At 46.4% G+C, this 42,821-nt stretch carries 43 protein-coding genes, 1 tRNA gene, 3 pseudogenes and 1 riboswitch (1 of these 48 running past the window's edge); of the genes and pseudogenes, 13 read left to right on the top strand and 34 right to left on the bottom strand.

Features of this window, described 5'->3' with window-relative positions; genetic code table 11:
* Positions 1-404: 404 nt before the first annotated feature.
* Positions 405-505, top strand: a riboswitch (TPP riboswitch).
* Positions 506-605: 100 nt separating this feature from the next.
* Positions 606-1,187 (top strand): energy-coupled thiamine transporter ThiT, encoded by a 582-nt coding sequence (gene thiT, locus RUW00_RS13205; protein ID WP_007410163.1) that lies wholly within the window; start codon positions 606-608, stop codon positions 1,185-1,187.
* A gap of 30 nt (positions 1,188-1,217) precedes the next feature.
* Here thiT and RUW00_RS13200 read toward each other — a convergent pair whose 3' ends face one another.
* A complete protein-coding gene (locus tag RUW00_RS13200) occupies positions 1,218-2,747 on the bottom strand; it encodes a flotillin lipid rafts scaffold protein FloT (RefSeq protein ID WP_025650407.1) in 1,530 nt (509 codons plus the stop codon).
* A 19-nt stretch (positions 2,748-2,766) separates the two neighbouring features.
* Positions 2,767-3,297 carry an NfeD family protein gene (locus RUW00_RS13195; protein WP_017419514.1) on the bottom strand — a complete coding sequence of 177 codons (531 nt, stop codon included), beginning with the start codon at positions 3,295-3,297 and terminating at the stop codon, positions 2,767-2,769.
* Positions 3,298-3,443: 146 nt separating this feature from the next.
* Here RUW00_RS13195 and RUW00_RS13190 point away from each other — a divergent pair, with 146 nt between their 5' ends.
* The gene (locus RUW00_RS13190) at positions 3,444-3,932 is read left to right on the top strand and encodes a DinB family protein (RefSeq protein WP_017419515.1); all 489 of its coding nucleotides are present in this window, start codon (positions 3,444-3,446) and stop codon (positions 3,930-3,932) included.
* A gap of 1 nt (position 3,933) precedes the next feature.
* Here the strand turns inward: RUW00_RS13190 and RUW00_RS13185 are convergent, their stop codons facing one another.
* The 3 genes from RUW00_RS13185 to betB form a co-directional block, all read right to left on the bottom strand.
* Complete coding sequence (locus tag RUW00_RS13185) at positions 3,934-4,515, bottom strand: MOSC domain-containing protein (RefSeq protein WP_280144576.1); 582 nt, start codon at positions 4,513-4,515, stop codon at positions 3,934-3,936.
* A gap of 71 nt (positions 4,516-4,586) precedes the next feature.
* Positions 4,587-5,795 carry a choline dehydrogenase gene (gene gbsB, locus RUW00_RS13180; RefSeq protein ID WP_014418719.1) on the bottom strand — a complete coding sequence of 403 codons (1,209 nt, stop codon included), beginning with the start codon at positions 5,793-5,795 and terminating at the stop codon, positions 4,587-4,589.
* A 17-nt stretch (positions 5,796-5,812) separates the two neighbouring features.
* Positions 5,813-7,285 carry a betaine-aldehyde dehydrogenase gene (gene betB / locus RUW00_RS13175; protein WP_032876872.1) on the bottom strand — a complete coding sequence of 491 codons (1,473 nt, stop codon included), beginning with the start codon at positions 7,283-7,285 and terminating at the stop codon, positions 5,813-5,815.
* 200 nt (positions 7,286-7,485) lie between these two features.
* Here betB and cudC point away from each other — a divergent pair, with 200 nt between their 5' ends.
* The 3 genes from cudC (at position 7,486) to ktrA (ending at position 9,571) form a co-directional block, all read left to right on the top strand.
* Positions 7,486-8,040, top strand: a complete 555-nt coding sequence (cudC, locus tag RUW00_RS13170) for a transcriptional regulator GbsR (RefSeq protein WP_014418721.1) — start codon at positions 7,486-7,488, stop codon at positions 8,038-8,040.
* Positions 8,041-8,199: 159 nt separating this feature from the next.
* Entirely contained in the window at positions 8,200-8,736 is a 537-nt protein-coding gene (gene bslA / locus RUW00_RS13165; protein ID WP_025650408.1) for a biofilm surface layer hydrophobin BslA, read from the top strand.
* Between the two features lie 166 nt (positions 8,737-8,902).
* A complete protein-coding gene (ktrA, locus tag RUW00_RS13160) occupies positions 8,903-9,571 on the top strand; it encodes a potassium uptake protein KtrA (RefSeq protein WP_014418723.1) in 669 nt (222 codons plus the stop codon).
* A gap of 34 nt (positions 9,572-9,605) precedes the next feature.
* Here the strand turns inward: ktrA and RUW00_RS13155 are convergent, their stop codons facing one another.
* Together RUW00_RS13155 and hmpA are read right to left on the bottom strand one after the other, a co-directional pair.
* Positions 9,606-10,451: a glucosaminidase domain-containing protein gene (locus tag RUW00_RS13155; protein WP_014418724.1), complete on the bottom strand. Its 846-nt coding sequence runs from the start codon at positions 10,449-10,451 to the stop codon at positions 9,606-9,608.
* Positions 10,452-10,592: 141 nt separating this feature from the next.
* Positions 10,593-11,768 (bottom strand): NO-inducible flavohemoprotein, encoded by a 1,176-nt coding sequence (gene hmpA, locus RUW00_RS13150; protein WP_025650409.1) that lies wholly within the window; start codon positions 11,766-11,768, stop codon positions 10,593-10,595.
* A 218-nt stretch (positions 11,769-11,986) separates the two neighbouring features.
* Between hmpA and RUW00_RS13145 the strand changes: the two genes are divergently transcribed.
* Positions 11,987-12,628, top strand: coding sequence for a cupin domain-containing protein (locus tag RUW00_RS13145; RefSeq protein WP_061862518.1), 642 nt, complete (start codon positions 11,987-11,989; stop codon positions 12,626-12,628).
* A gap of 66 nt (positions 12,629-12,694) precedes the next feature.
* Here the strand turns inward: RUW00_RS13145 and RUW00_RS13140 are convergent, their stop codons facing one another.
* From RUW00_RS13140 to RUW00_RS13125, 4 genes are all read right to left on the bottom strand, one after another.
* A complete protein-coding gene (locus RUW00_RS13140; RefSeq protein WP_315956627.1) occupies positions 12,695-13,015 on the bottom strand; it encodes a hypothetical protein in 321 nt (106 codons plus the stop codon).
* A 112-nt stretch (positions 13,016-13,127) separates the two neighbouring features.
* Positions 13,128-13,200 (bottom strand) — tRNA-Ala (locus RUW00_RS13135).
* Between the two features lie 127 nt (positions 13,201-13,327).
* Entirely contained in the window at positions 13,328-14,158 is an 831-nt protein-coding gene (locus tag RUW00_RS13130; protein WP_095273324.1) for an undecaprenyl-diphosphate phosphatase, read from the bottom strand.
* 91 nt (positions 14,159-14,249) lie between these two features.
* Entirely contained in the window at positions 14,250-15,410 is a 1,161-nt protein-coding gene (locus RUW00_RS13125) for an AI-2E family transporter (protein ID WP_014305691.1), read from the bottom strand.
* Between the two features lie 179 nt (positions 15,411-15,589).
* On the opposite strand from RUW00_RS13125, the gene RUW00_RS13120 reads away from it, so the two are divergent.
* Positions 15,590-16,576: a Gfo/Idh/MocA family protein gene (locus tag RUW00_RS13120; RefSeq protein WP_025650345.1), complete on the top strand. Its 987-nt coding sequence runs from the start codon at positions 15,590-15,592 to the stop codon at positions 16,574-16,576.
* A 31-nt stretch (positions 16,577-16,607) separates the two neighbouring features.
* Here RUW00_RS13120 and RUW00_RS13115 read toward each other — a convergent pair whose 3' ends face one another.
* From RUW00_RS13115 to RUW00_RS23015, 8 genes and pseudogenes are all read right to left on the bottom strand, one after another.
* A complete protein-coding gene (locus tag RUW00_RS13115) occupies positions 16,608-17,132 on the bottom strand; it encodes a type 1 glutamine amidotransferase domain-containing protein (RefSeq protein ID WP_280145414.1) in 525 nt (174 codons plus the stop codon).
* A 65-nt stretch (positions 17,133-17,197) separates the two neighbouring features.
* Complete coding sequence (locus RUW00_RS13110) at positions 17,198-19,204, bottom strand: methyl-accepting chemotaxis protein (RefSeq protein ID WP_017419398.1); 2,007 nt, start codon at positions 19,202-19,204, stop codon at positions 17,198-17,200.
* A gap of 115 nt (positions 19,205-19,319) precedes the next feature.
* Entirely contained in the window at positions 19,320-20,270 is a 951-nt protein-coding gene (locus RUW00_RS23120) for a methyl-accepting chemotaxis protein (RefSeq protein WP_404833624.1), read from the bottom strand.
* Positions 20,265-21,161: pseudogene (locus tag RUW00_RS23115) on the bottom strand (HAMP domain-containing protein); the annotation flags it as partial. The gene RUW00_RS23120 and the pseudogene RUW00_RS23115, both read right to left, overlap by 6 nt.
* A gap of 270 nt (positions 21,162-21,431) precedes the next feature.
* Positions 21,432-22,385, bottom strand: coding sequence for a methyl-accepting chemotaxis protein (locus RUW00_RS23110; RefSeq protein ID WP_427846721.1), 954 nt, complete (start codon positions 22,383-22,385; stop codon positions 21,432-21,434).
* A pseudogene (locus RUW00_RS23105) lies at positions 22,380-23,327 on the bottom strand (HAMP domain-containing protein); the annotation flags it as partial. The pseudogene RUW00_RS23105 and the gene RUW00_RS23110, both read right to left, overlap by 6 nt.
* Before the next feature lie 277 nt (positions 23,328-23,604).
* Positions 23,605-24,432: a methyl-accepting chemotaxis protein gene (locus RUW00_RS23020; protein ID WP_396334720.1), complete on the bottom strand. Its 828-nt coding sequence runs from the start codon at positions 24,430-24,432 to the stop codon at positions 23,605-23,607.
* Between the two features lie 117 nt (positions 24,433-24,549).
* Positions 24,550-25,590: pseudogene (locus tag RUW00_RS23015) on the bottom strand (cache domain-containing protein); the annotation flags it as partial.
* Positions 25,591-25,731: 141 nt separating this feature from the next.
* Here RUW00_RS23015 and RUW00_RS13090 point away from each other — a divergent pair.
* Positions 25,732-26,469 carry a protein-glutamine gamma-glutamyltransferase gene (locus tag RUW00_RS13090; protein WP_053285195.1) on the top strand — a complete coding sequence of 246 codons (738 nt, stop codon included), beginning with the start codon at positions 25,732-25,734 and terminating at the stop codon, positions 26,467-26,469.
* Positions 26,470-26,486: 17 nt separating this feature from the next.
* Here the strand turns inward: RUW00_RS13090 and RUW00_RS13085 are convergent, their stop codons facing one another.
* The 7 genes from RUW00_RS13085 to RUW00_RS13055 all read right to left on the bottom strand — a co-directional run bounded on the left by RUW00_RS13085 (position 26,487) and on the right by RUW00_RS13055 (position 32,400).
* The gene (locus RUW00_RS13085; RefSeq protein ID WP_014418736.1) at positions 26,487-26,738 is read right to left on the bottom strand and encodes a hypothetical protein; all 252 of its coding nucleotides are present in this window, start codon (positions 26,736-26,738) and stop codon (positions 26,487-26,489) included.
* Positions 26,739-26,763: 25 nt separating this feature from the next.
* Positions 26,764-27,795 carry an NAD(P)H-dependent flavin oxidoreductase gene (locus RUW00_RS13080; RefSeq protein ID WP_280144578.1) on the bottom strand — a complete coding sequence of 344 codons (1,032 nt, stop codon included), beginning with the start codon at positions 27,793-27,795 and terminating at the stop codon, positions 26,764-26,766.
* Positions 27,788-28,210 carry a secondary thiamine-phosphate synthase enzyme YjbQ gene (locus tag RUW00_RS13075; protein WP_280144579.1) on the bottom strand — a complete coding sequence of 141 codons (423 nt, stop codon included), beginning with the start codon at positions 28,208-28,210 and terminating at the stop codon, positions 27,788-27,790. The genes RUW00_RS13080 and RUW00_RS13075 overlap by 8 nt, the downstream gene beginning before the upstream one ends.
* A gap of 121 nt (positions 28,211-28,331) precedes the next feature.
* Positions 28,332-29,990 (bottom strand): glycoside hydrolase family 13 protein, encoded by a 1,659-nt coding sequence (locus tag RUW00_RS13070; RefSeq protein ID WP_280144580.1) that lies wholly within the window; start codon positions 29,988-29,990, stop codon positions 28,332-28,334.
* Between the two features lie 90 nt (positions 29,991-30,080).
* On the bottom strand, positions 30,081-31,370 hold the full coding sequence (locus RUW00_RS13065) for a hemolysin family protein (RefSeq protein ID WP_007408640.1): 1,290 nt from the start codon (positions 31,368-31,370) through the stop codon (positions 30,081-30,083).
* 42 nt (positions 31,371-31,412) lie between these two features.
* Positions 31,413-32,090 carry a zinc metallopeptidase gene (locus RUW00_RS13060; protein ID WP_003152125.1) on the bottom strand — a complete coding sequence of 226 codons (678 nt, stop codon included), beginning with the start codon at positions 32,088-32,090 and terminating at the stop codon, positions 31,413-31,415.
* 46 nt (positions 32,091-32,136) lie between these two features.
* Positions 32,137-32,400, bottom strand: a complete 264-nt coding sequence (locus RUW00_RS13055; RefSeq protein ID WP_014418740.1) for a YuzI family membrane protein — start codon at positions 32,398-32,400, stop codon at positions 32,137-32,139.
* A 132-nt stretch (positions 32,401-32,532) separates the two neighbouring features.
* Here RUW00_RS13055 and RUW00_RS13050 point away from each other — a divergent pair, with 132 nt between their 5' ends.
* Together RUW00_RS13050 and RUW00_RS13045 are read left to right on the top strand one after the other, a co-directional pair.
* Positions 32,533-32,787 (top strand): protein mistic, encoded by a 255-nt coding sequence (locus RUW00_RS13050; RefSeq protein WP_209387537.1) that lies wholly within the window; start codon positions 32,533-32,535, stop codon positions 32,785-32,787.
* Positions 32,784-33,770 carry a potassium channel family protein gene (locus RUW00_RS13045; protein WP_121984666.1) on the top strand — a complete coding sequence of 329 codons (987 nt, stop codon included), beginning with the start codon at positions 32,784-32,786 and terminating at the stop codon, positions 33,768-33,770. The genes RUW00_RS13050 and RUW00_RS13045 overlap by 4 nt, the downstream gene beginning before the upstream one ends.
* Here RUW00_RS13045 and RUW00_RS13040 read toward each other — a convergent pair.
* From RUW00_RS13040 to RUW00_RS13030, 3 genes are all read right to left on the bottom strand, one after another.
* Positions 33,767-34,171: a YugN-like family protein gene (locus RUW00_RS13040; protein WP_015418088.1), complete on the bottom strand. Its 405-nt coding sequence runs from the start codon at positions 34,169-34,171 to the stop codon at positions 33,767-33,769. The two genes, RUW00_RS13045 and RUW00_RS13040, sit on opposite strands and share 4 nt — an antisense overlap.
* 22 nt (positions 34,172-34,193) lie before the next feature.
* Positions 34,194-34,547, bottom strand: coding sequence for a hypothetical protein (locus RUW00_RS13035; RefSeq protein WP_015418089.1), 354 nt, complete (start codon positions 34,545-34,547; stop codon positions 34,194-34,196).
* A 65-nt stretch (positions 34,548-34,612) separates the two neighbouring features.
* A complete protein-coding gene (locus tag RUW00_RS13030) occupies positions 34,613-35,965 on the bottom strand; it encodes a glucose-6-phosphate isomerase (protein WP_007408647.1) in 1,353 nt (450 codons plus the stop codon).
* 397 nt (positions 35,966-36,362) lie between these two features.
* Between RUW00_RS13030 and RUW00_RS13025 the strand changes: the two genes are divergently transcribed.
* Together RUW00_RS13025 and ycaC are read left to right on the top strand one after the other, a co-directional pair.
* Positions 36,363-36,929, top strand: a complete 567-nt coding sequence (locus RUW00_RS13025) for an NADPH-dependent FMN reductase (protein ID WP_280144581.1) — start codon at positions 36,363-36,365, stop codon at positions 36,927-36,929.
* Positions 36,930-37,054: 125 nt separating this feature from the next.
* Positions 37,055-37,699 carry an isochorismate family cysteine hydrolase YcaC gene (gene ycaC / locus RUW00_RS13020; RefSeq protein WP_014418745.1) on the top strand — a complete coding sequence of 215 codons (645 nt, stop codon included), beginning with the start codon at positions 37,055-37,057 and terminating at the stop codon, positions 37,697-37,699.
* Between the two features lie 215 nt (positions 37,700-37,914).
* Here ycaC and RUW00_RS13015 read toward each other — a convergent pair whose 3' ends face one another.
* Together RUW00_RS13015 and RUW00_RS13010 are read right to left on the bottom strand one after the other, a co-directional pair.
* Positions 37,915-39,087, bottom strand: coding sequence for an iron-containing alcohol dehydrogenase (locus tag RUW00_RS13015; protein ID WP_003152109.1), 1,173 nt, complete (start codon positions 39,085-39,087; stop codon positions 37,915-37,917).
* Positions 39,088-39,173: 86 nt separating this feature from the next.
* Complete coding sequence (locus RUW00_RS13010) at positions 39,174-40,337, bottom strand: iron-containing alcohol dehydrogenase (protein WP_017419408.1); 1,164 nt, start codon at positions 40,335-40,337, stop codon at positions 39,174-39,176.
* 230 nt (positions 40,338-40,567) lie between these two features.
* Between RUW00_RS13010 and RUW00_RS13005 the strand changes: the two genes are divergently transcribed.
* Positions 40,568-40,804, top strand: coding sequence for a DUF378 domain-containing protein (locus RUW00_RS13005; protein WP_003152104.1), 237 nt, complete (start codon positions 40,568-40,570; stop codon positions 40,802-40,804).
* A 47-nt stretch (positions 40,805-40,851) separates the two neighbouring features.
* Here the strand turns inward: RUW00_RS13005 and yugI are convergent, their stop codons facing one another.
* From yugI to RUW00_RS12990, 3 genes are all read right to left on the bottom strand, one after another.
* Positions 40,852-41,244, bottom strand: a complete 393-nt coding sequence (gene yugI / locus RUW00_RS13000; protein WP_007408653.1) for a S1 domain-containing post-transcriptional regulator GSP13 — start codon at positions 41,242-41,244, stop codon at positions 40,852-40,854.
* Positions 41,245-41,440: 196 nt separating this feature from the next.
* Entirely contained in the window at positions 41,441-42,610 is a 1,170-nt protein-coding gene (locus RUW00_RS12995; protein ID WP_315956626.1) for an aminotransferase, read from the bottom strand.
* Positions 42,611-42,821: the 3' end of an Lrp/AsnC family transcriptional regulator gene (locus RUW00_RS12990; protein WP_003152098.1), read on the bottom strand. 290 nt of this gene lie beyond the right edge of the window; the window shows 211 of its 501 coding nt (coding positions 291-501); its start codon lies beyond the right edge, outside the window — the gene reads right to left on this strand; it ends in the stop codon at positions 42,611-42,613.

The following is a 42,821-nucleotide window of genomic DNA, read 5'->3' as shown; positions in this document are numbered from 1 at the left end:
CCAGCGTTCGTCCTGAGCCAGGATCAAACTCTCCGATAAAGTGTTTGACTGACTACGCACATCGCTGTGCGATTTATTTAAAACTTTGAATTAACAGGTACGTTTTGTCTTGTTTAGTTTTCAAAGATCATTACCGCTTGTTGAAGCAGCTTTATTATCTTACCACCCAGCTCCTTTTATGTCAACAACTTTTTTCAAGTTGTTTCCGAAGCTTTTCGTTGTTGTCTGCTGTTCATCAGCGACGTTTAATAATATAACACCCTTTTGAAAATATGACAATAGTTTTTTTAAAAAAATCATTAATTATTTTCTTTCATACTTATTTCAGTTTCTCTTCTATAGAAAGATAAGCTGTCTTGTGGTTTGGCATATTTTCTTGTATAGTAAGATTGAACTAAATACTTGATGACCACAAGGGGAGCATTAAAGCTGAGAGTGAACGTTTTGTTCTGACCCTTTGAACCTGTTAGTTAACGCTGGCGTAGGGATGTGGCAAAGCCAAATGATTTGCAGTTTATGTAAGCAGCGCGCGGACCTTTTCCCATCCTTCCCCGCGCTGCTTTTTTGTTTATCCTTGATACGGTTGTCTGACCAGGGGGAAAACTATGAATCATTCAACACAGCTTGTGCGCTTAATTGAAATAGCGATTATGACCGGGGCGGCTGTCATTCTGGACATTGTCTCAGGTATGTTTCTCCGGATGCCCCAAGGCGGTTCGGTCTCTATTATGATGATTCCGATTTTTTTGATTTCATTCCGCTGGGGAGTGAAGGCCGGGCTTACGACAGGCTTTTTAACAGGGATTGTCCAGATCGCCATCGGCAATTTGTTTTTGCAGCACCCGGTGCAGCTATTTCTTGATTACATCGCGGCATTTGCAGTCCTCGGTTTCAGCGGCTTGTTTGCTTCCGGTGTACGGGAATCGGCATTGAATAAAAAAAGAGGCGCTTTAACGATGTATGTTATAGGCGGTGTTTTCATCGGCAGTGTGCTGCGCTATGCGGCACATGTGGTCTCCGGAGCTGTCTTTTTCGGAAGCTATGCTCCGAAAGGCACGCCGGTATGGATTTATTCGTCCGTCTATAACGCGACTTATATGATTCCTTCTTTTATCCTTTCGGCCATTGTCCTTATCTTATTATTCATGACTGCGCCGCGGCTTCTTGAAGCTAAGCGGACGAACTGAAACAGCAGGCGGTTTACGCCTGCTGTTTTTTTATTCCGGGCTGTGCCGTTCGTTTGAATCACTCAGTTCTTTTGTAAGTTCATTTATACTTTGTTTTATGTTTCCTTTGCCTGAAAAATTCTCAATAAGCTCTTTTACATTGATTCCGGAAGATGCTTTTAAGCTTTCCTGAAGACCGGCCATTAAATTGGTTGCGTAGCCTGTGACTTTATTGGCCCCGCCGTTTTCACCGCTTCCTCCCGTATCAACGACGGTTATTTTATCAATGTTGGAAAGAGGCGCTGAGACTTGCTTCGCATATTCAGGCAGCATTTTCACAATCATATCAAGGATTGCAGCCTGCCCGTATTTTTCGAATGCTTCGGCGATTTTTTCTTTAGCTTCCGCTTCTGCGAGACCTTTCAGGCGGATGACTTCCGCTTCGGTTTCTCCTCTCGCCTTTTCAGCCTCCGCTTTAGCAAGACCGTCAATTCTCACGCGTTCCGCTTCCGCCTTGGCCATCGCTTCGATACTGTACTGCTCGGCATCCGCTTCGGCGAGCTGCTTCGCTTTTGCGGCCGCGGCCGCTTGTTCCACCGAGTAACGGTCAGCATCGGCTTTTTTCTTCACCTCAGAGTCATATTGGCGCTCACGGCGCAGGATTTCTTTTTCTTCCAATTCAATCTGCTTTTGCCGCTCAATAATTTTAATTTGCATTTCCTGCTCTGTCACCTGCTGGCGGGCTTTTGCTGTTTCAAGATCATATGCCTGGTCGGCATTGGCTTTTGCTGTATCCTGCTCTCTTCTGTATTCCGCCATTTTCAGCTGATTGATTTTTTCCGCTTCAGCTATTTCCGTCGCCCGCTCCAGCTCTGATTTTTTTGCGTCTTTATCAGCGGCCGCGCGTTTAATCCTCGTCTCTTTATCCGCTTCTGCCGTGGCAATGTCCGCATCCCGCTTGACTTGGGCGATTCTCGGCTTACCTAATGATTCAAGATAGCCGTTTTTATCGCGGACGTCTTTAATCGTAAAAGAAACGATCATCAGCCCCATTTTAGCAAGATCCTGAGACGCGACCCGCTGGACTTCCTGAGAAAACTTTTCCCTGTTTTTATAAATCTCTTCAACGGTCATAGAGCCGAGGATGGAGCGCAGATGGCCTTCCAGCACCTCCCGCGCCTCCTGCTCACGGTCTTCCTTAGATTTCCCCAAAAATTGTTCAGCTGCTGTTGCGATTTCACCGATGGAGCCTCCGATTTTAATAATGGCGGTTCCGTCGGCCATTACCGGCACGCCTTGTTCTGTATAGACTTCAGGTGTAGAGACATCAAGTTTGCTTGACAGTAAACTGAGAGGTTCTGCCTGCTGGAATACCGGGAGCACGAACGTTCCCCCGCCCCGGACGATTTTCAGACGATTTCCGCCTTCATCAATGTGGACGTTCTTATTTCCCAAATAACTTCCGGTCACGATAAGGGCTTCGTCCGGCCCCGCCGTCCGGTACTTCGTAATAAATACAGCAATAAGTGCGATGAGTAAAAAGAATACGATTCCGATAACGATGATAATCGGCATAGTCATAACAGTTCCCCCTTAGATATCAGATTGGTTCATGCGGCGTCACAAAAAGCACTCCGTCTTTCACGTCAATCACTAATACGGCCGTTCCGTACTTGATCTGTTCTTGATCAAAGCTGACGGCTGATTTAGAAATGGCGCCCCCTATTCCCTCTATGATCACTTCTCCATAGCCGTCTTTCGGGACGGAAGTAATGACCCTGCCGACTCTGCCCTTTAAATCCGTCTCCCGATATGCGAGCGATTCTTCCGCTGATGAAAGCGGGACAAGGACGAAGAAGTGAAGCAGGCTGACCAAAAGAACCGAAAGAACAAATGAAAGCAACGCAATGACAGGACTTGATAGCGGAGCGGCGATTTCGCCGATATAACCTGAGGCTGAAAAGATTGTTAAAAAAGACAGAATCAATGCAGGGTTTAAAAATGAAACAGGAATGGCTTCCGAGAGGCCGTGAAACACATCTTGAAAAAACAGAATCAAGAGCGTGAGACTTCCCGAAATAATCAATGTGTAAAGATAGACCGTTTCAAGCGGCAGATGAAATATGTTCATCTTCTATCCTCCTTTCGGCCGAGGTGTCGGAGTGTTACTTTATATACGGATGTAAAGATAAAAGGTTTCAATTTTCTGATAAGTGAGGCTGATTACATGATTATCCAATCCGGATATGATATGTTTACTCTAAAGGAGGAGATAGGATGAGCATTTTTAATGAAGCCAGACAGCAGACCTGGGAAGAACTGAAAGGACTCTCTGATGAGGAATTCAACCGAAAGCCCGCGGCTGATGAGTGGAGCGTGCGGGAAGTCCTTGACCATTTAAAGAAAATTGACGAAACAGCGCAGACCCTTTTATCAAAGCAGGCAAAAGACGCACCGTTTAAAAAAATCGAAGAAAAACCGATGGAGTTTATAGAGGACAGAACAAATAAACGGCCGGCGCCGTCACACCTCGAACCTGAGCAAAACCGAATATCAGTCATTGAAGCAAAACAAGAATTAGATACGGCAAGACAGCAGCTGACCGCAGTTATTTCATCATTAAACGAGGAAGACTTAGAACGTGTGCTTCCCCATCCTGTTTTTCAAGAACTGACGATCCGCCAGTGGATTGATTTTATCGGCCATCATGAAAAGCGTCACATCAATCAAATAGAAGAAATCAAACAAAAAATCGAGAAGGTCTGAGTCAGACCTTCTCGATTTTTTTCTTGGCGCGTTTCGGTTCATAAGAATGGATGGTGACCGCATCGCCCGTGCATATATCACCCGGGCGTTCAACAATACAGACAATTCCTCTTCTGCCCATCGCGTGCCTCACAAACGCCGCGGCGAGTTTTGACTGATCCGGATAAAAGGATTGAATGACTTCTCCCGGCTGAATGCACGGATCATTTTCTCCCTCGCACAACAGAGACGCACCGCTTGGAAATATTATTCTGCTTCCTTCTTTAAGCGGCGTCAGTGCAGAAAAACCGCTGATTGCGATGTTAGCGCCGAGCCATTCGGGAAAGATATGAGAAATCCCCATCTTCTCCGCAATGTCATCACATTCCTCCATGGACACGATTGAAATTTGTCTCCGGTTAAAAATTTCTGTTCCTCTTTCATACATCGGCTCACGCGCGCCGGCCTTTTTTGTCAGTCCGAAATGCAGGTCACCGGGGAACCCGCCGTATTCCGCACGAAGCTTGTCCATCTTTTTGGTAACAAGTTGTTCGGTATCCGCTATATATACGCCTTCCGTCTTTGCTGTTATGCGTTTCCACATCAGCCATCACCGCCTTTTTCTTGACATTATCCTTAAAAAACCCCGCTCTGTAAAGGAGCGGGGTTCATTTATTATACCGTTTTCGGCGTTAAGTCGAAGCAGCGTTTGTAAATCCAGTTGTATGCTTTCTCATTCAAATCTCTTGGATTTCCGAAAGTTTGCGGATCTTTCATAGCTTCTTTTGATAAACGTTCAATCATGTCCGGAGACACACCTTGTTCTTCTAAACTCGGCACCTCTAAATCTTTTACAAGATCATACATCCAGTTGACGGACGCTTTTGCCGCTTCATCGGTTGTCATGTTGCTTGTATCGATTCCGAATGCTTTGGCGATGCGGGCGAATTTTTCCGGATAGCCTTTCCAGTTGTATTCCATTACCGGCCCCATCATAGCTGCGACGCATTGTCCGTGAGCGACAGGGATGATGCCGCCGAGCGTCTGGCTCATTGCATGCGCCGCGCCTGCTGATTCACTGCCGTATGAAAGGCCGGCAAGCATCGCCGCCTGCGCCATGCCGTATCTTGCTTCCAAATCCTCCCCGTCCGCAAACGCGCGCTTAATATAATGCGCCGCATATTCAATGGCCATTAAAGCGACGGCATCAGTGATCGGCTGCGCGAATTTCATCGTATAGCACTCGATGGCGTGCGCAAGTGCGTCAATACCTGTCATAGCCGTCACATGCGGAGGCATGGACGTGTGCAGCTCAGGGTCAATGACCGTTAAATGCGCGGCGATAAGCGGTCCGCCCGTATTGAATTTAAATTCTCTTTCTTCATCTGTAATGACCGCCCATTGTGTAACCTCTGAACCTGTTCCCGCAGTCGTCGGGATCGTTGTCAGCGGAGGAATACGGTTTTCCAGCGGCTTTTTGCCTTCCGCGGCTTCATAATCAAGCACGCTTCCTTCGTGTGTCGCTTCTACCCCGATCGCTTTCGCTGTATCCATGGAGCTTCCGCCGCCGACAGCCACAAGGCCGTTGCAGTTTTCTTTTTTATACAGTTCTGATCCTTCGTTTACAAGACGTACAGGCGGGTTCGGCTCCACTTTGTTAAACAGGACGACTTCGATGCCCGCTTCCTGCAAAGATTCAATGACCGGGTTTGCCACTCCCGCGTTATAAATTCCCGGGTCTGTTACGAGCAGCGCTTTTGTGACGCCAAGCGCTCTGACTTCACTTCCCGCGTGCTGAATCGCACCGATTCCGTGTTTAATGACTGTCGGGATTTCGAATGTATGGAATTTATGCATGCTTTCTACTTTCATATTTAATGTCATATTGTATCTCCTCCTCGTTATGCTTGAAACCAGTTCACAGCCGCAGGTTTCGTGTTGCGGTAAATATGTTTGATTTCCGTGTATTCTTCCAGGCCGATTTTGCCGAGTTCGCGGCCGAAGCCCGATTGTTTGTACCCGCCCCATGGCGCTTGCGCGAAATACGGGTGGAAATCATTGATCCATACCGTTCCCATCCGCAGTTTGGCGGCTACGCGTTCGCATTTTTCAATATCCTTTGACCATACCGCTCCGGCCAGCCCGTAAATGGTATCGTTGGCAAGTCTGATCACTTCTTCTTCAGAAGAAAATGACTCAACTGTTAAAACGGGGCCGAAGATCTCCTCTTGGACTATCCGCATATCAGACTTGCAGTTTGAGAAAATAGTAGGTTCATAGAAGAAACCGTTTTGAAGGGCGGGATCATCAGGACGTTTGCCGCCTGTTTCCAGTTTTGCCCCTTCTTCGATGCCGATTTCTACGTATTTTTCGACTTTAGCCCGATGCTCGGCGGAAATCAGCGGACCGCTTTCCGTATCTTCATGAAAACCGTTTCCTAATTTGATGCGTTTCGTACGCTTGATCAGCTCGGCTAAAAATTCATCATGAATGGCTTCGTCCACCAATAGACGTGACCCTGCCGAACAAACTTGGCCGGCATGGAAAAACACGGCGTTCAGCGCTTGATCTGCAGCTGTTTCGAGATCTGCATCTTGAAATACGATATTCGGATTTTTGCCGCCAAGCTCCAGGGCAATCTTTTTCACGTTGCCGCTTGCCGCCTGCATGATTTTTTTGCCTGTTTCAATTCCGCCCGTAAAAGAGACCAAATCGACGTCGAGGTTTCTCGCCAGCTCGTCGCCGACAGAGGCGCCCGGCCCCAGCACGAGATTGGCGACCCCTTTCGGAATACCGGCTTCTTCTATTAATTGAAAGACTTTAATGGTTGTCAGCGGAGTAATCTCGCTCGGCTTTAAAACGATCGTATTTCCGGCCGCAAGAGCGGGAGCGATTTTCCAGCTCGCCTGAAGAAGCGGATAGTTCCACGGCGTAATTTGTCCGCATACGCCAATTGGCTCTCTGACGATTTTACTTACGGAATCGGGAATCGGAGATGAAATGACCTCGCCTCCGTCTTTATCCGCCAAACCGGCATAATATTGAAATACATTTGCGATATCATCCATATCGGCTTTACTTTCTTCAATCGTTTTTCCTGTATCGAGCGATTCCAGCTCAGCTAATTCGTTCAGATCGCGTCTGATTAATTCCGCAATTTTCAGAACAAATTGTCCGCGCTCGAGCCCGGAAAGCACCGGCCACTCCCCTTCATCAAATGCTTTTCTGGCTGCGGCGATGGCTTTCACCGCATCGTTCCGGTCTCCTTCGCATACCGTTGCAATTTCTTCTTGATTAAATGGATTAATGATACGGCGGGTCTGTTTTTTTTCTGCACTGATCCATTCGCCGCCGATATAAAGCGTTTTGCTCATAAGAGTCCTCCTTACCGAAAAGTAAGTTTGTTAAATAAAAATTTAATGTTTTTAACAATATTAATTTAACACATGTTTTTTTGCCTGTCAAAACCCGATCAGTCCGTTTAGATTTTGACATTTTGTCATGATTCGTTAAGATTAAGAACATAAAGAAATGACTTAACAAATTTAAACTTCAAGAGGAAAAGAGGGACAGTATGGATGAGAATCCAGAATTCGCAGCTATAGAACAAGCCAGGGATCTTGTCATTGATTCCATTGCAGAGACGATGGATCTTTACGGAATCACACGGAGTGTCGGGATTTTATACGGAACAATGTATATGAGGGATGAAATGACGCTTGACGAAATGCGTGAGGAACTGCAGATGAGCAAACCGAGTATGAGCACAGGCGTCAAAAAGCTGCAGGATTTAAATGTGGTCAAAAAAACCTTTCACCGCGGCACACGGAAGCATACGTTTGTAGCGGAAAAAGATTTCTTTACGTTTTTCACGAATTTCTTCCCACCGAAATGGGATCGTGAAGTTCAGGTGAATTTGTCCGCCATCGTACAGGCCCAGGCGGATTTGCAGTCCGTTTTGCTGGCCGAGGAAGGCAACGCGGAATTACAGGAAGAAGCGCGGCAGTTATATGATCAGCTTGAAAGTTCGAAAGCTTATTATGATTGGCTGAAGCGGCTCGCCGACTCGGTTCAGAGCGGGGAGATTTTTAAATTTATTCCGATAGAAACGGACGAAAAAAACGCCTGAATCAAAATCAGGCGTTTTTTGTCGTGATTTGATTATTTTTGAGAAAATATAGGAATATAACCCCATTTACTTCCATTAAAATTGATGGTAAATTTTTATAGGTATGGTCGTTCTTTTTTAAGAACAATCAGCAAATTTTTTTTAGGGGGATTTATGAAAATGAAACACAAGTTTTTCTCAACTGTCATGGCAAGTTTATTCGGCCTGGTTTTGCTTCTTTCTCTGCCGACAGCGTCATTCGCCGCTGAGTCAGGCTCAACCGTTCACGAGCCGGAAATGTCCACGAAAGCGACTGCTACCTTATTTGCAAAATATACAGGTGCCAGCCAGCAGGAATGGTCATTTTCTGATATCGAATTGACGTACCGTCCGAACACGATCCTGAGCTTAGGCGTTATGGAATTTACCCTTCCTAGCGGATTTGCGGCTACAACAAAAGATACAGTCAACGGACACGCTTTGCGTGAAAGACAAATTCTGAATAACGGCAAAACAGTCAGACTTCCGTTAAACATTGATTTGCTCGGCGCAGCGGAATTTAAGCTTTCTCTTAATAATAAAACATTGCCTGCTGCAGGTACATATAAGTTCCGTGCAGAAAATAAATCATTAAGCATCGGCTCTAAATTCTATGCTGAGGACACAATTGTTGTTCAAAAACGCAGCACACCGCCGACACAGCCTTGCGACTGCTAATAATTGCGAAAAAAGACCGGCACAAGCCCCTCGCTTGTCATCCGGTCTTTTTTTTGTGCTGTTTTCTTTCTTCCGGCCCTCGCATTGACAAACCCTTGAAACAGGAGTACATTCTTGTTTGTTGTATTTGGAGTGACGAAAACAGTTTCTTAAGGAGTTATGAGGATTGGGAAAAATCAAAAATAAACAATTTGCCGTCATCGGACTCGGCCGTTTCGGCGGAAGCATCTGTAAAGAGCTTTTTAAAATGGGGCATGAGGTGCTTGCGGTCGATATCAGCGAAGAGCGGGTCAACGCATACTCCTCTTATGCCACGCATGCTGTGCGGGCAAATTCAACGGAAGAAAGCGAGCTTCAGTCGCTCGGCATCAGAAATTTTGAATATGTCATCGTAGCAATCGGCGCCAACATTCAGGCAAGTACGCTGACGACGCTGTTATTGAAGGAGCTGAACATCCCTAATATTTGGGTGAAAGCGCAAAACTATTATCATCACAAAGTGCTTGAAAAGATCGGTGCTGATCGTATTATCCATCCCGAAAAGGATATGGGCGTGCGGATTGCGCAAAGCCTTTCAGATGAAAACGTCTTAAATTATATTGATTTGTCAGATGAATACAGCATCGTGGAGCTTTCAGCCACGAAAAAGCTGCATTTAAAATCCATTCTTGATCTCGGCGTCCGGGCCAGATTCGGCTGCACCATTCTCGCCGTGAAACATAACGGAGACATTCAGCTGTCCCCTTCTCCGGAGACTGTCATTCATGAATGTGACTGCCTTGTGCTGATGGGGCATAAACGTGATATTAAAAGGTTTGAAACTGAAGGGATGTAAAAAAAGCCGGCGGGCTGCCGGCTTTTTTTGATGCTTATGTTTCTTCACTTAACTGGACGGCGGTTTGGTCAACCCAGCCGATCAGCTCATCTTTCACTTGAATTTGGTACCAGACGGATTCTCCGTTTTGTTTTTCAGATACGACTTTAATATGCTGGCCGGTAAACTTTTGCGCCGATGCCAGTTTAATAGAATGCCGCTCTTTTGACGGCTTCGACCACACGTCTTCAATGGCGTGGTCTTTGATGGCGCCTTTCATATCAACTGCTTTAAGAGAGGCATTGATTTTGTCATATTCATTCAGGTTATAGGTTTCTATGACATCTTTAATTTTTTCAGCATAGCCGGGGTCTGTGGCGTAGCCGGATTTTTGAAGGGCAGCCGCCGCTGTTTTATAATTGTCCGCTTCAATGACGGGCTTGTACTTCTTTTTATTCCAAGACGTTCCGTTGACAAATAATTTTGCATGGTCATCCATTGATTCAAAAAACGTGCTGTATTTACGGAATTTTGCCCGAATCGTTTTTCGTTTTCCTTTTTCAAATTCATCCGTTTTCATCGTGACGTGTTTTCCTTTATAATCACCTTTTACACCGAACAGGTTGCGCGCTTTCCCCGCAAGCTCACTGTTCCCCCAGTCCGATTCGAGAATGGCCTGTGCGAGGGTGATGCTCGGAAGGACATGATATTTCTCATATAAAATTTGAGCATGCCCGGAAAGGCTGTCAATAAAGACCTGCTGCTCGTCCACCTCTTCAGGCGGTTTTTCTTCCGTCACTATGAATTTCGAAAACACCATTGATACCAGAAATAATCCGAATATAAGAGATACAGCAAAAAGGCACCCAAGCACCCTTTTGGTCTTTGCTTTCTTTTTCATATCAACCTTCCTTTAATTCCGGAATCACTAGATTTATAATTTTACTGGTCATTGATGAAAATTTCAATTAAATAGGGAAAAAGACGGAGAAAGAACACATTGTGCAAATAAAAAAGACTCCTCTTTGAGGAGTCTTTTTTGTTATGCCATGCTCAGCTGAGGGCCGAACAATTCATATTGAACGGAATCAGAGTCAAACCCGAGGGCAAGAACCATGTCTTTCATTTGTGTCATAAACTGCGCTGATCCGCACAAGTAAAATTCAGCATCTTGATTCAGATGAAGCTGCTCCAGGAAGGTTTGATCAATCCTGCCGCTGTAAAAAGGCTTGTCTCCTGAGCGGTCTTGTTCTGCCGGTTCACTGTATACATAAATGACGTTAATATTCGGATGATTCTCCGCAGCTTGTTCAGCCTCTTTGCGGAACGCGGCGTACTCTCCGTTTTTCGCGGCATGAATAAAAGTAACGGAACGCTCCGGCTGTTTTTCGGCGGCTGTTTTCAGCATGCTCATCATCGGCGTGATTCCGGAGCCGGCACTGATAAGAACAACCGGTTTTTCGGAAGAAGACAGCTTGAAATCCCCGGCGGGTGCGCTGACTTCAAGTTTATCTCCCTCTTGAACTTCATTGTGGAGATGAGAAGAAACCGCTCCGTCCTTTTTCACAGAAATCCGATATGCCCCTTTTTGAGAAGCATCAGACAGGCTGTACTGGCGAATGTGCGTATAAGGAGAATCCGCAATCCGCACTTTAATGCTGATATATTGTCCCGCTTCAAATCCAGGAAGCGAAGAGCCGTCACTCGGTTTGATATAAAATGATGTAATATCTTTGCTTTCTTTCGTTTTCTGTATAACCGTAAATTCTTTATACCCCTGCCATCCGGCTTCATTGTACATGTCTTTTTCAATGCCGATGAAAGCCTCCGCAATAACACCGTAAGCTTTTTCCCATGCCTGCATAATCTCGGGAGTTGCGGCATCCTGCAGCACATCCTTAATTGCCAGAAGCAGATACTTTCCGACAATCGGATAATGTTCCGGTTTTACACCGATGCTTGTGTGTTTATGGCCGATCTGTCTGACCGCCGGAATGATTTGTTCTAATTGATCAATATTCGCCGCAGCCGCAATGACTGCATTTGCCAATGCTGCGCGCTGAGTCTGTTTCTTTTGGTTCGTTTGGTTAAACATATTTAACAGTTCGGGATGATCTTGAAACATCAGGTTATAAAAGCGTCCGGTGATGTTTTCTCCATGTGTTTTCAATACGGGTACTGTGCTTTTGATGATGTCTATTGTTCTCTCATCCAGCATGTTAATCCTCAACCCTTCTAAAGATGTATTTTCAATATATCTTTATAGTAAGAGAAATTTCGAATAAAAGATATATTGAAAATGAATCTTTAAAAAAGTCGTCACAATATTGTGTTGGATTTGGAATTTATGGATTTCACCTCCTTTTTTTATCACCCGGTGAAACAGGGACACATATATTTGGGAATATACGTTTAAAGATGAAAGCGGGGGAGTGCATGGTTTCCGATATCGATTACACGTCTCCGAATACACAATTCACTTATGATGTGAATGAGAGCCGTTTTTTTACGAAAGATGCTCGGAACTTTATCAATGTATTGGGGATTAAACAGTTAAACACGCTTGAAAATATTTCATTATTAGATATCTTTCTGAGCAAAACAAATGTGATTGAACCGCATACCCATCAAAACGCCGCTGAATTGGTGTACTGTATTTCGGGTTCCGCGGTGGTGTCGATGCTGAATCCGTTCACCCAGAAAATACGGAATTATCCGATCTCTTCAGGACAAGTGGCGAATGTTCCGCAGGGGTGGTGGCATTATGAAGTCGCCACTTCAGACAAAACCCACCTTTTGGCCATATTTGACGCCCCTTCGCCTGAAGTGATATACGGCTCGGATATTCTCCGTCTGACGCCGCCTGAGATCATGGCGCATACGTACTGTCTGAATGAGCATGAGTGGGAAAAAGCCGTTTCACCGATCCGGCAATCAACTGTGATAGGTCCCGATAAATACTGCGGACAGTCTGAGAATACGGGTATTCATGATATGAATAAGCCTTATCAGCCAAATACGTATTATCCGAATGATCCGTATCGGCATTATGATACGCCGTTATATTGGGGATATTAAACGGAGAGCCGGAGCGGCATTCAGCTCGACAGAAAGAGCCCCTCATTGGAGAGGGGCTCTTGATCATTACGGTCCGGTTCCGCAGCTTACTTTGTACTCGCCTTCGGACGATTTTTTTGAATAACATACGTGCGGCGTCTGTCCGGTTTCATCTTTCCAATTGAACCAATTTACATAATAAAGGTTCCCGGCCTCTCCGCCGCCTTCTTCTTTTTGAAGAATCGCAAAGTAGCTTTGATACGGATATCCTTTTTTATAAATGTCATGCCTGATGGCTCCTTTTTCTGAAACAGACGTGAAGATGACAGGAGAAAGAGCCGGAAGCGCTGTCAAAAAAAGCGCCAGTGCCGCTGACAGAGATAATATAAGATAGATTTTCTTTTTCATTTTCTCTCTTTCCTTTATTTTGAGTTGTTAGAAATGAAGCAGAACACAGAGGCTGCCGCAGAAGATGAAAAAACAAAAAAACCCTTATTTATAGAATAAGGGTTTAAAGGTATGGAGCCAAGGGGGCTCGAACCCCTGACCTCTACGCTGCCAGCGTAGCGCTCTCCCAGCTGAGCTATGGCCCCGTGCTGTAACGTCATGTTTTATTATAGACGAGTCTTCTTTGAATTTCAAGCAGAAAATTCAGTTTGCTCATATTTTCCTGAGACGTTTTTCGAACATAAAAAGAAGACCCTCCGGGGGCCTCTTCGTTTATCGCACGAGCATGATTAAAATGATGCCGAGGATGACACGGTAAATGGCGAACGGGACAAGCTTAATCCGATTGATGAGCCGAAGAAAAAACTTGACGACTAAGAGGGCGACGACAAAGGCGCAGACAAAGCCGACAAGAAAAAACGGAATCATGTCATAAGAAAGACTGCTCCAGTATTTCACCAGCTTCAGAAGGCTTGCGCCCGCCATAATCGGAATAGCCATAATAAATGTGAAGTCTGCGGCTGCCCGGTGATTCAAGCCGACAATAACACCTCCGGCAATTGTTGAGCCTGAGCGGGAAAATCCGGGCCATAAGGCGAGACACTGGAATAATCCGACACAGAAAGCCTGTTTGTAGGTGATTCTGTCCACCGTATCGATCGTTTCTTTCCTTTTATTGATCCAGTCCGCTATAAGCATAAGCACGGCTCCGGCAATTAATCCGTAAGCGACCGTTCTGACAGAGAATAAATAGCGGTCAATGAAATCCTCAAATAAAAAGCCGAGCACCGCCGCCGGAACAAGACCGACGGCGATTTGCGCGATGGTCAGCCTGTATCCCTTCTGCTGATCGCGCGTGACGTTTTTTTTGAGGCCGAGTAAATGTAATATCCGATCCTTAAACACAATGGCCACCGCCAGAATCGAACCGAGCTGAATCACCACTTTGAAGGAATTGGCGGCTTCCGGATTCATCAGGCTTCCGGATTTCAGCCAGATGTCATCCGCTATGATCATATGTCCCGTGGAAGAAACCGGCGCGTACTCCGTCAGCCCTTCCACGATTCCCAAAACGGCTGCTGTGAACATCTCCCATAGTGTCATCCCATTCTTCCCTTCATTCATCATTTACAAAAGAGAAGCTCTCCTCTGAAGGAAAGCCTGTCTTATAATAAATATCATGTCCGCTCCGATTTTATGACTTCGATACAGCATCATTTTTTTCTTCTTCATATAAATGCGAACGCATTTTGAACCAATCAAACAGATGGGTCGTGACCACTTTGATGACCGCATACCCCGGGATGGCTAAAATAATGCCGACAACCCCGAACAGCTTTCCGGCGGTTAAAAGAACAAAGATGATGGTAATCGGGTGAATGTGAAGATTTTTCCCCATGATCTGCGGCGAAATTAATTTCCCTTCCACGAGCTGGACAACGGTCCATACAATCGCAAGCTTCAGCAGCATAAGGGGAGAAGTGACCAACGCGATAATAATCGCCGGCGTGATGGCAATGGTCGGCCCTAAATACGGAACAACGCTCGTACAAGCGGCAATGACCGCAAGCAGGGACGCATAATCAAGTCCGATAATCAGATAGCCGATAAATAATAAAAACCCGATGCAGAAGCTGACGATGACCTGTCCTCTGATATAGGAGCTTAATCTGTGGTTCATTTCACTAAGCATCGTATACGTTTGTTCTTTCAGACGGGTGGGCACAAACTTTAAGATATAGATTGGCAGTTTTTTGCCGTCTTTCAGCAAATAGAACAGAATAAACGGCACGGTCACAATTGAAATAATCACTTCCGTCAGCGCGCCGATAAAATTCCCGACTCCGGTAAATGTGCTGTTTGCAATTGTCGCCGCCTGCGCCGATACTTTATTAGCAAGATCGGAAATGTTGATATTCATCGTCTTTTGCGCCTGATTTACAAAATCGCTTCCGATCAGGCTTTTCGTCTGATCTTCAACAATATCCACATATTTCGGCAGGTTGTCGATCAGGCTCATGATCTGTTCCTTTAAAAACGGAATAATTGAAACGACCGTAATCGAAATCAGCCCTATAATAATAAGGTAAAGGAGCAGGATGGAATAGACTCTTTTCACTCTTATTTTTTCCAATATATCTACGATCGGATTAAGCAGATAATAAACAATTCCTGTCAAAATGACGGGGAGCGCAATCGTTTTGAGCAGGACGATAATAGGTGTGAAAATAAATGATGTCTTCATAAAGACAAGGATATTGAGACCGATGAGCAGCAATACAAGCAAAAACAAGACAAATTTATTGTCTAAGAAAAACTGTTTAAATCTGCCGCCCCATGTTTGCAATGTTTCCACTATTGTTCCTCCATCATATGTATTTTACTTAAATTGTACACTATCGTTCCTGTAATGAAAAATAATAACCGGTCTCTATGGGAATTTTTCCTATCCCTTTAGCTGGCAGCCTTTTTTCCATTTATGTTTCTCAGAAAAAAAGCTATAATGTAAGCCAATACATAGAAGGAGCGATAGCAATGATTCGATTTGCAACAGTCGGAACGAATTGGATTACAGAACGATTTCTGGAGGCGGCTTCTGCTATTGATGATTTTCAATTAACGGCGGTTTATTCCAGAACTGAGGAACGTGCGGCGGAATTCGCCGGCAAACACGGCGCTGCTCATTATTTCACCAGCCTGAAAGAAATGGCGGAAAGCGAAGCCTATGACGCGGTGTATCTCGCCAGCCCGAATGCATTTCACAAAGAGCAGGCGGTTCTTTTTATGGATCACGGCAAGCACGTACTGTGCGAAAAACCGTTTGCGTCTAACGCAAGGGAAACGGATGAAATGATTCACGCAGCCAAAACGAACGGCGTTCTCTTGATGGAAGCCATGAAAACAACGTTCCTGCCGAACTTCAGCATGCTTCAAAACCACTTACATAAAATCGGACCCGTCAGGAGATTCACGGCAAGCTACTGCCAATATTCATCACGATATGATGCATATAAAAACGGTACGGTGCTAAACGCGTTTAAGCCTGAATTATCGAACGGTTCGTTAATGGACATCGGCGTGTACTGCATTTATCCGGCCGTCGTCCTGTTCGGCAAACCGAAAAACGTCATTGCGACCGGTCATAAACTAGCATCCGGCGTTGACGGCGAAGGCACGGTAATTCTGTCATACGACGGATTTGAAGCGGTGCTGATGCATTCGAAAATCTCAAATTCGTTTGCCCCGGCGGAAATTCAGGGTGAGGACGGCACGATCGTGCTGGACAGCATTCACGGGCCGGAACGGGCGGAAATCCGCTATCGTGACGGACGGACGGAAGACATTTCAGTCCCTGATCTGAAACCGTCGATGTACTACGAAACGGCTGAATTCATCAATCTTCTTCGAAACGGACAGCGGGAGTCTTCCGAAAATACATTTGAACGTTCTTTCATTACGGCAAGCATTATGGAAGAAGCGAGAAAACAAATCGGAATTGTCTTTCCCGCCGATCAAAACTAAAAACATCCGCCCGGATTTGGGCGGATGTTTTTTATTTGGACGCTAACAGGTCAGCAAACGCTTTTGCATACTGCGGAAGGTCGGGCGGGCGGCGGCTTGATACAATGTGGCCGTCAGTTACGACAGCTTCATCCAGCCACTGTGCCCCTGCATTTGTCATGTCGTCTTTGATGCCGGGCGTGCTCGTTACTTTTTTTCCTGCGAGAATTCCGGCAGATATGAGCACCCAGCCCGCATGGCAGATCTGGCCGATCGGCTTTTTCTGCTCGTTCATCGTACGGATGATCTCCAAAACTTCGGGATATCTTCGCAGTTTGTCAGGAGCCCAGCCGCCAGGCACGAGCACGGCATCATACTCCTGAATAATCAGGCTCTTAAAATCGTAATCCACCGTCGCGGGCACACCGTATTTTCCTTTGTATGAACGGCCCGCTTCTTCTCCTATTAAATGAACGATCGCGCCTTCCTCTCTCAGCCGGTAGACGGGATACCAAAGCTCTAGGTCTTCAAAATCGTCACTGACAAGCGCTATGACTTTTTTGCCTTCTAATCTCATCACTGCCACTCCCTTCTTTTATATTAGTGTATCGCTTTTTTCAGATGAGGAAAAGAAACAGCTCGCTACAGCTGTTCTTCGTCTTCAGACTGAATCGTAAATTTCCGTGTGACCTGCTGCAGTTCTTCAGCCATATGCGCAAGCGTTTCGGCGGATGAACTGATTTCTTCCATGGAGGCCAGCTGCTCTTCAGCTGAGGCGGCGATGTCTTGAATGCCGGCGGACCCTTCTTTGGCGACTGAGGTAATGTCCTCCACCGCGTTTGTCACATTTTGCGACCCGGCTGCAAGCTTCTCAAGCGTTCCGTTCATATGCTGTAAGGCGCCTGAAATCTGAGTCGTCATTTCTGAGATTTTTTTGAAGCTTTCGGCCGTTTGATCCGTAATATCGAGGCCTTCCTTCACATCTTGATTCACCGCTTGGAATACGGAAAGCGATGTGGCGATTTCTTTGACGATTTCCTGAATCAGCGTTTCGATTTCCTTCGCGGAGCCGGCTGATTGTACGGCAAGCTTTCTCACTTCTTCCGCAACGACGGAGAAGCCCCGCCCGTATTCGCCTGCTCTGGCGGCTTCAATGGCAGCGTTTAAGGCAAGCAGATTTGTTTGATCGGCAATGCCGTTAATGACGTTCAGAATGCTCTTAATGTCGTGCGACTTCGTTTCCAGCCCTTTTACGACCGCTTCCGCCTGCTGTACGGAACGATCAATTGTTTTCATCTGGCCGACCGTTTTCGCCACTAATTCTTCTCCGCTTCCGGCCGTTTCAGAGGTTTGGATGGCGGATTCAGTGATTTCCGCCGATACATTCGCCGTCTCGGCAATGCCCGCATTCATTTGGGAAAGGTGATCAGCACTTTCTTCCAATTTCTCGCTTTGTGATTCGTTTCCGTTTGAGAATTGTTCAATCGCCAGTGTAATATGCTCTGTCGCCTTGCTTGTCTGTCCGGCAGATGCCGTCAGCTCTTCGGATGAAGAAGCGACATGTTCGACGGATGATTGAATGACGCCGATGACAGACCGGAGTGATGCCGACATCTCATTGAAGCTTTGGCTGAGCTGCCCGAATTCATTTTTTGACTTGATGTCAATGACTTCCGTTAAATCGCCGTCACTGATTTTAGCTGATGTCGAAACAAGTTTTTTGAGCGGTTTTGCAATCGAGCGAATGATAAAAAAGATTAAAACCCCGCCGACGATAAGAGAAACCGCCAGGATGATCAGCGCCATTTTCATGACAGGCGAGGCTGCGTCATGGATCTCACTGACAAAAAATGTGCCGGCGATTTTCCAGCCCGTCAGTTTGTTTGTCGTGAAGGCCATTTTCTTCTGCTGTCCTTCAAACATGTATTCAAACGAACCGCTCGATTTGGAAAACACTTCTTTCGTCCACTCTCCGGAGCCTTCCGTTCCCGCTTTTATAGTCGGATGAGCGATGTATTTTTTATCTCCCGTTGTAATGAAGGCAAATCCTTTATGACCGATCTGGACGCGTTCGGAAGCGTTCAGCAGGTCGCCAAGATTAATATCAAGCGCCACAACGCCTGATCCGTCTTTTGTCTGCTGGGCAATCGTAACGACCGTCTGTCCGGTTGCAGCGTCTTTATAAGGCTCGGTAAACACCGGCTGTCCGCTTTTTTCAACCGCTTTTGTATACCACTCGCGCGTGAGCGGATTATAATCGGACGGCATATCAGCGGACGGATATTTCACGAACGCTTTGTCGCGAGACGCGGCGTAAATTGACGCGACATCGTCATTTACGGTGACATACTGCTTCATATTGTCGAGCAGTACCGATTTATTTTTTGTGTTCAGTTTTTCCTTAGTGATTGATTCGCTGTAGTAGTCAATCGCTTTGAGCTTGCCTTCGAGCATGTTTTCCAGCACGCTGTTCAGTTCGCTGACATTTCCCTGGGCGCTGTGGGTCAGTTCGCTTTCTAATGTACTCCCCGCCGTTTGGTAGCTGAAGTAGGCGAGTATGCCGACCGGAAGCACCAATACGGCTAAAAATGCCGCGATCAGCGGTTTGCTGATGGATGGCTGTTTGATCCAATGTATCAGTTGTTTCATTTTTTCAGTCTCCTTCTTTGAAAAGCTAAATCTAATATCGTCAGATAGGACAAAAGATTTATTAAAAAAACTAAAAAAAACACCCAAACAGCACATTTGGGTGTTCTATGACCTATTAATCTATTTTAAATCGTTTCGTCATATCACGTAATTCTTCCGCCATTTGGGATAACGTTTCCGAAGACGAACTGATTTCTTCCATTGAAGCCAGCTGTTCTTCGGCGGAGGCCGCAATATCCTGAATGCTGGCGGAGCTTTCTTTTGCGATGGACGCGATTTGCTCAGAAGCTCCTGAAATCTGCTGAGATCCTGCTGTCAGCTGTTCTACCGTCGCATTCATATTTTGAATTTCTCCGGCGATCTGGTTCGTCATTTCAGAAATCCGTTTGAAGCTCGTTTCGGTCTGATTCGTAATATCCAGTCCGCTCTCCACCTCTTTGTTGACGGATTGGAACATGCCGAGAGATGTATTGATTTCGTTGACGATTTCTATAATTAAGCTTTCGATTTCTTTCGCTGAATCGGCAGACTGGACCGCAAGTTTTCTGACCTCTTCGGCGACGACTGAGAAGCCCCGGCCGTATTCACCCGCACGCGCGGCTTCAATTGCCGCGTTCAGCGCAAGAAGGTTTGTCTGATCAGCGATTCCGTTAATGACACGGAGAATGTTTGTAATGTCTTTTGATTTTGTTTCAAGTCCGCGCACCACTTGTTCAGCTTCTTTCACTGACCGGTCAATGACGTTCATTTGGCCGACCGTCTGGTGGACGAGCTTTCCGCCTGAATTGGCGACTTCCGCTGATGTGGCGGAGGATTCGGTAATGACGGCAGATGCTTTCGCCATATCTTTAAGCCCGCTGTTCATTTGGTAAATATGTTCCGCCGCGCTTTCAATATTTTCACTTTGGCTTTCATTTCCGTTAGAAAATTGTTCGATCGCCAATGTGATATGTTCGGTTGCCTTGCTTGTCTGCTCCGCTGAAGCCGTCAGCTCCTCTGAGGAAGATGCGACGTTATTCACGGAATCCTGGATGGCATGGATGAGAGACCTGAGCGAAGCGGCCATATTGTTAAAGCTTTTGCCAAGCTCGCCTAATTCATCTTTTGACTGGATCTCGATCGTTTCTGTTAAATCGCCTTCACTGATCTGTTTCGATGATGTCACAAGCTGCTTGAGCGGTTTTGTGATTGAACGGATAATCAGCACCATGACGATGGTTCCGATCACAATCGCTAATACGAGAACGAGCAGGGACAGATGAAGAATCGGCAGGGCCGCTTCATGAATTTCGTCCAGATACATCGTTCCGGTAATCTTCCAGCCTGTCAGCTTGTTCGTATCATAAACCATTTTCTTTTCCTGGCCGTCGTATTTGTATTGAAAATCACCTTTTTTGCTGGTGAACAGCCGTTCGGCCCACTCCCCGTTTAATACTGTGCCTGATGTGCGGTTCGGGTGGGCGACCACTTTTTTGTCTTTCGTCAGGATAAAAGCGTAGCCGGATTTTCCGATGTTCACTTTCTTTGTCGTTTTCAGAAGCTCATCGATTTTCATATTGATGGCGACGACTCCTGAGCCGTCTTTCGTCTGCTGAACGACCGTCACGACCATCGTATTGGTGGAAGCCGTGCGGTAAGGATCTGTTACAACAACTTTCCCCTTATTTTCCACGGCCTTTTTATACCAGTCTCTTTCAATCGGATTATATCCTTTAGGCATCTGCAGATCCGGATACCGTGTGAAATGTCCTTCCGTGTCACTCGTAAAAATGGATTCCACGTCTTTATTGATCTTCATGTACTCTGTGAATTTATCGGTAATTTGCGATTGGTTTTTCGGCTTGTACCGATCCTTTGTGAGCCAATCGCTGAAATATGCCGTTCCGTCTTCCTTTTGGCTGATGCTTGTGTTGATCATATCGTTAATCTGCTGCACATTATCTAATGCGCTTCCCATCATCTGCCTGTCAAGCGTGCTTACCGCCGATTGATAGGCGATAAAAGCCAGCGTTGAAATAGGAAGAATGAGAATGGCCAAAAAAGAAATGAGCAGTTTTCTTGTAAGCGATCTCTGCTTGATGATTTGCACAATTTTTTTCATCTGCTATAACTCCTCTTGTGTGTTTACCCTTCATATCGGCAATTATAGGTAAATATACACACCCAAAAAGAAGAAATATAACGAAACATACTTTTTACCTATTGTTAATTAGTCTTTTAGACTCAATTAAGAGTTTATCTTAAAACGCTTTGTCAGTTCGCGTAATTCTTCCGCCATTTTTTCCAGCGTGACGGCGGAGGAACTGATTTCCTCCATGGACGCAAGCTGCTCTTCAGCTGAAGCCGCGATGTCCTGAATGCCGGCCGCGCTTTGTCTGGAGACAGCCGCGATATCCTCTGAAGCGTTTGATACTTCCTGAGATCCGGCAGAAAGCTGTTCCACGGTTGCATTCATATTTTGCAGTTCACCGGCAATCTGATTTGTTTTAACGGAAATGTCCCGGAAGCTTTTTTCCGTTTCGTCCGTTAACTGAAGTCCGCTTTTCACCTCGTGATTGACGGATTCCAGCATTCCGAGCGAAGTATGAATTTCTTTGACGATTTCATGAATTAAGGATTCGATTTCTTTCGCTGAATCGGCGGATTGGACGGCAAGCTTTCTCACTTCTTCGGCAACGACTGAAAAACCGCGTCCGTATTCTCCCGCTCTTGCCGCTTCAATGGCTGCATTTAAAGCAAGGAGATTCGTTTGATCGGCAATGCCGTTAATGACGCGCAAAATGCTGTTGATGTCCTGCGATTTGAGTTCAAGCCCTTGTACGACTTGCTCCGCTTTGCTTACGGATTGGTCAATGGCGCCCATCTGGCCGGCTGTTTTCTTGACAAGCCGCTCACCGGCGCCGGATATCTCCGCCGATTCAATTGAAGTTTCCGTCACCACGGCTGCCGCTTCCGCCAGATCGCTGAGCCCGTCTTTCATCTCATTCACTTGGGCGGTCGCTTTATCAATACTCTCACTTTGGTCTTCCGTTCCATTAGAAAACTGTTCAATCGCAAGGGTGATATGTTCCGTTGCTTTGCTCGTCTGCTCAGCCGAAGCCGTCAGCTCCTCTGAGGAAGAAGCGACATGTTCAACAGAGTCCTGAATTCCTTGAATAAGCGAACGGAGTGAATCTGTCATATGATTAAAACTTTTACCGAGCACGCCGAGCTCATCTTGAGAGCTGACATCAATGGTTTCCGTCAGATCTCCGCTGCTGATTTTTTCCGCTGAAGCTACGAGATGTTTTAACGGTTTGGTAATTGAGCGGATGACAAAATAAATGAAAATCATCCCTGCGGCAATGGCTATCGCCAATATGATAACGGCCAGAGTCAGAACCGGTCTTGCCGCATCTTTGATTTCATCCACAGACATGGTTCCGCTGATCTTCCAGCCCGTCGCTTCATTGGTCACGTACGCCATTTTTTTCGCTTTCCCGTTCAGCGTATATTCATAGACGCCTTTTTGCCCGCTGTATAATGTATCAACCCATTTTCCCGATACCGCCGAGCCGGCTTTTTCATCACTGTAGGCAACGGCTTTTTTATTTTTGCTGAGGATAAAGGCGTATCCTTCTTTTCCGATGTTCACTTCTTTTGTCATCGTGATGAGATCGTCGATTTTTATATCAATGGCGACGACGCCTGATCCGTCTTGCGCCGCGCGGGCCATGGTGACGACCATCTTTTTGTTTGAGATGGACTCATAAGGGTCTGTGATGATGGTTTGGCCTTTATTCTCCATGGCTTCCTGATACCAGCTTCTTTCAAGCGGATTGAAATCGGCCGGCATATCGGCATGCGGATAACGGGTAAACGTTCCTTCCTTGCTGCTTGAAAATACGGCGGACGCTTTATCATTGCTTTCAATAAACTGCTTGAACCTTTCTTGCATTTCCGTTTGGTTTTTTTCTTTAAATTTAGCGCTTGTCGCCCATTCGCTGAAATATGCTGAGCTTTTTGTAAACATTCCGATCCGGTCATCAATCATATTGTTTAAGATTTGCACATTTCCTTCGGCGCTTTCCATCATTTGCTTTTCAACGGATGAAGCCGCCGAACGGTAGGCGCCGGCAGCCAATACTGCTACCGGAATAATTAAGATCAGTAAAAATGAAATGATAAGTTTTTTGGCTATTGATTTTCTGGCGATTTTTTTTGCTGTTTTTTTCAATTTTGTAAACCTCTTTCAATCATTTACTGTTTATATCGGCCGACTCCCTTTTTATTACATTGAAAATGAAGTCATAAATGAAAAATGGTTCTATGTACTCCTTTTGTATGCAAGACTTTTTATTTAATTATCCGGCTGTCACTATAAAAAAGGACGCCTTCCATCCGGAAAGCGTCCTTTTTTACTAGTTGATTTTAAATTGTTTCGTTAATTCCCGCAGTTCTTCGGCCATTTGCGCCAAAGTATCGGCTGATGTGCTGATTTCTTCCATTGATGCAAGCTGTTCTTCTGCGGATGCGGCAATATCCTGAATGCTTGCTGCGCTTTCCCTAGATACGTCCGCAATATCCGTCACCGCGGCTGAAACGTGCTGGGAGCTGTCTGACAGCTGTTCAACCGTACCGTTCATCGATTGAAGCTTCTCGGCGATATCGTTTGTCATGCCGAAGATATTCTGGAAGCTTTCTTTCGTGCGGTCCGTTACGGCAAGTCCTGATTGAACTTCTTCATTAACAGAGGTGAACATGTGAAGCGATGTATTAATCTCAGCCGTGATTTCCTGAATGAGTTTTTCTATCTCTTTGGCAGAACCGGCAGATTGGACGGCAAGCTTGCGCACTTCTTCGGCTACCACTGAGAAGCCCCGCCCGTATTCACCGGCTCTTGCCGCTTCAATGGCTGCATTTAACGCAAGCAGGTTTGTCTGATCGGCAATGCCGTTGATGACTCTTAAAATATTAGTGATGTCTTTTGATTTGGCCTCAAGGCCTTTTACAACCGCTTCCGCCTGCTGGACCGATTGATTGATGAGATTCATCTGCCCGACTGTTTGCTGCACATATTCTTCCCCGGTGCCGGCAGCTTCCTTCGATTGTTTAGATGCTTCCGTAATGGATGATGATGTGCGGGAAACGGCGGCGAGTCCGTCATTTATATGATTCAGCTTGGCTGAGCTTGAATCGACTTTTTCGCTTTGCTCTTCGTTTCCGTTTGAAAACTGCTCAATCGCCATTGTAATATGTTCCGTCGCTTTGCTTGTCTGCGAAGCTGAAGCGGTCAACTCTTCCGATGACGCGGCCACGTTGTCGACAGAGTTTTGGATCGCGCTGATCAGTCCGCGCAGAGATTCTCCCATTTCATTAAAGCTCGCGCCGAGTTCGCCCAATTCATCTTTCGAGCGGATATCAATGGTTTCGGTCAAGTCTCCGCCGCTGATTTGTTTAGAAGAGCGGACAAGCCGTTTCAGCGGTGACGTAATGGATCTGACAATCAACAGAATTAAAATGCCCCCGATGATAATGGATGCTGCAAGGACGATCATTCCCATCGTCAGCACCGGTTGTGAGGCGTCTTTAATTTCGTTGAGCTCCATGCTCCCTTCTATTTTCCATCCGGTCAGTTTATTTGTCGTAAACGCCATTTTTTTATTTTGATCATCGAGCTTGTATGAAATAATGCCGCTGTCTTTGCTGTATACCTCATTCAGCCACGGGGTTGAAACTTTATCGCCCGGTTTGTGGTCTTTATGCGCGACATAGGTTTTATTTTTGGACGTGATAAACACGAAGCCTTTTTGCCCGATTTTGATTCCCTGCATCTGCTTCAGCAGCTGGTCAATCGTAATATCCATGGCCACTACGCCTGTTCCGTCCTGCATCTGCTTTGCCACGGTGACGACCATGCTGCCGTCGCTTGCCGCGGTGTAAGGGTCGGTGACAACGAGCGTGCCGCCGGCCTTCACAGCGTCTTTATACCAAGTGCGTGTTCTCGGATCGTAATCGGCCGGAGTATTCTCCTTCGGCGCCTGTGCGTAGCTGCCGTCTTCCGTTCCTCCGTAAATACGGGCTACGTCTTTATGAATAGACGTGTATTGCCCGAACTTTTCTTCAAGAGCAGACATGTTTTTCTTTGAGAAAGATGATCCTTTTAACGTTTCACTGAAAAATTCAATCGCCTTTGCTTTTGCGCCGATATCATTTGTAATCGTTGTGTTAAAAGATTCGATGTTATTTTTCGCGTTGCCTGAAATCTGATCATCCAGCGAATTGCTCGCCGTATGGTATGAACTGAATTCTAACACGAGAATCGGTATGATTAAAATCACGATAAATGAAATGATTAATTTACGTGAAATCGATGCCTTTGTGCACCAATTGATGAATTTTTTCATATTAAGCTGCTCCCTCGAGTGTGATACCTTATATATCGGCTCAGTCTTCACATTTTGTTAACATTTCCTCCTTTTTTATGACTTGATTTTCATTGCCCAAGCTTCCTGCATATCTTATAAAAAAAGATAGGGGGCGCGCAGATGATTATCATATCCGGCCAAGTGCTTCGGCCTCAGGACATCGCGAACTGGCAGACGGAAGAAAGCCTTGTTCCGTATATAAATGAACTGCTCAATTCTCCCGTACAATTCGATTACGGGTCGATTGCTGAACTGATGTTCGAGGTGCGGCTGCGCCGCCATATTGTGGAAGCCGCAAGAGAACTGCACGGATCAGGTGTGAAATTTGCAACTTTCGCCAAAACATACGGAAATACGGCTTATTGGAGAGTGACGCCGGAAGGAGCCTTGGAGCTGAAGTACAGAATCCCCGCTTCAAAAGCGATTCGGGACATTATTGAAAACGGGGCGTTTTACGCATTTGAATGCGCTACCGCCATTGTTGTGATTTATTATCTGGCCGTCTTAAAGACAATGGGTGAAGAACGGTTTAACCGGCGTTTCCGGGATATCACTTTGTATGACTGGCACTACGAGCATCTGCCGATCTACACGGAAACCGGCAGCCACTTTTTACGGGGAGATTGTTTATATTTTAAAAATCCTGATTTTAATCCTGCAAAGGCTCAGTGGCGGGGAGAGAATGTCATTGTGATGGGGAATGATCAATATTTCGCCCACGGTCTCGGGATTCTGACGGCTGAACAAATCATCCAGAGATTGAATTCTTTAAGAAAAAAAAATGCCGTGCAGCCGGCTTATCTGCTTAACCAGGCAACAAGGCTTGATGCACCCGCGCTTTATCAGATCATGCATTAAAACAATCCCATCGTCTGTCATTTTGACGATGGGATGCGGAATGCTTTTCTTTTCCGGTAAAAAGCCGTCGTGCCGAGCGCTTGGTTTGCAGCCCATTCAAACTTCTCTAAATCATGTCGGGTGACGGCTCTGTCCCGTCGGCTCCATTTAATGGCGCGGACAAAGTAATACCCTTTAATCGGCGCCATGGTGACTTTGGAATGCGGAAAATCTTCAAAGACAAACTCAATAGTCCCTCTTTTTTTGTAGGACATTTGAAGAATCTTCATCATCCATCACCTCACGATTTCTGGATTATGATTCGCACAATCCGTCCAAAACGGTTTTCACGTCTGTCGGCCCTTCAAGTTTCGCGGCGGACTGGCCGGCCCATAAAGACATATACTCCGCGTCTCCTGATTGAGCCGCGTGCCCGCGCATCGGCTTTGTCAGCGTATTATGCAGCGGATAAGGCAGCGTATTTCCCTCGTCAGCCTCATATGTTTTCATGAACTGATTCACGATTCCCCGCGCCTGTTTTCCCGAAAACAGGGTGGTCAGCCGCGTGTCGGCTCCTTTTGATTCGGCAATGGCTTTTTGATATGCCGGTGAGGCGCTGCTTTCTTCACAAAGGAGAAACGGTGTTCCTACTTGAACGCCGTCCGCACCCAAACATCGGGCCGCCTGCACGCCGCGGCGGTCAAAAATGCCGCCTGCCGCAATGACCGGGATATTCAGCGCGTCTTTAGTCTGCGGAATCAGTGCCATAAGACCGAGAGCCGGTTCTCCTTTAACCGGCAGAAACGACCCGCGATGTCCGCCGGCTTCTATTCCCTGAAGGATAACGGCGTCCATCCCCCGTTCTTCAAAGGCCTTCGCTTCCTCCGGCGTTGTCGCCGTGCCTAAAAGGAAACAACCGCTTTTCTTCAGCTTTTCCGCCGTTTCTTCCGGCGGCAGGCCGAAGGTGAATGAACACGCTTTGACTCCGTAACGGATCAGAAGCTCCGCTTTTTCCTCGAAATCATTCCATTCTTCTTTCAGATCAGAGAACGGCTTGGCGTCTTTTGCCCTCGGGATGCGGGCTTTCCATTTTTCAACCAGTTCCGCCTCAGGCATCTGCCTTTCTTCCGGGACGAAAAGATTTACTTGAAAGGGGCGGTTCGTCAGCTCTTTCATCTCGATAAGCTGTTTTTCAAGCGCTTGCGGGCTGACGTATCCTGAAGCGAGGCTTCCGAGCGCCCCTTCATTTGATACCGCCGAAGCCAGACGCGGCGTGACCAGCCCGCCGGCCATCGGCGCCTGAATGACGGGCTTTGTTATTGATAATGCACTCATCCACTCACTCATTTGTGTTTTCCTCCGTTTCAGCCTGTATTTTGATATAACAGGTTCTGTTTCGCGGACCGTCAAATTCGCAAAAATAAACGCCCTGCCATGTTCCGAGTATCAGGCGCCCGTCTTCTATGATGACATGCTGGGAGGCGCCGGTCGTACTCGCTTTCATATGTGCCACCGTATTTCCCTCCATATGCCGGTCCAGTTCGTGCTCCCACGGATACATTTCATCAAACCTTCTGAGCATATCCCTCTTCACATCCGGATCGGCATTTTCATTTATGGTAATGCCGGCGGTTGTATGGGGACAGTATATGAGCGCCAAACCGTTTTTTACGCCTGTTTTGCGGAGAAACGCTTCAGCTTCATGTGTGATGTCGATCATTTCATCCCGTCTGTTTGTTTGAATCTGCAATTTTTTCAGCATATGAATGCCTCCTTTCTTTTTCTCTTCCTTTCCCATATTCGTTTCTGTATTTGTCTTTTCCTGTCGGATCGCGATGATAAACGCAGATCACAAAAAACTTCAGCCTCGGGACTGAAGTTTTTCACCATATATATACGCGGGCCTCATAAGGCTTTAAAAGAAAGGACGTCACATGGCGGTGCGCTTCTGTCTCCGCGTTTGCAAGCACGAGAGAATCGGAGTCAAGCGGATAACCGGGATGCCTGTATAAAGCGGGGGTTCGGGACAGATTTGTGATGATCAGGGCGGTTTTTGTTCCGTTTTTTCTTAGATAGGCATAAATCTGCCGGTCATTCGGAAGCAGCAATTCAAATGTGCCGCTGATCAATACGCCGTGTTCTTTTCTGAGGGCGAGCAGCCGTTTGTAGAAATGGTATACGGATGTTTCATCCTGCATTTGTGATGCAGCGTTCAGCCATGTGTGGTTCGGATTCACTCCGAGCCAAGGAGAAGCATCAGAAAACCCGCCGTTCGCCTCACCGCTCCATTGCATCGGTGTCCGTGAATTATCCCGGCCCTTCTTCCAGATGATCTTCATCACTTTTTCATGCGGAACGCCGCGGGACGTCTCTTTTTCATACAGATATTTCATTGCGGCGTCATCATAATCTTCAATGGATGGAAACGAAACATTGGTCATTCCGAGCTCCTGCCCCTGGTAAATAAACGGCGTGCCTTTCATCAGCATATACATCGCGGCGAGTGCCTTGGCGCTTTCTGTCAAAAACCGTTCGTCACCCCATACCGAGACGGAACGGGGCTGATCGTGGTTCTCCATAAACAACGCGTTCCAGCCCTTTCCTTCAAGACTGTTCTGCCAGCCGGACAAGACGCGCTTAAGCGCCGGAATGGAAATGCTTTGATCATCTTCCGTATCCCAGAGGCCGAGATGTTCAAATTGAAAAATCATTTGAAAGATGCCGTTTTCTTCACCGGCCCAATCAGCCGCCTCCCAAGCCGCCACTCCGTTCGCCTCGCCGACCGTCATGATCGGATAGCGCGAAAATGTTTCCCGTTTCAGCTCTTTTAAGAGATCCATTATGCCTTCCCCATTCATATGATACGGGAAAGACGGGACGTATGGGAGACCGTCCGGATTCGGCATGTCAGGGAGCCCTTCTTTTTTCTTAATGTGAGAAATGGCATCCACCCGGAAACCGTCTATGCCTTTATCAAGCCACCAGCGGACCATCTCATAAACGAACTGCCTCATCGCTTCGTTTTCCCAATTTAAATCAGGCTGTTTTTTGTCAAACAGGTGCAGGTAATACTGGCCGGTCTCTTGATCATATTCCCACGCCGATCCGCCGAAAATGCTTTCCCAATTGTTCGGCTCTTTGCCGTTTTTTCCGTCTCTCCAGATGTACCAGTCCCGTTTTTCGGAATCTTTCGCTGAGCGTGATTCGATAAACCAAGGGTGCTCATCGCTTGTATGGTTGATGACGAGGTCTATAATCAGCTTCATGCCGAGCGAATGGACATCCGCAAGGAGCCGGTCAAAATCCTCCATCGTCCCGAATTCGCCGGCAATTTGTTTATAATTCCGAATATCGTAGCCGTTGTCCGCGCCCGGCGAGTCAAAAACGGGACAAAGCCAGATCACATCCGCCCCCAACTCTTTTATGTAATGAAGCTTTGCTCTGATGCCGTTCATGTCGCCGATTCCGTCCCCGTTCGAATCCATAAAGCTTCGGGGATAAATTTGATAGACGGCCGCCGTTTTCCACCAATCCGTTTTCATACCGACACTCCTTTCTTTACAGCATATGAAGGAGCGGGACGAAGAAGCATTTTTCCCATAAAAAAAAGCCTCATTGCAAAAGCAGGAGGCTCAGAAATCAGTTTTTTTAATTTCAACGAAGCGGATATGATGGTCTTCCGCTTCCAGCACCTTAAATTCACACCCTTCGGCATGAAACACATCACCATTTTTCAGCTCCATTTTTTGTGTTAAGAGCCAGCCGGCAATCGTGTCAATGTCTTCATTTTCGATGGCGATATCAAGAAGATCATTCACCTCTTCTATGAGCGCCTTGCCGTCCATCACATAATGGTGTTCGCCTTTTTTGACGATGTGGGGCATTTCATCCTGGTCATATTCATCACGGATTTCCCCGACGATTTCCTCCAATATGTCTTCGACGGTCACAAGCCCCGCCGTGCCGCCGTATTCGTCAACGAGAATCGCCATATGAATCCGCTCCTTCTGCATGCGGATCAAAAGCTCCTGAACGGGGATGCTTTCAATGACTCTGATGACCGGACGCATAATTTCTTTTAATTCAATGGAGCGGCCGAGAAAATACGCTTTAAATAAATCCTTATTGTTAATAATGCCGAGAATGTGATCTTTGTCTTCCTTAATAACCGGATATCGCGTATACCGTTCGTTGATGATCAAATGTATGGCTTCGTCAACTGACTGTTCAAGCGAGATGGCGGCGATTTCGGTGCGCGGCACCATGATTTCTCTGGCGACCCGGTTATCGAATTCAAATATCTTATTGACGTAACGGAATTCAGATTGATTGATTTGACCTTTTTTATAGCTTTCGGACAAAATCAGCCGCAATTCTTCTTCACTGACCACGACCTCATGTTCTTTCACCGAATGAAAACCGAACAGCTTGACCAAAAATCCGGCTGAGCCGTTTAACAGCTTAATAAACGGATACATCACTTTATAAAACAGAATAAGCGGTTTCGCCGTCCACAGACTGACGGCTTCGGCTTTTTGAATGGATATCGTTTTCGGCGCAAGCTCTCCGATGACGACGTGCAGATACGTGACGGCGATAAACGCCGCAATAAACGTGACGACGTGCGTAATAGATGACGGCATTCCGATCAGGCTGAAAACAGGATGAAGAAGCCGCTGAATCGTCGGTTCACCGAGCCAGCCGAGTCCGAGCGCCGTAATCGTAATGCCAAGCTGGCACGCTGATAAATATTCATCGAGATTTGAAATCACCCTATGCGCCGCGAGCGCCCGGCTGTCTCCGGTTTCAACCAGCTCCGCAATTTTTGAACCGCGGATTTTGACAATCGCAAATTCCGCAGCGACAAAGATGGCCGTTAATCCGATTAACAGCATAATGAGAATCAGTTTTAATATAAGCAAAAAAACCCCTACCGCAAACGGTAAGGGGCCACCTCCTTCGTGTTAATTCTCATCACGACCATTTAAGAAAATCATCACAAAACGAAGCAGCTCGAATAATGAAACGAGCGCCGCAGCCACATACGTCAGCGCGGCGGCGTTCAGCACTTTATTCACGCCGTGTTCTTCACTGTTGCGAATGAATCCTTCCGACACGATAATCCGCTTCGCCCTCGCGCTGGCATTAAACTCTACAGGCAGTGTGACAAGCTGGAAAAAAACAGCGGCCGAAAACAAAATAATGCCGAGTCCGATTAAGTTCAAGCTGCCCAGGAGCATCCCGCCCAAGAAAAGCAGAGGGGCAACCCCGGAGGCAAAATTGACGACCGGAAAAATTTTGTGCCTCAGCACAAGCGCGCCGTATGATTCCTGATGCTGCAAAGCATGTCCGACTTCATGGGAAGCGACGGAAATGGCGGAAATGGAGCGGCCGTAATATACCGGCTCAGATAAACGCACCACCCGCTCCGTCGGGTCGTAATGGTCTGTTAAAGTGCCTCTTACCGGTTCTACCGGCACATCATATAAACCGTTAATATCAAGAATCCGTCTTGCCGTTTCCGCCCCCGTCCGCTGACTGGAAGCTTCTACGTCTGAGTATTTCTGAAAATTGCTTTTCACTTTAAATTGTGCCCAAAACGACAATCCCAATGCAGCAATTGTTAAAAAGATAAACAGCATATTATCCTCTTCCTTTTTCTCTTATATCGTACGATCTGCTTATATATTATTTTAATGATTGTCCGCTTTCCTGTACAGAAATCCGCTTCTTTTTTCTGACAGGAATCAATCCTCCGAGCATGATGAGGATACACCCGGCCATTCCGATGTAAAACGGAAACGTGCCTGCGGTCTCTTTTGCAAAAACAAGCCATGAAAATCCGCCGGACATATGATTGTGTCCATTCAAATCAAAAATAAGCAATACGGCCGCCGAAGCGAGCAGCTGCGCTCCGGCCAGCGCCGCCAGCAGTTTTTGAATGACTGTCATTCGACTCACCCTTTTTCGGTCCGCTTTCTTTATCATATGAAAAAATAAGGGTGAATATGTTTTCGTCGATTTTTGAAAGACATCAAACGAACTGGGACATACTGTATAAAAAAAGATACAGGTGTGATCGACATGAAAGTGACAAATGGCGAGAAAGAACAGCTGAGCAATGCGATAGACAGAATGAACGAAGGGCTTGACGCCTTCATCCAGCTCTATAATGAATCGGAAAACGACGAACCTCTCATTCAGTTTGAAGATGAGACGGCCGATTTAATCAGACATGCGCGTGACTCATACGGCCAGGAACAGCTGGACGAAAAACTAAATACCATTATTAAGCAGATTTTATCCATCTTTCTGTCGAAAGAAGAGCCGGACGAATGAAATCAAACCGTATATTTATTTCCTGGCTGAGATGGCCGTTATATGTTCGGATCGGACTGATCATTATCGCCTTGATCTTATTGTTCGGCCAACTCATTTACATGCTCGAACCGAAGCAATTCACGTCTGTGTTTGAAGGGGTTTGGTGGGCGGTTATTACGGTGGCCACAGTCGGCTACGGCGATTACGTTCCGCAGACGCCGCTCGGGCAGATTGCCGGCATGGTGCTTGTATTAAGCGGAGCGAGTTTTGTGACCGCCTATTTCGCCACGCTTTCTTCAGCCGTATTCAGCAAACAGCACCGCTATGTCGAAGGGAAGGTCGCTTTTAAAGGCAAGGGGCACGTCATTCTTATCGGATGGAATGAGAAATCGCATATGCTGCTGAAAGAACTGCAGCACATCGCGCCGTCAAAAACTGTCGTCCTGATTGATGATTCATTAAGGGAAGGGCCGCTTATTGAAAACGTCCATTTCATCCGCGGACATGCCGCTGATGACAGTACGCTCAATAAGGCGAATGTTACGGAAGCCGATACCGTCATTCTGACAGCGGATCAGCAGAAAAATGAATCCGAAGCTGATATGCTGTCGGTATTAACGCTTCTCGCCATCAAAGGGCTGCATCCGTCCGTTTATTGTATCGTAGAAATTTTAACGGAACGGTATGTCAAAAACGCCGAGCGCGCAGGAGCCAATAAGATTCTGTGCACATCACGGCTGTCGAGCCGGGTGATGTTTGAGCATTACCGGGTCAAGCTGCAGCTTGCCAAACCGCAAACGCTGTCAGATCTGACGCTGGAGAAAAAGGTTCGCATCATTCCCGTTCCCGGGGAATTAAAGGGCTCATCTTATCATGACTGTGCGCTCTATTATCTCAAACGGAATACCACGATCATCGGCATACAAAAAGAAGAGGGGCCGATGCTGACCCCTCCCCTGACATACAAGGTGCTCGATACTGATCTGTTTTTGGCTCTTTAATGCAGCAGGACGTCTTCCAGCTCTTTCACAAGCGAGATGCCGATATCTGTATATGAGCGGTCAATTGCCGCATCCCGCCGTTTCGGCTCGGAGAATTGGTTGAATAATGACTCAAAAACACCGCCGCCTGCGTGATCATCCGTTTCCTGCTGATAGACGTGCCTCAGCAAAAAGGGTGTGCCGATTGTAACGGCGGCCCCCCGTTCATCCAGGTGTCCCTTATTTGCTTCAACAGGGATGCGGAGAAATAAATAGCCGTCCTGATCGGAAATTTTGTAATCAAAGAACCCGCGGTCATACTCCCAGCCGCCTCCGATGGTATAACCGATCGGTTTCAGCACCTGTTCCAATTCGCGGAGTAAAAACGATTGCCCTTCAAGTGAAGATGGTATGCTGATCATGTGCATATGCTCCTTTTTGTCTTTAGCGTCCCCGCTCTGCGGCATCTTCATACGGCGCCCGGGAAGAATCGGGAGCGGCAGACAGACGCCGGAAAGAGATAACGGCGCATTCAATCAGAACATACGTCACAATTGCGGAGAGAACGGCTTCCGTTGAAATATAGAAAACGGCGGCATAGAGACAGCACTTCGTGATCAGCGACTGCATCCGGCCAATCTTCAGTTTCAGCCGGACCATGTCCGTAAACAAGCCGAGAGGGAAAGCGAAAAACAGGATGGTTTGTAAGAGGGATTCAGGAGACAGTTTTAGTGCCGAATAGACAATAGCGGCGGAACAGACGGAAATGACGGCATGCTTACATAAGAGTCGTATCATTCATCAACACACCTTTCACGGTTTAAAAAAGGCTGACCCGTCATGCTGAGGGCCAGCCCTTCTTTTTATTTTTCAAGGCGTTTTTCAAGCTCTGCTTTTTTCTCTTCAAAGCCCGGTTTGCCGAGAAGCGCGAACATATTCACCTTATAGGCTTCAACACCCGGCTGATCAAACGGGTTGACTCCGAGCAGATAACCGCTCATCGCCACCGCTTTTTCAAAGAAATAGACGAGATATCCAAATGTATATGCATTAAGCTCCGGAATGTTGACAATTAAGTTCGGCACTTTTCCGTCTGTATGGGCAAGCATCGTGCCTTCGAACGCTTTTTTGTTGACGAAATCGACCGTTTTTCCGGCTAAGTAATTTAAGCCGTCGAGATCATTTTCCGCTTCTTCAATTGTCAGCTCATGCTTCGGTTTTTCAACGTTTAATACAGTTTCAAACAGATCGCGTCTGCCTTCCTGCACGTATTGACCGAGAGAGTGAAGGTCTGTTGAGAAGTTAGCGGAAGAAGGATAGATGCCTTTTTCATCTTTTCCTTCACTTTCGCCGAAGAGCTGCTTCCACCATTCCGCAAAGTATTGCAGCGCAGGCTCATAGTTGATAAGCATTTCAATGGTTCTTCCTTTATTATACAGAACGTTGCGGACGACGGCGTATTGGTAAGCCGCGTTCTCTTCTAATTCCGAGCTGGAAAAGTCTTTGCTTGCATCAAGAGCGCCTTTCATCATTTCATCGATATCAGCCCCGCTTACCGCAATCGGCAGAAGGCCTACCGCAGTCAGAACGGAGAAACGTCCGCCGACATCATCAGGAATAACGAATGATTCGAAGCCTTCTTCATTAGAAAGCGTTTTTAAAGCGCCGCGCTCTTTATCTGTCGTCGCGTAAATCCGCGCTTTCGCTTCTTCTTTTCCGTATTTTTCTTCAAGAAGTTTGCGGAAAATCCGGAAAGCGATTGCAGGTTCCGTCGTCGTGCCTGATTTAGAAATGACATTGATAGAGAAATCAGCGTCTTCTAAAAGATCCATAACATCTTTCATATAAGTTGAGCTGATATTGTTGCCGATAAAGATAACTTGAGGGTTTTTGCGCTTGTCTTTCGGCAGAACATTATAGAAAGAATGATTGAGCGCTTCAATCGCCGCGCGGGCGCCTAAGTATGAACCGCCGATACCCACGACGAGAAGCACGTCTGAATCTGATTTGATTTTTTCAGCGCTTTTTTTAATGCGCGCGAATTCTTCTTTATCGTAGTTTTCAGGGAGGTCCACCCATCCTAAAAAGTCGCTTCCGGCGCCTGTTTTTTCATGGATATTATGGTGTGCCGTTTTTACGAAATCACGTGCATATGTAAGTTCATGTTCATTGAAAAAAGGTAACGCTCTTGAGTAATCAAAGCGTACATGCGTCATTTGCTTGTCCCTCCATCACGGTGAATTGTTTTCTCTTTCACTTTATATGAACTCACCCGCTAAATCAAGTCATGAAGAAGGCCGGATGAATACGGGATTTGCGCTAAAGATGCGTTCATTTTTTATACAATATCCCGGATTCGATATGGTTATATTTGTAATAATCGTGAGAGGGGTAACGAATCGAATGTTGATGATCCAGGAACGTATCACCTTTACTTTGGAGCAGGATGACATCCATCGCCAATCCCGATGGGACGGTTCTTTTTATATAGTACTCCTTTTGAGAGACTGCCGCGCAGTCATATTAAGGCATAAATGTCCATTTTTAAAAATAGTGTCTATATTTGGGGTATCGTGTTAAGATGAAAGTGATTTTAAACCGGGAGGTGATTTTATGACTAAAACCATTGGTCTTATTTGCGGAAGTTTACGAAAAAACTCGTATAATCGAGTGATTGCTCAATCACTGATTGACTTCGATAATGCGGCTCAATTTCGCTGGGTTGAAATAGACAATCTTCCTTTTTTTAACGAAGATTTAGAAATTGCCGGAGCACCAGACTCCGTAACATCCTTTAGAGCTGATATACAAAACGTTGACGGCGTCATCATTGTAAGTCCAGAGTACAATTCCGGAATTCCGGGGGTATTAAAAAATGCATTGGACTGGGCATCGAGACCGCGGACCTCTTCTGTTTTAAACAGAAAACCGGTTGGCTTAATCGGCGCAACCCCCGGAGGGTTCGGTACTGCCTTTGGTCAAACGCAAATGAGAGAAGTACTCGAAGCTATGCAAGTCAATGTTTTGCCATTTCAAAAAATGCTGATTTCGCAAGTCCATGAGAAAATTGATTCCGCTCAAAACATACTTACGGATGAACAAACAAAACGTTATCTTCAACGCTATTTACAACAGTTCATCCATTGGATTGATCATGCTCCGGTTCCCGTTCCAGATTAATTGAAGGATCATCACCCTCACGAAAAGTCACCTCAGAAATAACTTTCTATCTATACAGCATATGAATAGATTTTACCGTTTTCAATTCACAAACTTACTTGCCTTAATTCAAGGAGGATTATAAAATGTCTGATCTTTATTCCCGTCTTTCAAAAGATGATGCTGCCGTGCTTTTAGTTGACCATCAAACCGGCCTTATTTCCGGTCTCGTGCGTGACTATGGCGTTGATGAATTTAAGAACAATGTATTGGCTCTCGGTGATACGGCTAAATTCTTTGATTTACCGGTTATTTTAACAACCAGCTTTGAAAACGGACCCAACGGACCGCTCATGCAAGAACTCGTTGATCTCTTTCCTGATGCGCCAAAAATAGCCCGTCCCGGACAAATTAATGCATGGGACAATGAAGACTTTGTTAAAGCCATTGAAGCGACTGGCAAAAAACAGCTGATTATCGCGGGGGTGGTAACAGACGTCTGCGTTGCTTTTCCTGCGCTTTCTGCCATTAAAGCAGGCTACGAAGTGTTTGTTGTGACAGATGCTTCGGGGACGTTTAATAAGCAAGTAGCAGATGCATCATTAACCCGTATGGCTCATGGCGGCGCGCAGCTTATGAACTGGTTCAGCGTAGCATGCGAGCTTCAGCGTGATTGGCGCAACGATGTTGAAGGTTTTGGCGCATTAATCTCCAGTCATCTTCCCGGTTATCAAAACTTAATGGGAAGCTATATGGGGGCTCAGCGGGACCTTAGTACACAAAATGCATAAAAGGAGCGCTGATTGAATCAGCGCCCCTTTTTTAAATTCGAAGTATAGCAAGGCTCTTCATGATTTAGATTTTGTGTAAATAGATGATCGGCAATCGCAAAGTTAATTAATCCTTTTCTGCTAAATGTACAGAAACAGGGAGTCAAATCCGCAGCATGTGATTGCATCTGCAGCTTGAAAATCTATTTCATCTTCACTCCGGCCGGGAATGTATCTTACAGTGACGCCTTTAAGATGGCAAGTACGTCATCTTTGTTCAGTTTTTGGAAATTGCCGAATCCGCCGTATTCCATTTCTTTTGCGGCGATGTCTGCAATCAGCTCAAGCTTGTCTTCGCCGATGTCATAATCCGCAAGGCGGGACGGCGCGCCGAGGCTTGTCCAGAACGCAGATAATTTATCGATCCCTTCAAGCGCAATTTCTTTATCCGTTTTGCCTTCAGTATCAATGTCAAACATGTTGAGCATGAGGTTTTTAAAACGGTCTACATTTGTATCCAGCGTGTATCTCATCCAGTTCGGGAACAGAATCGCAAGTCCTCCCGCGTGAGGGATGTCATACACCGCTGATACGGCGTGCTCCATCGTATGGGAAGCCCAATCGCCGAAATAGCCCATTTGCAGCGTGCCGTTTAATGCGATCGTACCCGCGTATAAAATCGTTTCACGGTGCTTATAGTTCTCAAGGTCTTCCAAAAGTTTCGGCGCTGTTTCAATTACCGTCTGAAGGACCGCAAAACACATTCTGTCCTGAAGCGGCGTGTTTTCAACATTGTGGAAGTATTGTTCAAATACGTGGCTCATCATATCCACCATGCCGTATACGGTTTGGTTTTCCGGAACGCTGAAAGTATTCTCAGGATCTAAAATGGAGAAACGCGGATGAGTGACATTGCTGCCCCATACGAATTTTTCGTTTGTTTCCCAATTTGTGATAACGGAATCAGGGTTCATTTCAGAGCCTGTCGCCGCAAGCGTCAGCACCGTGCCGAATGGGAGTGCGTCCTGCGCCGTTACTTTTTTGCTGTAAATGTCCCATGCGTCGCCGTCATATTTCGCACCGGCCGCAATCGCTTTTGTACAGTCGATGACACTTCCGCCGCCGACTGCGAGAAGGAAATCAATCTCATGCTGTCTGCACAGCTCAATTCCTTTATTTACCGTTTCCAGACGCGGGTTCGGTTCAACGCCCGCAAGCTCATGAACGGTTGCGCCTTCTTCTTTTAAGATGCCTGTTACTTGGTCATACAGGCCGTTTCGCTTAATGCTGCCGCCTCCGTAAACAAGCAGCACGTTTTTCCCGTATTGCTTCAGCTCTTTTTTCAATTGGTCGATTTGACCTTTTCCGAAAATCAGTTTCGTCGGATTGTAGTAAGTAAAGTTCTCCATTTATCATGACCTCCAAAAAAATCGTAAGGGAATTACTATAACACAGAAAAAAAGGAGCTGCCAATCCGGCCGCCCCCTTTATGTTATTACAATGATGCTTTCAGTATCGCAAGCACGTCTTCTTTCTGCAGTGACTTGAACTGTCCGAATGCTCCGTTTGCCATCGCTTTATCTGCAATCGTATCCAGCTTCTCATCAGAAATATCATAATCAGCGAGTCTGTTCGGAGCGCCGAGGCTCGTCCAGAAATCAGACAGCTTGCTGATTCCTTCAAGTGCGATCTCTTCATCTGATTTGCCTGTCTCGTCAATATCGAAGACACGGACGGCAAGCTGTTTAAAGCGGACCGGATTTTCTTTGAGCACATGTCTCATCCAGTTCGGGAACAGAATCGCTAAACCTCCGGCGTGCGGTATATCGTAAACCGCTGATACCGCATGCTCGATGTTGTGTGTGGCCCAATCCCCTCTTGCGCCCATTGACAGCATTCCGTTTAATGCGATCGTGCCTGTATATAAAATCGTCTCACGAAGCTCGTAGTTCTCCAGATCATTGATCAGCTTCGGCGCTGTTTCAATCACCGTGCGCAGAAGCGATTCACACATCCGGTCCTGATACGGCGTGTTTGACGTGTGGTGGAAATATTGTTCAAACACATGGCTCATCATATCGACCATGCCGTAAATGGTGTGGTCTTTCGGAACGGTAAATGTGTTTACCGGATCGAGAATAGAGAATTTAGGGTAAACGAGCGGGCTCCCCCATCCGTATTTCTCTTGTGTCTCCCAGTTTGTGATGACTGATCCGGAGTTCATCTCTGAACCGGTTGCCGCAAGTGTCAGCACTGTTCCGAACGGCAGCGCTTCTTTCGGCTGGTGTTTTTTCGTGACGATATCCCACGCGTCGCCGTCATATTTAGCGCCAGCCGCGATGGCTTTCGTGCAGTCAATGACACTTCCGCCGCCGACGGCCAATAAGAAATCGATGCTGTTTTCTTTACAGAGCGCAACACCTTTGTTCACCGTTGAGACACGCGGATTCGGCTCTACGCCTGCCAATTCATGTACGGTAACTCCTGCTTTTTTCAGCAGTTCGGTTACTTGATCATAAAGACCGCTGCGCTTAATGCTGCCGCCTCCGTATACGAGCAGTACGTTCTTTCCGTACGGCTTGATTTCTTCAGGAAGTTTTTCGACCTCTCCCTTTCCGAAAATCAATTTGGTCGGATTCCAATATGTAAAGTTTTGCATGACATCTCCTCCTTTGGATTTATATTATGCAGAAAGATGACATTCAATGTAAAGCAATCCGCTTTTTTGACGGCACATCACACGGTTTACAGACAGCGGCTTCCCGGGAAAGGCACTTGTACAGCTTGAGACAGTGTGTGATTTACACGGCGGAGAATGTAGTATGCATAGATTCTTTGCTTTGTCACAATCTATAACTGTTTCACGAATTCATAGAGGAGGTTGTTTACATGAGTGTTATTCAGCGTATCTGTCTCGTATTAACGATTATCGGCGCTATTAACTGGGGACTGATCGGATTTTTCCAATTTGATTTAGTAGCAGCCATCTTCGGCGGCCAAGGATCAGCTCTGTCGCGGATTATTTACGGTCTTGTCGGCATCGCCGGTCTGATCAATCTCGGCCTGCTGTTTAAGCCGAACGAAGAAACATCCCGCGAGGAAGCGGCAAATCCGGAAGTCAGATAAACATAAAAAAAGCACCGAACATACATATCCGGTGCTTTTTTTGATGATTATTTTTTGATAAGGTCTTTGCGGTTGGACTGTTCAATCCACTCTTCAAGCTTATCTTTCAATGTGTTGAAACCTTGCGGAGCAGATGTTTCTTCAGAAGCTTGAGCCGCTTTCGGTTTTCTTGGTTTGCTTTCTTTTCTTTCAGGCGCCGCTTGAGTCGCACGGATAGAAAGGCTGATTTTGCCTTTTTCTTCGTCAACCGCAAGTACTTTTACTTGTACTTCGTCACCGATAGAAAGGTGTTCGTTAATGTCTTTTACGAAACCGTGAGTGACTTCAGAAATGTGAACAAGTCCTTGAGTTTCTTCATCTAATGCAACAAACGCACCATACGCTTGTAATCCTGTTACTTTACCAGTGTACACACTGCCCACTTCAAATTTTGCTGCCATTCATAACAACTCCTAAGTTAAATTAAATACAGATTATACGCAATTTAAAATTATATCATACAAGTTTGTTTTTCGCAAAGAGAACTTTTTCACATGATCATGTTTAAGCACAAAAAAATGGGGGTATACTATGATTACGAAGGCTTTCTAGTATTCCCCCCTTTTATTTGGATGCGAACCGGGTTCGTATCTTTTTTTATGCCCTTTTTTCAACAAACCGTTTGATTCTGACGAGCGCTTCCTGAATCTGCTCAATGGATGTCGCATAGGAACATCTGATGTAGCCTTCGCCGCTCGGGCCGAACACATTCCCCGGAACGACGGCTACTTTTTCTTCAATGAGCAGCTGTTCCGCGAATTCTTCTGAACTCATGCCGGTCGACTGAATGGAAGGAAAGGCGTAAAATGCTCCGCCGGGGTGGTGGCAGCCGAGTCCGATTTCGTTCAATGTCTCCACAATCAGGTTTCGGCGTCTCCGATAGCTTTTCTTCATTCTTTCGACGTCTTCCTGGCCGTTTTTCATCCCTTCAAGCGCCGCGTACTGAGCCATGGAAGGCGCGCACATCATCGCGTGCTGATGAATTTTGAGCATGGCATCCCTGATCACGGGAGGCGCCGCCGTAAATCCGAGTCTCCACCCCGTCATGGCAAATGCTTTGGAGAAGCCGGAAATAAGAATCGTGCGTTCCTTCATGCCGCGGATGGCCCCCATGCTCGTGAATGGCTCATCATACGTCAGCTCGGCATAAATTTCATCGGCAAGCACGATCAAGTCGTGTTTTTCAGCGAAAGCAGCGATGGATTCAAGCTCTTCTTTCGAATAGACAGAACCTGTCGGATTTGACGGCGAACATAGAAGCAGCGCTTTTGTTTTGTCCGTCAGGGCCGCTTCAAAATCGGCTGGGGATGCTTTGAAACCTTTTGCAGCGACAGTCTGAATCGGCACCGGCTTCGCCCCCGTCAGGGTCACGAGTGATTCATATGCGACAAAACACGGTTCGGGAATTAACATTTCCTCCCCGGGATTCATAATGGCGCGGACAGCGAGATCAAGCGCCTGGCTTGCCCCTACAGTAACGATCAGTTCACTGTCAGGCGAATAACTCAGGCCGAACCGCTGATCTAAGTAGCGGCTGATTTCTTCTCTCAGTTCATAAAGACCCGCATTTGCCGTATAAGCCGTATAACCCTGTTCTAAAGAAAGAATACTCGCTTCCCTCACGTTCCAGGCCGTCACAAAGTCAGGCTCTCCCACTCCCAGTGAAATGACACCTTCCATCGTAGCGGCCAGATCAAAGAATTTGCGGATGCCTGACGGTTTAATCTGCTGCACGTAGTCAGATAAATAAGAAGTCTTCGTTTCCATTTACGGAGACACCACGATTCTTTTGTCATCGTCTCCGCTTTCAAAGACTTTGCCGTCATGCTTATATTTTTTCAGGATAAAGTGCGTTGTCGTGGAAACGACAGACTCAAGGGTGGACAATTTTTCAGACACGAAGCTTGCCACGTCTGACATCGTGTTGCCGCGAATAACGACGGATAAGTCATACACCCCTGACATCAGGTACACTGAT

It is taken from the genome of Bacillus sp. IS1 (assembly GCF_032461585.1).
Taxonomy (GTDB): domain Bacteria; phylum Bacillota; class Bacilli; order Bacillales; family Bacillaceae; genus Bacillus; species Bacillus velezensis.
Note: the sequence above shows the minus strand (reverse complement) of the source record. Positions and strands in the feature narration are given on the sequence as shown.

Excerpts from the sequence above, each read along its gene's own strand:
- thiT (WP_007410163.1), top strand. The coding sequence starts at position 606 with ATGAATCATTCAACACAGCTTGTGCGCTTAATTGAAATAGCGATTATG.
- RUW00_RS13200 (WP_025650407.1), bottom strand. The coding sequence starts at position 2,747 with ATGACTATGCCGATTATCATCGTTATCGGAATCGTATTCTTTTTACTC.
- RUW00_RS13195 (WP_017419514.1), bottom strand. The coding sequence starts at position 3,297 with ATGAACATATTTCATCTGCCGCTTGAAACGGTCTATCTTTACACATTG.
- RUW00_RS13190 (WP_017419515.1), top strand. The coding sequence starts at position 3,444 with ATGAGCATTTTTAATGAAGCCAGACAGCAGACCTGGGAAGAACTGAAA.
- RUW00_RS13185 (WP_280144576.1), bottom strand. The coding sequence starts at position 4,515 with ATGTGGAAACGCATAACAGCAAAGACGGAAGGCGTATATATAGCGGAT.
- gbsB (WP_014418719.1), bottom strand. The coding sequence starts at position 5,795 with ATGACATTAAATATGAAAGTAGAAAGCATGCATAAATTCCATACATTC.
- betB (WP_032876872.1), bottom strand. The coding sequence starts at position 7,285 with ATGAGCAAAACGCTTTATATCGGCGGCGAATGGATCAGTGCAGAAAAA.
- cudC (WP_014418721.1), top strand. The coding sequence starts at position 7,486 with ATGGATGAGAATCCAGAATTCGCAGCTATAGAACAAGCCAGGGATCTT.
- bslA (WP_025650408.1), top strand. The coding sequence starts at position 8,200 with ATGAAACACAAGTTTTTCTCAACTGTCATGGCAAGTTTATTCGGCCTG.
- RUW00_RS13155 (WP_014418724.1), bottom strand. The coding sequence starts at position 10,451 with ATGAAAAAGAAAGCAAAGACCAAAAGGGTGCTTGGGTGCCTTTTTGCT.
- hmpA (WP_025650409.1), bottom strand. The coding sequence starts at position 11,768 with ATGCTGGATGAGAGAACAATAGACATCATCAAAAGCACAGTACCCGTA.
- RUW00_RS13145 (WP_061862518.1), top strand. The coding sequence starts at position 11,987 with ATGGTTTCCGATATCGATTACACGTCTCCGAATACACAATTCACTTAT.
- RUW00_RS13140 (WP_315956627.1), bottom strand. The coding sequence starts at position 13,015 with ATGAAAAAGAAAATCTATCTTATATTATCTCTGTCAGCGGCACTGGCG.
- RUW00_RS13130 (WP_095273324.1), bottom strand. The coding sequence starts at position 14,158 with ATGACACTATGGGAGATGTTCACAGCAGCCGTTTTGGGAATCGTGGAA.
- RUW00_RS13120 (WP_025650345.1), top strand. The coding sequence starts at position 15,590 with ATGATTCGATTTGCAACAGTCGGAACGAATTGGATTACAGAACGATTT.
- RUW00_RS13115 (WP_280145414.1), bottom strand. The coding sequence starts at position 17,132 with ATGAGATTAGAAGGCAAAAAAGTCATAGCGCTTGTCAGTGACGATTTT.
- RUW00_RS13110 (WP_017419398.1), bottom strand. The coding sequence starts at position 19,204 with ATGAAACAACTGATACATTGGATCAAACAGCCATCCATCAGCAAACCG.
- RUW00_RS23120 (WP_404833624.1), bottom strand. The coding sequence starts at position 20,270 with ATGGCCGCTTCGCTCAGGTCTCTCATCCATGCCATCCAGGATTCCGTG.
- RUW00_RS23110 (WP_427846721.1), bottom strand. The coding sequence starts at position 22,385 with ATGACAGATTCACTCCGTTCGCTTATTCAAGGAATTCAGGACTCTGTT.
- RUW00_RS23020 (WP_396334720.1), bottom strand. The coding sequence starts at position 24,432 with ATGGCGATTGAGCAGTTTTCAAACGGAAACGAAGAGCAAAGCGAAAAA.
- RUW00_RS13090 (WP_053285195.1), top strand. The coding sequence starts at position 25,732 with ATGATTATCATATCCGGCCAAGTGCTTCGGCCTCAGGACATCGCGAAC.
- RUW00_RS13085 (WP_014418736.1), bottom strand. The coding sequence starts at position 26,738 with ATGAAGATTCTTCAAATGTCCTACAAAAAAAGAGGGACTATTGAGTTT.
- RUW00_RS13080 (WP_280144578.1), bottom strand. The coding sequence starts at position 27,795 with ATGAGTGAGTGGATGAGTGCATTATCAATAACAAAGCCCGTCATTCAG.
- RUW00_RS13075 (WP_280144579.1), bottom strand. The coding sequence starts at position 28,210 with ATGCTGAAAAAATTGCAGATTCAAACAAACAGACGGGATGAAATGATC.
- RUW00_RS13070 (WP_280144580.1), bottom strand. The coding sequence starts at position 29,990 with ATGAAAACGGATTGGTGGAAAACGGCGGCCGTCTATCAAATTTATCCC.
- RUW00_RS13060 (WP_003152125.1), bottom strand. The coding sequence starts at position 32,090 with ATGCTGTTTATCTTTTTAACAATTGCTGCATTGGGATTGTCGTTTTGG.
- RUW00_RS13055 (WP_014418740.1), bottom strand. The coding sequence starts at position 32,400 with ATGACAGTCATTCAAAAACTGCTGGCGGCGCTGGCCGGAGCGCAGCTG.
- RUW00_RS13050 (WP_209387537.1), top strand. The coding sequence starts at position 32,533 with ATGAAAGTGACAAATGGCGAGAAAGAACAGCTGAGCAATGCGATAGAC.
- RUW00_RS13045 (WP_121984666.1), top strand. The coding sequence starts at position 32,784 with ATGAAATCAAACCGTATATTTATTTCCTGGCTGAGATGGCCGTTATAT.
- RUW00_RS13040 (WP_015418088.1), bottom strand. The coding sequence starts at position 34,171 with ATGATCAGCATACCATCTTCACTTGAAGGGCAATCGTTTTTACTCCGC.
- RUW00_RS13035 (WP_015418089.1), bottom strand. The coding sequence starts at position 34,547 with ATGATACGACTCTTATGTAAGCATGCCGTCATTTCCGTCTGTTCCGCC.
- RUW00_RS13030 (WP_007408647.1), bottom strand. The coding sequence starts at position 35,965 with ATGACGCATGTACGCTTTGATTACTCAAGAGCGTTACCTTTTTTCAAT.
- RUW00_RS13025 (WP_280144581.1), top strand. The coding sequence starts at position 36,363 with ATGACTAAAACCATTGGTCTTATTTGCGGAAGTTTACGAAAAAACTCG.
- ycaC (WP_014418745.1), top strand. The coding sequence starts at position 37,055 with ATGTCTGATCTTTATTCCCGTCTTTCAAAAGATGATGCTGCCGTGCTT.
- RUW00_RS13015 (WP_003152109.1), bottom strand. The coding sequence starts at position 39,087 with ATGGAGAACTTTACTTACTACAATCCGACGAAACTGATTTTCGGAAAA.
- RUW00_RS13010 (WP_017419408.1), bottom strand. The coding sequence starts at position 40,337 with ATGCAAAACTTTACATATTGGAATCCGACCAAATTGATTTTCGGAAAG.
- RUW00_RS13005 (WP_003152104.1), top strand. The coding sequence starts at position 40,568 with ATGAGTGTTATTCAGCGTATCTGTCTCGTATTAACGATTATCGGCGCT.
- yugI (WP_007408653.1), bottom strand. The coding sequence starts at position 41,244 with ATGGCAGCAAAATTTGAAGTGGGCAGTGTGTACACTGGTAAAGTAACA.
- RUW00_RS12995 (WP_315956626.1), bottom strand. The coding sequence starts at position 42,610 with ATGGAAACGAAGACTTCTTATTTATCTGACTACGTGCAGCAGATTAAA.